This window comes from Kitasatospora sp. NPDC058444, from assembly GCF_042721415.1.
GTDB lineage: Bacteria > Actinomycetota > Actinomycetes > Streptomycetales > Streptomycetaceae > Kitasatospora.
On sequence record NZ_JBHXLL010000020.1, the window covers coordinates 1 to 43058 of the forward strand.

Consider the following 43058-nt stretch of genomic DNA (forward strand, 5'->3'; position numbering starts at 1 on the left):
GGAGCCGGTGTGGCTGGCGACGAATGCCAAGTTGCCAGACCGCGACGGCCGCCGCCAAGGCCCTCCCGCTACGATCCGCGGTCGTAGCCGGGAGGCCGGCTCCGAATCGAAGGACGCACGGCCCGCGGCGCGCCCACCCCTCCCGGCCTGCGCGAACGCCCGCCACCCCCACCGCGACGCGGGGCGGAACGGACACTGCTAGGTGCCGTCGTGCCCCGCATCCGCGTGTGAGCGCACTCACCGCCCCCACCCCGGCGACCTCACCGACCGGCCCGCCGCCACCACACCGAGTCAGCACCGACCAGCCGCCGATGAGACCGCCACCACACCCCCCGGTCGACACGGGACCGATCACCGGGGTCATGTGGTCGGTCCGGGGCTACGTGCCGGGGCGGCCGAGCTGGTGGACGCGCCAGCCCGCCGAGCGCCAGCGGTCGGGGTCGAGGGTGGTGCGGCAGTCGACCAGCAGCGGGTCGGCGGGCAGTTCCACCAGGGCGCCGGGGTCGCCCTGTCGGTACTCGGGCCACTCGGTCGCCAGGACGACCAGCTCTGCGCCGGTGAGCGCCGCGGGCAGGTCCGCGGTGTGGTCGAGTTCGGGGTTGCGGAGCAGCGCGTTGGCCGAGGCCTGCGGGTCGTGCACGGTGACCACGCCGCCGGCCCGGTGCAGCGCCATGGCCAGGGCGAGGGCGGGGGACTCGCGTACGTCGCTGGTGTCGGGCTTGAACGCCGCGCCCAGGACGGTGGCCCGGATGCCCCGGAGCAGCCGGTCACCGAGGGCTTCGGCGACGAGGTCCATGGCGACACGGGTGCGGGATTCGTTGATCTTCTCGGCGGCGAGCAGGAGTCCGGCCGCTTCGGTGGCGCCGAGCTGCCGCGCGCTGGCGGTGAACGCGCGGACGTCCTTGGGCAGGCATCCGCCGCCGTAGCCGAGGCCCGGCCGCATGCCGCCGGCGCCGATCGGGGTGCCGACGCCGATGAAGTGCAGCTCGGCGAAGGCGGCCGCTTCGGCGATGTCGGTGGTGAAGCGCAGGCGGCCGCCGCCGATGTGCTCGGCCAGCAGCTCGGGCAGGCCGGGCTCGAAGATCGGGCAGTCGCCCGCGTTGAGCCGCGCGACCTTCTCCCGGTCGACGTCCACGCCGATGACCTCGTGGCCGAGTTCGGCCATCGCCGCCGCGTGCGGGATGCCGAGGTGGCCGCAGCCGATCACGGAGACACGCATGGAGGGTCCTTGTCTGAGCGAAGGGGTGCGCCGTTACTCGACGTGTCGTGGACGCTACCCGTTGCCGAACATCGCCGGGGCCGGTTGCCCGGATGGGTGATGGCGAGGTGCGGACCCGCCGAGGGGCCGCTCGGGACAGCTCCAGGTGCGGGCCGCGGCGAGCAGGTGCTCGCGGACCAGGGCCACGTGCGGGTTGGGCGAGGCGGCCGGGCGGCGGACGAGGTAGGCGGTGTTGATCGGGGGGTCGGCCGGCTCGTGCAGCAACCGCAGCGAGCCGGAGGCGAGTTCGGCTCGGCACAGGTAGCCGGGGAGCACGCTCCAGCCCGCGCCCGCGGTCACCGCCGAGAGGACGGCCCGCAGGTCCGGCACGGTGATCGCCGCCCGGGCGTGCAGGCGGCGGCCGAAGACGTGCCGCCAGTAGCGGCGGGCGATCGGCAGGTCCTCGGCGTAACTGAGCAGCGGGACCTCGTCCAGTGCGCCGGGCAGCTCCCGGCCGGCCAGCCGTTCGGCCCAGGACGGGGCCGCGACCAGGACGAACTCCTCGTCGGCGAGCGGTTCGGCGAGCAGTGTCCGGCCGGGCGGCCGCCGGGTCGCGACCACCAGGTCGTGCTGTCCGGCCCGCAGTTCCGCGAGCAGGGGGTCTGTGAGCCCGCTGGTCACCCGCAGCTGGACGCCCTGCGCGACGAGCGGGGCGAGCTCTGCCAGCAGGACGGTGCCGAGGAACTCGGCCGGCCCGGCGAGGTGGACCGGCTCCGGTGCGCCGCCTCCGTGCCCGTCGGTGAGGCTCGCGAGCCGGTCCAGCGGCACGGCCAGGCGGGTGGCGAGGTCGTCGGCGTACGGCAGCGGGCTGACCCCGCGGGCCCGGCGTTCGAACAGCTCCCGGTCGAGGCGCAGCTCCAGCGCCCGGATCTGGGCGGTCACCGTGGACTGGGACAGGCCCAGCAGATGCGCGGCCGCGGTGAAGGAGCCCGCCCGGTGCACGGCGAGGAAGGTCCGCAGCTGGTTGAGGTCCAGTGGGCCGGAGCCGGTGGGCGGCCGATCGCTCATGGCGGCGAGCCTACGGGATTCCGATGGCGGGCCGGCGCGCTCGACGATCCGGGTGAGGTATCGGAATCCCGATGCCTCGCATCGCGTGGCCCATTGGTTCCCGCAGGTGGGGCGCGTCTAGCGTGACCGAGGTGAGCGCCGCGGCGGACCGTCGCGGCGAGGACCCGCGGCACCCCTGGAGGCACACCCCATGGCCGACATCCTGTTCGTCGTGACCGGTTCGAAGGTCTGGACGCTGAACGACGGAACCGAGCATCCGACCGGCTTCTGGGCGGAGGAGCTGGTCGTCCCGTACCGCGCCTTCACCGCGGCGGGCCACCGGGTCGCCGTCGCCACCCCGGGCGGTGTCGTCCCGGTCGCGGACCGGGCCAGCTTGACCGACCCCGAGCTGGCTGAGGAGCTGGCGAAGATCGCCGAGCTCCGGCAGCCGCTGGTGCTGGCCGAGGTCGACCTGGCCGACTACGACGTCGTGTTCTACCCCGGCGGCCACGGCCCGATGGAGGATCTGGCGGTCGACGCCGACTCCGGTCGGCTGCTCACCCGGGTGCTCGCCTCCGGGCGCCCGCTCGGCGTGGTCTGCCACGGCCCGGCCGCGCTGCTCGCCGCGCGGGGCGAGGGCGGCGGCTCGCCCTTCGCCGGGTACCGGGTGACCGGATTCACCAACGCGGAGGAGGCCCAGGCCGGACTGGCCGACCGGGCGCCGTGGCTGCTCCAGGATCGGCTGGTCGAGCTCGGCGTGGACTTCGAGGAGGGCGAGCCCTGGGCGCCGCACGCGGTGGTCGACCGCAACCTGGTGACCGGTCAGAATCCGGCCTCCTCGGGCCCGGTGGCCGCCGGGCTGCTGAAGCTGCTGGACGCGTCGGCGGCGTAGCGGCCGGGCGGCGGGGCCGGGCGGAGGGGCTCACGCGGGCGGGCGGGCGACGGTCGTACGGATCGCTCGCCCGCCCGCGTGGATGCCGGCGCGGTGCCCGACGCCCTCGCCGTCGGGCATCCCGTCCGGCCGGCCCGCCGTCAGTGGAGGTCGTAGGCGGTGAGGGGGTGCCCCGCCCAGATCCGGCGGGAGGTCTGCTCCGGGTAGCGGACGGTCTGTGAGCGGGCGTCCAGGACCCGGGTGAGCTGCCCCTCCGGATCGTAGGCGGGCCAGCCCGGGTCGCCGGTGGTGGCGAACCCCACCCAGGCCCGCCGCAGTTCCGCCGAGACCCGGACCGCCTCCGCCGGGGGCGGGTCGCCGAGGAAGTGCCGCGCCGTCGGGCTGTCGAGGCTGCCGAAGGCGAGCGGTACGTCCAGGCCGTGGCAGGCCCCGAAGACGCCGCCGAGGGCGGGGGCGGGCAGGGCGAGTTCGAAGAGGTGCGAGGTGCCGCCGGCGGCCGCGTTGGCCTCGGCCAGCCGGAGCGAGGGCACCCGGAACAGGGCGTCGGAGTCGACGACTTCGAGGAGTTCGGAGGGCGTCGCCCCCGGGAAGGCGGCCCGGTAGGCGTCCGGGCCGCCCGGCGGCGGGGCGAACAGCTCCAGCGCGAGCCGGGCCTCCTCCGCGGTGAAGTCGCCGTGCCGGCCGCTGAGGACGCCGAACAGCCGGAACTCGTCCCGGGTGTGACCGACCAGCAGGTCGACGCCGTCGGTGAGCGCCGACCAGGGCGAGCTCGGCAGCACCGCGCCGTCGACCACCGGGACGGTGGCGATGCCGCACAGCGCCAGCCGGCCCCATCGCGCGAGGTGCTGCGGCAGTGCGGCGCCGAGCTCGGTGACGGCCGAGGCCAGGCGCCAGGGGTGCACCTCGGCCAGCGCCGCGGCGGTGGGAGCCGTGCCGAGCAGCTTCGCGAGCTCGGCGGTGACCTCGGCGGCCAGGGCGGGGGTGCAGTGGGTGCCCGGCACGGAGTGGGCGACGGCCCGCCGGAACAGGCCTCGGGCCCGGTCCATCGTCAGCAGGGCGGCGACCGCTCCGGCGCCGGCGGACTGCCCGGCGACGGTGACCTGGGCCGGGTCGCCGCCGAACCGGGCGATGTTGCGCCGGACCCAGTGCAGGGCGGCGATCTGGTCGAGGAGGGCCCGGTTGGCGGGGGCGCCCTCCAGCAGCGCGAAACCCTCGGCGCCGACGCGGTAGTTGACGCTCACCACGACCAGCCCGGCGGTGGCCAGGGCGGTCGGGTCGTACAGCGGGTCGCCGGAGGTCCCGGACATGAACCCGCCGCCGTGGAGCCAGACCAGGACCGGCAGCCCGGCCGCGCCCGGATCGGGCGTGCAGACGTTGAGCGTCAGCCAGTCGGTGTCCTCGGACGCCGTGGGCGCTTCGGCGGGCATCGGCCCGGACTGCGGGACGACGGGGCCGAAGGCGGTGGCCTCGCGGACGCCGTCCCAGGGCTCGGGCTCGACGGGGGCGGCGAAGCGGAGAGCGCCGACCGGCGGCCGGGCGTAGCGGATGCCGCGGAAGGCCGCGAGTTCCCGGCCGCCTGGCTGCCCCTGCTGCCGTTCCCAGGGCCGTTCCCGCTGCTCTTCCCGCTGCTGTTCCGGCCGCTGTTCCGGCCCGCGCCGCGATTCCCAGCGGCCGCGGACGAGTCCCTCGGTGGTGCGGATGATCGGCTGCTCCGGCATGGGGGCGCTCCTCCCTCGGAAGGCTTCCCACGTTATAGGTCAGCTGTATTATGTCAAGCGTATGGGAAAAGACTCCGCCCAGCGCGGAGCGAGTCCGAGGAGCCGCCGCCGATGCCGAAACAGGTCGACCACCGGGAACGCCGGGAGACGATCGCCCGCGCGCTGTGGCGGGTCGTGGAGCAGCGCGGGGCCACGCACCTGACGATGCGCGAGGTCGCCCAGGAGGCCGGCATCTCGCTCGGACAGCTCCAGCACTACTTCGGCTCCCGGGCGCAGATGCTCGCCTTCGCGATGGACTTCGCCGGCGAGCAGAGCGCGCTGCGGGTCGGCGTGGCGCTGGGAGCGCTCGGGGCGCGGCCGCATCCGCGCGACGTGCTGCGGGTGATGCTGGTCGAGCTGCTGCCCCTGCACGCCGACGCGCGGGCGACCAGCCGGATGAGCGCCGCCTACGTGCTGGAGGCGCTGCACGACGAGGAGGTCCATGCACGGGCGCGCGGCGGCCTGCTCCAGGGACGGGCCATGGTCGAGCGGGTGGTCCGGCAGGCGATCGCCGACGGGCACCTGGCGGCCGAACGCGACCCGGCGGTGGAGACGGACCTGCTGCTCGCGCTCACCGGGTTCACCACCCTGCTGGAACTGGGCGTGGTCGAGCCCGCCGCCGTGCTCACGGCCGTGGACTGGCACCTGGGCCGGCTGTTCGCGGCATCGGGAGACGCGGGCGGGACCGGGGAGGACGGGTGTGCGGGCGGGACCGGGGCCGGGCGTGCGGACGGGGGCGTCGGCGGGTGAGCGGGTGAGCAGGAGGACGGGTGGGAGAGCGGCGGCCCGTCCGGGGCGCGCGCCGAGGCGTGGCAGGCTACCCGGGTAGCACCGCCGCCCGCGACCAGGAGCACCGTCATGGACCGACCCGCCGCCCTCCGACCCGCCGCCCTCCGGCTCGACGCCACCGCCTCCGGGCACCCGGCGGGCATCCTGGACGCCGCCGAGCGGGCCGAACGCCGGGGCATGGACCGGCTGGTGGTCGCCGAGACCGCGTACGACCCGTTCCTCCAGCTCGCCCGCGCGGCCGACCGGACCGAGTCGATCGAGCTGGCCACCGGCATCGCGGTGGCCTTCGCCCGGACCCCGATGACGCTCGCCTACCAGGCCTGGGGGCTGCACGCGGCCTCCGGCGGACGCGCCGTCATCGGGCTGGGCTCGCAGGTCAAGCCGCACATCGAGAAGCGCTTCGGGATGCCCTGGGACCGTCCGGCCGCCCGGATGCGCGAGTACGTGCACGCGGTGCGGGCGATCTGGCACAGCTGGCAGACCGGTGAACGGCTGCGCTTCCGGGGTGAGTTCTACACCCACACGGTGATGACGCCGGTGTTCTCGCCGGACCCGGTCCCGTCCGGGGTGCCGCGCATCCTGCTGGCGGGCGTCGGGCCGCTGATGACCCGGACCGCCGGGGCGGTGGCCGACGGCTTCCTGAGCCACCCGTTCTCCTCCACCGCCTACCTGGCCGAGCAGGTGCTGCCGGGCCTGACCGAGGAGCGGACGCGGGCCGAGGCGGAGCTCGCCGCGTGGACGGAGCGGCCGTTCGAGGTCGTCGGCAGCGTGCTCACCGCCACCGGCCGCACCGAGGAGGAGCTGGCGGCCAACCGGGCCGCCACCCGGGAGCGGCTCGCGTTCTACGCCTCCACGCCGGCCTACCGTCCGGTGCTGGCGCAGCACGGCTGGGAGGGGCTCCAGGAGGAGCTGCACACCCACTCGGTGCGCGGGCGCTGGGCGGAGATGGCCGCGCTGATCGACGACGAGGTCTTCGACACCTTCGCGGTCTGCGGTCCGGTCGAGGAGGTCGCCCGGGAGATCCACCGCCGGTACGCGGGCCTGGTCACCCGGCTGTCCGTCAGCCTGCCCGAGGACGCCGACCCGGAGCTGGGCCTGGACGTCCTGGCGGCCGTGCGGGCGCTGGGCCGACCGGAAGCGGACGCCGGGTGATCATGGCGGGCTACTGACCGGACAAGGTGCGAAGAAGTCCGGGCAGATTCGTGCAACGCGTTTCCGGTGGTGACGACCGGCGGCAGGATCGCGGTGGCAGGCGGGACCGTTCGGCACGGCCGGACGCCCCCGACCTGCCGCGTCACGGGGCCTGTCGCGCCGTACGGTCCGTTGCGCCGTACGGCCTGTCATGCCTCGGCCACCCGTTGCCGATCGTGGGGGTGCCCGCGTGTCCGTGTCCGACGACCGTCCGGCCGACTACGACCTGGCGGAGCGCTGGGACCCCGTCGTGAACGAGTACGTCGACGCCCTCGCCGACCTGGACGAGTTCCTGCGCGTCTGCGCCGAGCTGACCGGCTTCGACGTCCCCGAACTGCGCTCCACCGGCATGGCGGACGAGCACCACCGCACCACGCTGGCCCACCGGGTGCGCGATGAGCACGCCCTGGTCCACCTCTGGTACGTGGGCGCCTGGCCCGGCGAGGCACCCTCGTCCGCCCGGGCCCACGACCGGGGACTGGTCTGGCGGACCTTCCACGCCGTCCCGCCCGGCTCCGCGGCCCCCGGACACGGCAGCTGGGCCGAGGCCCCGCGAGGCGCGGTCGCACCGGACAACGGTGTCGCACCGGACAACGGCGGTGAGGACCGGTGAGCGCCCGCTGGGACGCCGTCGTGGTCGGCGCGGGCTTCGCCGGAACCCTGATCGCCCACCGCCTCGGTGCGCAGGGCTGGCGGGTCCTCGTCCTGGAGGCCGGCCGGGCCGCGCCCACCGGCGCCGAGGTCGCCGCCGCCCACCGCGCGGCCGGCGGCGGGCCGCCCACCTCGCCCTACCCGCACAGCCCCGAGGCCCCGTCACCCGACGTCACCGACCTCGTCGGAAACCCGGACGGCGGCTTCACCGCCACCGGCCACCTCCGCCAGCACGGGCCGCTGCCCTACGCCAGCGGCTACCTGCGCGCCAACGGCGGCACCGGACTGCTCTGGACCGGGCTCACCCCGCGCATGCACCCCGAGGACTTCCGCACCGGCGACCTCGGCCACGGCCGCAACTGGCCGATCGGCTACCACGACCTGGAACCCCACTACCGCGAGGCCGAACGGGAACTCGGTGTCGCCGCCGACGCCGAGGAGCAGCGCAGCGCCGTCGGGCTGCCCATCCCGGACGGCTACGACTTCCCGATGCGGGCCGTACCGGCGAGCCACCTCGACCGGCAGCTGGCCCGCGCCCTCGACGGCCGGACCGTCCGCGACCCCGCCGTGCCGCACCCCGCCCGGCTCGCCGTCACCACCACCCCGCACGCCCGCAACGGAGTGCCGACCAGGCCCGGCTCCGCCGACAGGCCGCTCTGCGCGGGCAGCGCCAGCTGTGTCCCCGCCTGCCCGAGCGGCGCCAAGTACACCCCGCTGCGCACCCAGGCCCGCTGGGCGGCCGGGGTCGAACTGCGCACGGAGGCCGTCGTCAGCCGGGTGCTGGCCGACCCGGAGACCGGGCGGGCCGCGGCAGTCGAGTACCTCGCCGGTGGTACGGCCCACCGGGTGGAGGCGGACCTGGTCGTCCTCGCCGCGCACGCGATCGAGAACGCCCGGCTGCTGCTCCTGTCCGGGCTCGCCAACCGCAGCGACCAGGTCGGCCGGAACCTGATGGACCACCCGGCCCTGCTCACCTGGGGGCTGATGCCCAGCCCGGTCGGCCCCTACCGCGGGCCCGGGTCCACCAGCGGCCTGGAGGCGTTCCGCTTCGGCCCCGGGCGGGAGCGCCGGGCGCCGTTCCGGATCGAGATCGGCAACTGGGGCTGGTCCTGGGCGGGCGGCGCGCCGGAGGCCGAGGCCGCGGCGCTGCTCGCGGCGGGCCTGCGCGGCAAGGAACTCCGCGACCGGCTCGGTGACCGGCTGGGCCGCCAGTTCTCGCTCCAGTTCGAGCTGGAGCAGCCCGCCGACCCGGCCAACCGGGTGACCCTCGACCGGGACCGGCGCGACCCGCTCGGCCTGCCCGGCCCGGCCATCCGCTACGACCTCGCGGAGTACGTCCGTGAGGGGATGGCCTCCGCCCGGGCCGTCTCCGAGCAGCTGTTCGCCCTGCTCGGCGCCGAGGACCACACCGCCTACCCGGCGGCCGGCTGGCCGGGACGGCTCGAACACCGGGGAACCGTCCACGGCTACCGCGGCGCCGGCCATGCCGGCGGCACCCACGTCATGGGCGACTCGCCCGCGAACTCGGTGGTCGACCACTGGCAGCGCTGCTGGGACCACCCCAACCTGTACGCCGTCGGCTGCGGCTCGATGCCCTCCCTCGGCACCTCCAACCCCTCGCTCACCATGGCCGCCCTGGCGCTGCGCAGCGCCGAGCGGATGCACCGCGACCTGTCGGCGCTGCACCGCCCGGCGGCGGTGACGCCCCCCGCGGACTCCCACGCACCCGTACCGCCACCGCCGTCTCCCCCTTCCTCGGAGCCCTCATGACCGGCCTGCCGCTGCCGCCCGTACCCGAGCCCTACCACCTGCCCTTCCACTACGGTGCGCTGCACAACATCGGCGTCGACTACCTCGTCGACCGGGCACGGGCGCGCGAACTGCTCGCCAAGCGCCACCCCGGGCTGAACGTCGCCGCCTTCGACGGCGGGGCCTGCGTCTCGCTCAACTACCAGCTCTACTTCGCCCAGTATCCGAACGGCGGCGGCATCACCCAGGAGCTGGAGATCAACCTGATCGCCCATCCGCTCTTCGCCGAGGAGCGGATCCCGGTGGTCAACTACGGCCAGTACGCCAGGGGGTACGACCAGACCAAGCTGCTCGGCATCGCCCGGCTGCACGTCCTCTGCGACAACCCGCTCGCCATCGACGCCGGGCGCCGGCTGTACGCGGAGCCCAAGCACCCGGGCTGGTTCGAGACCACCCTGCCCTCCCTCAACGCGCCCGACGTGCGCGAACGCTGGTCGGTGTCCTGCCGCCGGGCCACCCTCGGGCAGGACGGACTGAGCCGCCACGACGAGGAACTCCTGGCCCTGGACGTGAACCTGGTCGGCCTCACCCCCGAGTCCGTCAACAACACGCCGATCACCGGCTACGGCACCGACGACGAGGGCAAGCTGCTGGCCGGGCCGCTCAACGTCTACCAGCCCTACCGCTACTACGCCCTGGACGACCGCACCGCCGACCGTGTCCGGCTCGACCTCGGCAACCCCGCCGAGGAGTCCGCCCGCGACCTCGCCCACCTGATCGCCGACGCCCCGGCGGCCGGGGTCTGGACCTACCAGTCCCCGCCGGTCGCCGCCCACAACCGGGCCTACTACATCCGATGACGGCCGCGCCCTTCGCACCGGGCGGCACCGCCGTGCGGCGGGACGTCGCCTACGGCAGGGTCTGGTCGGCGATGCCGTACACCGTGCTCGCGGACGACGGCGCGACCCTGACCCTCACCGCCCGGCCGGGGACGGAGACCCTGGCCCCGGCCGGCTGGACGGCAGCGGCGCGGGCCGGAGGCGACGCCGCGCGCCTGGGCTGCATCGAGGACCTCGCGGCCGGCCGGTGGGAACTCGACCGCTGGACGTGGCGCGACACCGTGGTGCTCAGCCGCTTCACCGCCGGAGCGCCGTTCAGCGTGCACCGCTTCCTGACCCCCGACGGCCGGCCACTGCGCTGGTACGTCAACTTCGAGCGCCCGTACCGCCGGACGGCCATCGGCATCGACACCTTCGACCTCTTCCTGGACCTGGTGATCACCCCCGATCTGTCGGCGTACGAGTGGAAGGACGAGGACGAGTACGCCCATGCCCGGCGCCTCGGCGTCGTCGACGAGGCCACCCACCGGTGGATGGGCCGGGCGCGGGACCTCGCCCTCGCCCAACTCCTGGACTGCACTGGCCCGTTCGCCCCCGACCCGGCGGCCTGGGAGCTGCCGCCCACCGGCCCGCTGCCCGCCCTCCCGGCCACCACCCTCAGCACGCCCGCCGAGGAGGGCTGACACGGGCTGAGGGCGGCGGCCGGTCGGCTGGCGGAGGGCGACCGCCCGTTCGCGGCGGTACTGGAACTGGCCCGTCGGCCGGAGCTGCCGGCCGAGCGGCTGCACCGGCTCGGCCGGCAGCCCGGGGCCTCGGCCAGGCTGCGTCGGGGGATCAACCGGGCGCTGGCGGAGCGCCCGGACCGGTGAGCCCGGCCGGGACCGGGCCGGGTGCGGTGGCGACCGTGGAGGCCCGCGACCAGCGTCCGGCGAGGACCGTGCCGACGATCAGCTGGAGCTGGTGGTAGAGCATCAGCGGCAGCACCAGCAGGCCGGCTTGCGCGCCGAACAGGACGGTGGCCATCGGCAGGCCGTTGGCCAGGCTCTTCTGCGAACCGCAGAGCACCGCCGCGATGGTGGCCGGCCGGTCGAGCCCCAGCAGCCGCGCGCCGAGCCCGGTGACCGCCAGGGCGGCGGCGAGCAGGGCGAGCAGCACCGCGAGCAGCCCCGCCAGGGCGAGGGGGGTGGCCAGGCCCCAGATGCCCTGGGCGACCGCCGCACTGAACGCCGTGTAGACGACCAGCAGGATCGAGCCGCGATCCACCGGGGTGAGCACCCTCTTGTGCCGGGACAGCGGACCGCCGAGCCACGGTCGCAGCAACTGCCCGAGCAGGAACGGTGCGAGCAGTTGCAGCCCGATCCGCAGCAGCCCGTCGGCGGACAGCGCGGTGTGCGATCCCAGCAGCCAGGCCGCCAGCAGCGGCGTGAGCACCAGCCCCGCCAGGCTGGAGTAGGTGCCCGCGCAGATCGCCGCCGGGACGTTGCCCCCGGCGGCGCCCGTGAGCGCCACCGAGGACTGCACCGTGGAGGGCGCCAGGCAGAGGAACAGCACCCCGGTGTGCAGCTGCCCGGTCAGTGGGGCGGGCGTGAGCAGTGCCGTGGCCACGCCGAGCAGCGGGAAGAGGACGAAGGTGGCGGCCAGCACCAGCCCGTGCAGCCGTACGTGGCGCAGCCCGGCCAGCGTCTCGCGGGTGGAGAGCCTGGCGCCGTAGAGGAAGAACAGCAGCGCCACCGCGAGGTCGCAGGCCACTTCGGCGACCCGCGCCGAGGGGCCGGAGGCCGGGAACAGCGCGGCCAGCCCGACCGTCCCGGCCAGCGCCGCCATGTACGGGTCCAGCCAGCGGGGCAGCAGCCTGCGGGAGCGGGGACCGGGAGCGCGTCGAGCCTGCGCCCGGTCCTCTGGCGACTGCACCCCGCGCGTCTCTTCCCCGCCTGCTGGTTTCCCGCCCGCCGGTCCCCCGTCTGCCGGTTCCCCGCGCGCCCGGAGCCCTGGTGGCTGCTCCGGGCGCGCCAGGCGGTCGGTCACGGGCCGCCTTCCGCTTCCGGGTGGACCGAGGGCCTGGACGAGGAACCGGGCCCGAGCAGTCCGCCGACCAGCGAGCCGGCACCGTCGTGGTCACTGCCCGCCGAACCGCTGCCGTTCTGGAGGTTGGCCGTCCGGTCGACCTCCAGCCAGGAGTCTGCGTGCGAGTTGTCCACGACCGTGATCAGCGCGCCGCCGGCCGCCGCGGGCGATGCGGCTCCCGCGAGCAGGGCGCACGCTCCGGCCAGCCCCAGCGCGGTGGCCCGTAGGGCGGTGGCCGGAGCGTGCGGGGCGGCCCTGCGCGGCCCGGTGCTCATGCCGTCACCGCCAGCAGCCCGCCCGACCGCGAGATGTTCCGCTCCAGCAGTTCGGTGGATTCCCGCACCCCGACCTGCTCGCGGCCCCCGGCCGGGGCCGGCAGCCGCCCGTCGGCGTTCTTCAGCCCGGCCAGCGCCTCGTCCATCGCCCGGTGCGCGGCGAACAGGCACGGGGTGCTGTAGATGGCCACGTCCACCCCCAGCTCCGACAGCTCCGAGAGCGACAGCCGGGGCGACTTGCCGCCCGCGATCTGGTTGAACAGCAGGGGCTTGTCGCCGACCTCGCGGCGGATCCGGCGGATCCACTCCTCGCTGCGCACACCGTCCACCAGCACCACGTCGGCGTCGGTGGCGGCGAGCGCCCGGGCCCGGCGCAGGATGTCCTCCTCCTCGGTGGCGTCGGTGCGGGCGACCACCACCAGGTCCGTCCGGTTGGCGAGGACGAGCTCCAGCTTCTCCAGGTACTCCTCCAGCGGCAGCACCAGCTTGCCGTCCGCGTGCCCGCAGCGGCGCGGCCGCTTCTGGTCCTCCAGGATCACGCCCGACGCACCGATCCGTTCGAGCCTGCGCACGACGTGGCAGGCCACCTCCGGGTCGACGTACCCGTCGTCGATGTCGACCAGCAGGTGGTGTCGGGGGAAGGCCCCGCGCAGCCGCTCGACGAAGGCCACCATGTCGGGCCAGGCGATGAAACCGATGTCGGGCAGGCCGTAGTAGGAGGCCGCGAAGCCGAAGCCGGAGACGAACATGCCGTCGTAGTGCTCGGCCGCGATGGAGGCCGAGTACATGTCGAAGACGCCGATCAGCGGCGTCGTCCCCTGGCTCGCGATCTCCGCGCGAAGCCGCTGCCCGGGGGTGTCCGATGCCGTGTTTCCGTAGTACAAGGCCTACTCCTCGCTAGCGATGACTTTGCCTGAACTTGGTGTCCATCAGACCGAACTGAGGTGTCATCACTATGTGCCCTTTAATGTTCCGTGGGCAAATCTTTAAGCGAGATTCCCTCGTTGGAGTGAATGCGCGAGGATGATAGGAATTCTGAAAATATGGTGATCGACTAAATGGGCTGACATCCCGGCACGGGGAAGGGCGGCCGGGGCCGCGACGGCGGTGCGGGGACGGCGTCGGGGCCCGCCCGGTGGGGCGGGCCCCGACGAGGTTTCAGGCGCTCGGGACCGGGGGGACGGCGCGGCGTTCGCGCAGCGTCCGGAGCATCCGGCGGGTGGCCTTGGTCGCGACCGGGGGCAGCAGCTCCAGGGCGAGCCGGCGCGGGGTGGAGCGTTGCACCGGGGCCTTGACCTGGTAGTTGAGGCGCAGCACGTGGTCGCCGGCGATGGTGTCCTCGTCGACGGTGTACCCCTCGGCCCGCCAGTCGCGCTCCTTCAGGACCGCCCGGGCGGCCGCCGCGTCGCCCCAGGTGCCGTAGAACTTCATCGGGGTGAGCAGGACCGGCCGCAGTCCGCCGGTGAAGACCGCCTCCCAGACCGCGGCGGAGACGCCCGGGGTGTGCTCGGAGCGGTAGTCGTCCAGGGCGACCAGGCCGTCCTCGGTGAGCGCGGCGCGGGCCACGGCGATGTCGCCGGCGACGTGCTCGTAGAGGTGGGAGGCGTCGACGTGGACGAAGCGGCAGCTGTCCGCCCGGATGCGGCCGTCGGCCAGCACGGAGGTCGGGGCCTGCACTATCTCGGGCAGCTCGCCGTGGAAGGCGAGGTAGTTGGCCTCGAAGGCGCTGCGGGTGAGGGTCTTGCGGTAGGACATGTTCATCTCGGCGGCGTTCTCGGTGTCGCCCGCCTCGGAGTCGAACAGGTCGCAGACGGTCAGCCGCTCGCCCGGCCGCAGGTGGTCGCCGAGCAGGACGGCGCTGCGGCCGAGGTAGCTGCCGAGCTCCAGGATGTCGCCGGTGACGCCGGCCGCGCTCTGGGAGGACAGCAGGTGGCTGAAGGCGGCCCGGTCGAGGCTGAAGAACCAGCCGGGAATGTCGTCCCGCCTCAGGGGCGCGGAGTGGGCCGCGGCCTCGACCGCGGTCTCGGAACTGGGCACGGCGGCCTCCAGGGGGATGGCGGGGCGCGGTGGCGGATCACGCCGCGGAGGGGGACACCGAGGACGTGAGGCGGATCATCATAGCGACGAGGGGGCCGGGGAGAGCCAGAGGTGGAACGGCCCGAATTCGCTTCTTCGCTCTGCTGTTCGGCGGGGGCGTGCGTCTTCGCATGCGCCCTGAATTCGTCTGATCGGCCTAGCGTTCCGCGGGTCGCGGATCCGTCGCACTGCTGGGGTCATCCGAGGGCTCCGGCGCGGCCGCCCGGTCCAGCTCCGCGATGGTCTCGGACAGCCAGTCCCGCTCGGCCGCCGTGGAGGCCCGGGCGACGAGCAGCATCCCGCGCCGGAAGGGGTTCGGCTCGCGCTCGGCGGTCACCGGCTGGCCGGTTCCGTCGTAGAAGAAGCTGCTCGGCGCGTCCAGGAAACCCAGCCGGCGGCGGAGCACGGCGGCCTGTCGGGTGGGGTCGGCGAGGTGGTGCAGGAAGGCGGTGACGGTGAAGAAGCGGATCTGGTCGGTGATCTCGGCCTGCTCCGGGTCGGCCAGCCGGCGCAGCAGTTCGGCCCGCCCCGGTGCCGTCAGCTCCAGCGTCTGCCGCGGTGCGGCGCCGCTGCCCGGTTCGGTGCGGCGGTGCAGCAGTCCGGCCTTCTCCAGCCGGGCGATGGCGGGGTAGAGCGCGCCGTCGCTCACCGGCCGGACATGACCGGTCAGTCCGGTGATCCGGGACTTGAGCTCGTAGCCGTGCAGCGGCTGGTCGTACAGGAAACCGAGGATCGCGAGCGTCAACACGGCTGGAGCCCTTCGGTCGGAGTGCGCCCTGTGAAGCCGCCATGTTACCTCTTGTCGATGTGCCTCGAAACGATGTATCTCTATTCGAGGCAATCAGGGAACACCGGAGAGGGAGGGGTCATGCGCAGTCAGTCGCGCCGGCTCACGGCATTGGCGGCACCCGTCTACGCGGAGCTGCTGTCCGGGGTGGTCGCCTCGGTGATCGGCGCGCTCTGGGTGGCCGGTCTCGGCGGGTCCGCGGTGGCCGCCGTCACCCTGGCCGGCACCGTCGAGAACCTGCTGCTCGGACTGGTCCTGGTGGTCGCCTCCGGCACCAGCGTCCGGCTCTCCCACGCCTTCGGCGCGGGCGACCACGCCGAGGCCGCCCGCACCACCCGCGCGGCCTGGCGGCTCTGCGCCGCCGTCAGTGCGGCGCTCGCCGTGCCCGGCTTCCTGTTGCGGGACCGGCTGGCAGGCGCCTTCCTGGACGGCGAAGCCGCCGCCCAGGCCGCCGGGTACCTCACCGTCGCGTTCCCGGCCTTCGCACTCTTCGTCGGCCAGCGCGTCGCCGACGAACTGTTCAAGGGCGCCGGCGACACCCGCACCCCGATGCGGATCGCCCTGCTCTCCAACGCGCTGCTGCTCGTCCTCGATCCGCTGCTCATCCTCGGCCCCGGGCCGCTGCCCGCCCTCGGCGTGCCGGGCGCGGCCCTGGCCCTGGCCCTCTCCCGGGCGATCGCCCTCGCGGTCACCCTGCGCCTGCGGCGGCCGCACGCCGCCGGCGGCACCGATGGCACCGGCGGCACCGGCGGAACCGATGGCGTGGGCGCGGCGGCGCTGCGGATCCTGCGCGCGGGCGCACCGTTCGGCCTGGACTTCACCGCCCGGATGGCCGTCGGGACCGCCCAACTCGCCCTGGTCGCGGGCTTCGGCGTCGCGGCGGTGGCCGGCTACGGCCTCGGCTACCGCGTACTGCTCGTCGTCACCATGGCCTTCTACGCGCTGCGCCAGGCCGCCGCGATCGAGGCCGCCCGGCTGACCGGCGCGGGGGAGGGTGCCGCGCTGCGCACCCTCCACCGCGCCACCGGACGCCTCGCCGCACTGCTCGGTGCGGTGGCGGCGGTGCTGTCCGCCACGCTCGCGGTACCGCTGGCCGCGCTCTTCACCGAGGACCGGGCGGTGGCCGCGCAGTCCGTCGGCTTCCTGCGCTCGGCGGCGCTCTACCTGCTGCCGTACGCGCTGGTGGTGGCACTCGGCGGAGTGCACCAGGCGGCGGGCGCCGGTCGTCCGCTGGTGGTCTCCGTCCTGCTCGGTCTCGGGGCCCAACTCGCGGCCTCGGCGGCCCTGTCCGGGCCGCTGGGGGTGTCGGGGGTGTGGCTCGGACCGGCGGTGGGCGCGGGGGTGCAGCTCGCGCTGCTCGCCGCACTGACCCGGTCGCGTCGGTCGCGCGGCGCCGTCGGTGGCGTGTGCCAGAGTGGGGGCCATGGCACTCACCCCGGACGGGCGGCCGATCCCGCCCCCGCACGCCGCTGAACGCGCCATGCTGGAGACCTGGTTGGACTTCCAGCGGGCCACGCTCGCCCGGAAGGTCGACGGGCTCGACGACCGGCAGGTGCGGCTGGCGTCCGTTCCGCCGTCCTCGATGACCCTGCTGGGCCTGGTGCAGCACCTCGCCGAGGTCGAACGCAACTGGCACCAGCGGGTGTTCGCCGGTCGGGACGTCCCGCCGGTGTACGGTGCGGACAACGCCGGCGGCTACGGGCTGGACCCGGCGCACGGGATGCCCGAGGCGCTGGCGACGTGGCAGACGGAGATCGACCGGGGCCGGGACCTGACGGCGGACAAGTCGCTGGACGCGGCCGGCCCGCTCTCCCCGCAGGACGCCGCGGCGCTCGGGTCGGACAGCGTCTCGCTGCGCTGGATCCTGGTGCACCTGATCGAGGAGTACGCCCGCCACAACGGCCATGCCGACCTGCTCCGGGAGCGCATCGACGGCGTCACCGGGGTGTGAACCGGGGGCGCACCGGGGCATGACTGCGAGGGGCGTCGCTCGCGGCCGCCCGGTGGGCTCCGGCCGTGCGGCCGGTGATCGGACCGGTGATCGGACCGGCGATCGGCCCGGTGATCGGACCGGTGATCAGACCGGTGATCGGACCGGCGACCGGCCTCCGGGCAGCCGCGCGGCGATCAGCGAACCCGCACCGGCCACCGCCGCCATGGTCAGCGCGGACGGCGCGAGCGCCGCGCCGGGGTCCGCACGGCCGGCGGTGGTGGCGGCCAGGGCGATGCCCAGCGCCGGGCCGATGTTCAGGACGGTCTGCTGAAGGCCGCCCGCGACCCCGGCCCGGGTGGCGGCCGCACCCCGGACGACCATCGCGGTGGCGGTGGCCATCACCCCGCCGAAGCCGGCGCCGAGCAGCGCGAAACTGCCGCCGATCGCGACCGTTCCGGAGCCGCTTCCGAGCCCGGCGGTGAGCAGCGCCCCCGCGCTGATCAGCACCATCCCCGACAGCACCACCACCCGCTCGCCGTGACGCCTCGCCAGCCGGGCGGACCCGGGCGCCGCGAGGATCATCGTCACCGCGAGCGGCACCGCCCGCAGGGCGCTCCGCCAGGGGTCGAGCCCGAGCACGTCCTGGAGGTAGTAGGTGGCCGGGAAGAGCGTGCCCTGGAGCGCGGCGGAGGCGGCGAGCAGCACGACGAGCGGCGGCGTGACGGCCGTCGAGCGCAGCAGCGCGGGCGGCAGCAGCGGGTCGGCGGTCCGGCGTTCGTGTCGCACCAGCAGCAAGGCGAGGACCGCGGTCGTGGCGAGGCCGAGCGAGGGACCGGTCGACCAGCCGGTGTCCGGCAGCGTGACCAGGCTCTGCACCAGGCAGGCCAGCGCGAGCGCGAGCAGGGCCGCGCCGGGCAGGTCGAGCCCGCCTGCGCGCCCGGTAGTCGCGGAGCGGGCGTCGGGCGATCTCGTCCCGGCCGGCACCGCGAGGGCTGCCAGGAGGGCGGCCGCGGCGGGCAGCAGGCCCAGCAGGAAGACCGACCGCCAGCCGAACCGGGCGGTCAGCGCCCCGCCGATCAGCGGCCCCGCCGCGGCCGCGAGCCCGATGGCGGCGGTGCGGATCGCGATCGGCCCGGCCAGGCGGTCGGCGGGCCAGGCGGCGCGCAGCATGCCCAGGGTGGCGGGTTGCAGCAGTGCCCCCGCCGCGCCCTGGAGGACGCGCAGTGCGACGAGCCAGCCGATGCCGGGCGCGAGGGCGATCCCGACCGAGCAGGTGGCGAAGCCGGTCACGCCGAGCGCGAAGACCCGCCGGTGCCCGTACCGGTCTCCCAGGCGGCCGGCGAAGACCAGCAGGGCGGCGACGGTGACCAGGTAGCCGGTACTGGCCCACTGGACGGCGGCGACGGAGGCGTGCAGGTCGTGCCGGAGGGCCGGCTGGGCGACGGTCAGCGCGGTGCCGTCGACGGCGACGAGGACGGCGCCGGTGATGCTCGCGGTGAGGACCAGCCCCCGGTGGCGGCGCGGGCTCACCGCGGGGCCGGGCCGAGGTGGGCGTCCAGCACGGCGCGCAGCAGCGGCTCGACGGACTCGTCGCCGGTGATGAGCCGCAGGCTGCCCCAGGTGCGCAGCTGGGCGAGGCCGTGCAGGTTGGACCAGAGGGCGGCGGTGGCGGCGGCCGGATCGTCGCTCTGCGGGTGCACCTCGGAGACCAGCCCGACGAAGGTCAGGAAGAGCGGCAGGGTGATGCGGCGCAGTTCGACGCCGCTGCCCTCCAGCAGGTCGTGACGGAACATCAGCTCGAACATGCCGGGGTTGGCGGCCGCGAAGCCGAGGTAGGCGCGGGCGAGTGCGTCGAGGCGGGTGCGGGCGTCGGCGCCGGTGGTGGCGGCGAGGGCGTCGGCGCCCGCGAGGGTGTCGGTGAGCCTGCCGAAGCCCTGGCCGGCGATGGCGGCGAGCAGTTCGCGGTGGGTGGGGAAGTGGCGACGGGGCGCGCCGTGCGAGACTCCGGCGCGGCGGGCGATCTCGCGCAGGCCGAGCGCCTGGACGCCGCCCTCGGCCACCAGCTCGACGCCGGCCGCGACCAGTCGGGTGCGCAGGTCCTGTTCCTGTTCGGTCATGAAGACACTGTCTACCAGGCTGCGTAGACAGTGTCTACTCGCGGTCATGGGAGTGCGGTCGCGAGAGCGCTCCGGGCAGAATCGACCGCATGGACGGAGGCGGAGAGTCGGCCTGCTGGCTGGACCGGGTGTGCCCGGAGTGCGGACGGCTGCGCGAGCGGTCCGGACCGGGGCCCTGCGAGAACTGCGGCGCCGACGCCGAGGACGGGGGCGGCGGCCCGCCGGAGACGGAACCCGGGCGCCGAACCGGCTGAACCCGGCATCCAGCAGACGCCGAACCCGGCGCGCCACCGACGCCGAACCCCGGTCCGGCCGGTCGGCCGGACCGGGGCGGTGAGCCGGTCGGACCGTGCCGCGTGCGGCGCCGCCGAGAGCGACGCGTACGGCGCCCCGCTGAGCCGTTACGACTGCGGAGCCGCTAATGCTGGGGCGGCTGGTCGCGGAACTGGCTCTTGAGCTGCTCCTGGGCGGCGTCCACCTGACCGCTGTACTTGCCCTCGGTGCGCTGGTCGACGGCGTCGCCCGCCTTGTCGACGGCCTTGTCGGCCTGCTCCTCGTGGCCCTTCAGCAGGTTCTTGAGCTTATCCATCATGGACATCTGGTCACACTCCTGGATGAGACGCCCCCACCCCTCCAATATCACCGCGCGCGTCGCGACCCGCATCTCGCAAGGTCTGTGTAAAGGCTTGGCAACGGGATTCCGGTCATGTCCAATCATGACCCTCACGGCCCGTCGGAAGGAGTCTCCTTGATGCTGCGCACCCGTCGCTCCACCTCCTCGCTCGACCACCGTTCCGTCCCGGACGGCCCCGCCACCTCCCCAGGACGCCCGCGAACCGCCGTCACCCGGCGTGGTGCGGGCGCCGCCCTGACCGTCGCCGCCCTGGTCGCCCCGCTGCTGCTGGCCGGTGCCGGCAGCGCCTCGGCCGACCCGGACCCGGCGCGCAAGGGCGCCAAGCTGGCCTCCCGGCTGGTCGAGGCGAGCACCGCCCGGGACGCCCGGGCCACGCTGGCCGCGCTCCAGCTGATCGCGGACCGCAACGGCGGCACCCGGGCGGCCGGTTCGAAGGGGCACGACCAGTCCGCGCAGTACGTCTACGAGCAGGCACGGCGAGCCGGGCTCAAGGTGTCCAAGCAGGAGTTCGTCTACACCTTCTTCGAGGCCCGGTCCGAGCGCCTCGACGTGGTCTCGCCGAAGGCCGAGTCGGTGCCGGTGATCGCCATGACGTACTCGGTGAGCGGCCCGGACGGGGGCCTGACCGCGGACCTGGCGGTCGCTCCGGTCGGTGCCACCACCGGTTGCACGGCCGCCGACTACCCGTCGGGCGCCTTCACCGGCAAGATCGCCCTGATCCGGCGAGGCGGATGCCCCTTCGCCCAGAAGCAGGCCGCCGCGGCCTCGGTGGGCGCGACCGGGGCGATCATCTACAACAACACCGAGGGCACCCTCAACGGGACGCTCACCGATCCGACGGCGGGCAGGATCCCGACCGGCGGGATCACCCAGGCCGCGGGCGAGGCCCTGGCCGCCCAGGCCGCCGCCGGGCCCGTCCGGGTGACGCTGGACATCCGTACCTTCATGGAGCAGCGCAAGACCTGGAACGTCCTCGCCGAGACCCGCGGCGGCGACCCGGACAACACCGTGATGGTCGGCGCCCACCTCGACTCCGTCCCCGAGGGGCCGGGCATCAACGACAACGGCTCCGGCAGTGCCGGCATCCTGGAGGTCGCCAGGAACCTCAGTGTCCACCCGGTGAAGAACAAGGTCAGGTTCGCCTGGTGGTCGGCCGAGGAGTTCGGGCTCAAGGGTGCCGAGGAGTACGTGAACTCCCTCTCCGAGGCGGAGCGGAAGAAGATCAGCCTCTACCTCAACTTCGACATGATCGCGTCCCCCAACTACGCGCAGTTCGTCTACAACGGCTCGGGCAGCGCCGGCGGCGAATCCGGCCCCGAGGGCTCGGCCCAGCTGGAGCGGGACATCAACGGCTACCTGGACGGCCGGGGCCTGCCGCACGACCCGACCGCCTTCAACGGCCGTTCCGACTACGGTCCGTTCATCGACGCGGGCATCCCGGCCGGCGGCACCGACACCGGCGCCGAGAAGGTCAAGTCCCCCGAGCAGGCGGCCCGTTACGGCGGCACGGCCGGCGCCCCGTACGACGCCTGCTACCACAAGGCCTGCGACAACCTGGGCAACATCGACATGGGCGTGCTCGACGTCAACATCGACGTGATCGCGAACGCCGTCGGCACCTACGCCTGGGACCTCTCCTCGCTCCACCGGCCCGTCCCGGCCCAGCGGCCGGCCGCGAAGGCGGCGCCCGGCGCCGGCGCGACGGGTATCAGCGGCACCAGCGGCGACCGCTCCCGCGGGGTGACGGCCTGACGCCCGGGTGGGCCCGCCGCCGCTCCCGGCCGACGGGCCCACCCGACCGCCGTACCCGACCGCTCCGTCCTGGACCGCTCCATCCGGGACCTCCCTCCGTCATCGCCCCTGGTGGCCGTGGGTGCGATCACCGTAACGGAGGACACTGACAATCCGGCCCCGGGCCGGTACGGTGCCGCGCGGAGCGCATCCGCCGAGACCCGGTGGGTGCGCCGGGCCCGGTCCTGACACCATGGGACCGAGATCACGACACGGTGACATCCTCGGAGGAGTCAGCAACATGAGCACGCACTACGACGTCGTCGTCCTCGGCGCGGGCCCCGGCGGCTACACCGCCGCCGTCCGCTCGGCCCAGCTGGGCCTGAAGGTCGCGGTCATCGAGGCCAAGTACTGGGGCGGCGTCTGCCTCAACGTCGGCTGCATCCCCTCCAAGGCCCTGCTGCGCAACGCCGAGCTCGCCCACATCTTCACCAAGGAGGCCAAGACCTTCGGCATCAAGGTCGAGGGCCAGGTGACCTTCGACTTCGGCGAGGCGTTCCGGCGCAGCCGCTCGGTGGCCGACGGCCGGGTCAAGGGCGTCCACTACCTGATGAAGAAGAACGGCATCACCGAGTACGACGGCTGGGGCACCTTCGTCGACGACCACACCCTCCAGGTCGCGCTGAGCGGCGGCGGCTTCGACGTCGTCACCTTCGACCACTGCATCATCGCCGCCGGTGCCACCACCCGCCTGCTTCCCGGCACCAGCCTGAGCGACCGCGTGGTCACCTACGAGGAGCAGATCCTCACCGAGCAGCTGCCAGAGAGCATCATCATCGCCGGCGCCGGCGCGATCGGCGTCGAGTTCGCCTACGTGCTGCACAACTACGGCGTCAAGGTCACCATCGTCGAGTTCCTGGACCGCGTGGTGCCGCTGGAGGACGTCGAGGTCTCCACCGAACTGGCCAAGCAGTACCGCAAGCTGGGCATCGAGGTGCTGACCTCCACCCGGGTCGAGTCGATCGACGACAGCGACCCGAACGCCAAGGTCCGGGTCACCGTGACCAAGGACGGGCAGCAGCAGGTGCTGGAGGCCGACAAGGTGCTCCAGGCGATCGGCTTCGCGCCGCGGGTCAACGGCTACGGCCTGGAGAACACCGGGGTCAAGCTCACCGACCGCAACGCCATCGCCGTGGACGGCCGCGGCCGCACCAGCGTCGAGCACATCTTCGCGATCGGCGACGTGACCGCCAAGCTGATGCTCGCGCACGCCGCCGAGACGATGGCCGTGATCGCCGCCGAGACCATCGGCGGGGCGGAGACCATGGAGGTCGACTTCGTCATGATCCCGCGCGCCACCTACTGCCAGCCGCAGATCGCCTCCTTCGGGTACACCGAGGCCCAGGCGCGCGAGCTGGGCTACGACGTGAAGGTCGCCAAGTTCCCGTTCACCGCCAACGGCAAGGCGCACGGCCTCGGCCACCCGATCGGCTTCGTCAAGGTCATCAGCGACAACACCCACGGCGAGCTGCTCGGCGCCCACCTGATCGGCCCCGAGGTCACCGAGCTGCTGCCGGAGCTGACGCTGGCCCAGCAGTGGGACCTGACCGTCCACGAGGTCGCCCGCAACGTGCACGCCCACCCGACCCTGGGCGAGGCCGTCAAGGAGGCCATCCACGGCCTCGCCGGCCACATGATCAACATGTGACGACCGCCCCCGGGCACACGCCGCGCCCCCGACGAGCAGCCGTTCGGCGGGGGCGCGGTCCGGCTTCCGGGCCGATCGGCGGAGTGCGCCCAGGGCCCCGTGCCCGGCCGTGCCCGGCCGGGTCCGTCAGGCGTGTCCGGCGACCAGCCCGAGCCGGCCGTCGAAGCGGCGGTAGAGCACCCGGCCCCGGCCGGTGACCGGGTCCGCGAAGAACAGGAACGGCAGCTCCGCGCCCGCCAGCCGGTCGACGGCCTGCGCCCGCGTCAGCCGGGGCGCGCCGTACGGGCTGAGGGTGATCGGCGAGGTCCGGCGGCCCGCCGGCCCGGCGGGGACGGTACGGGCGAGGCGGTAGCCGGTCGGCCCGACCCGGTAGACCACGGCGTCGGTCTCCGTCGCCGGATCGGTGAACAGGTGGATGTCGTAGTCCATCGCGTCCATCGTCCGGGCGGCGGCCTCCGGCGAGCACCAGACCAGCGAGGGCTCCTTGTGCCGGACCACCCGGGGCTCGCACAGGGCGCCGCCGCCCGGCCCGGTGGGGGCCGCCGCCCGGTGGCCCGGCCACGGGCGCGGCGCCCAGGCCCCGGTGACGGCCCTGATCCGGCCGCGCAGCGCGTCGCTCACCCGGTCGAGCGCGTCGCCGAGCCCGACCGCGGCCTCCTGGACACGGATCCGCCGGCCGTCCACCTCGGCGTTCACCTGCGCCAGCACACCCCCGGCCGCGGTCGCGAGCCGGACCCGCAGGGCCTCCACCAGCGTCCCCACCCCGGGAGCCGCCGCCGCGGCGGCCACCCGGGCCCGTGCCTCGGCCAGGACCTCGCAGGTCAGTCCCTCGAACGCCCTCACCGTGACCAACTCGCCCATCCCCAGGCCCTTCCACTCCCAGCCGGCGCAGTACCGGCGACCAGGATCCCGGCCCCCCGGCCGCGCGGCCAGGGCCCAACGGCCCCCAACGGTGGGGCCGGGCGGACCAGCCGCGGCCCCGACCGGGGGAAGGGGCCGCCGCGGGCCCGGTCAGTGCAGCCGGGTGCGCAGCCAGCCCTTGACCTCCGCGGTGACGGGGTCGGTGATGTCGGCGAACTCCTCGTGCTTCAGCAGGAACTTGGCGACGTACGGGCAGATCGGCACGATCCGCCTGCCGGCCGCGCGCACGTCCGTCAGCGCCTCCTGCACCAGCCGCGAGGCGAGGCCCTGGCCGGCGAAGGCGTCGTCGATCTCGGTGTGGTAGAAGACGCGCTGCTGCTCGTGGTCCCGGTACTCGGTGAAGCCGGCGAGCTCGCCGTCGACGGAGATCTCGTACCGGTTCCGGTCGTCCGCCCGCTCGACGGCGACGGTGCTGGGAGTGGTCACGGGGGCCTTTCGGTCGCGGGGTGCCGCAGGAGCCGTGAGGGCCGCCTGTCGCACGGGTCTGCGGGAATCCTGCCAGGTCACCGCGGTCCGGGCCAGCCGCGGCCGGGTCGTCCGGCGGGTGTTACGGAACGCCCGGGACGGGCAGCCGCCTCCCTGTCGGGGGGCCGGAGGTGACGGCCATGGACGGGCCCGGGCTCTCCCGCCGGGAGCTGCGGATCCTGGTGGAGATCGAGGACGAACTGCGCGCGGACGGCCGGCTCGACCGCGCGATGCGCACCATGCGACGCGGGCCGGGCTGCCTGCTGGACCGCGCCCTGGGCCTCGCCGTGCGGGTGCCGGCCGCCGTGCTGGCGGTGCTGCTGGCACTGTCGGCCGGACTGCTGCTGGTCGCCGCCGACGCGCACTCACCCGCCGTGCCGGCCGCCTTCGCCCTGGTCTGGGCGCCCACCTTCGCCCTGTCGGCGACGAGACCGATCGCCCGCCGCAGGGGGCTGCGCCCCTGAGCGGCCGGGCGAGCCACGGGAGCGCAGCTCGCCGAGCACCGCCCAGCCGACCGACACCACCGGCACCGCCACCACCGCGCCCAGGACCCCCGCCAGCACGGCGCCGCCGGCCACCGACACGGCGATGGCCACCGGGTGGATGCGGACGGACCAGCCGAGCACCAGCGGATGCAGCAGATGGCCCTCGATCTGGCCGATGACCACGATCAGCGCGAGCACCAGCAGCGCGATCACCGGGCCGCGGGCGGCGAGCGCGACCACGGAGGCGATCGCCAGGGCGATCGGGGAGCCGATCAGCGGGACGAGCGTCGCCACGAACTCCAGCAGCATCAGCGGCATGACCAGCGGCACCCCCAGGATCGCCAGCGCGATGCCCACCAGCACGGCGTTGGAGGCCGCCACGATCAGCACGCCCCGGGTGTAGCCCGCGAAGGTGCGCCAGGCGGCGCGACCGGCACCGTCCCAGGCCGACCGGCTCCGCGCCGGCAGCTGCCGCTGCGCCCAGGACCACATCCGGTCGCCGGAGTGCAGGAAGAACACCGAGCAGAACACCGCGAGCGCCAGCCCGGTGACCAGCTCGACGATCCGGCCGGCGCCGCTGAGCGCGGTGCTGACCAGGGTGGAGCGGTGGGCCGAGATGAAGTCGCCGATCTTGGCGCGCAGGTCGGTGACGGTGCCGGGCCGCAGGTGGAAGGGGGCGCCGGTGAGCCAGCGGTCGATCCGGGAGAGCCCGCCGCGCAGTTCGTTGCCCAGCCTGGTCCACTCGTCGGCGACGGTCGTGCCGACCAGGGTCAGCACCCCGCCGATGAGCGCGATGGTGCAGAGGAAGGCGATCAGGACGGCCACCGAGCGCGGGGTGGCCCGGGCCAGCAGGTCGACCGGCGGGCGCAGCACGGAGGTGATGACCAGGGCCACGAAGAGTGCGACGACCACCAGCTGGAGCCGGGCGAGGACGTCGACGACCAGATAGGCGAAGAGCCCGAGCAGCGCCAGCCGCCAGGTGTACCCGGCGGCGGTCCGCAGTCCGGCGGGGACGCGCTCCCCGGACGGAAACGGGCCCCGGGCCCGCGACCCCGTTCGGGACCGGCGGGCCGACACCCGGGGACGGCGGCTGCCCAGCGGCACGGGCCGCCGGTCCGGTTCGTCGCCGTTGGCTCCCACGGGCGGTCTCCTCGGGCTCGGCCGGGTGTCCTCTCACGTCACGATGACCCATGCCGCGGCGGTTCGCTCTGTGGCGTCGGCGGATCCGGTCGCCCCGGCAGCGGGATTTCCGGCCCTTGCGGGTGTGGGCGCGCGGCGCCTGGGCAGGCGCTGGAGGACAGCGGTCCTCCGTGTACAAGCGGTCGGATGTGGGGAGAATCGATGACGCAGGCGGGGAGAGAAGGAGGCAGACATGAGAAGCCTCACGCGCCGTTACGCGGTGACGCTCCCCGGCCCGATCGGCGGGCATGCTCCACTGAGCGTGGTCGTCGTGCACGAGACGCAGAGCGTGGGGCCCGACGGGGGCCTGGTCTGGGAGAGTGCGGACGGCGGCCTGCGGGTGGAGATCACCGGTGAGGTGGCCACCGTCCTGGAGGCCCGCGGGACCGACAGCCGGCACCCGTGCCTGATGGCGGTGCCACTGCCCTGAGCACCCGGCCTGGCCGCGCTCCGGGCCGCGCGCCGGAAGGAAGCCGCGCGCCGGAAGAAAACCGTGTGCCGGAAGAAAACCGTGTGCCGGAACGAAGCCGCGTGCCGGAGCGACGGCGATGCAGCCGATACGGGAGCGAAGGCGACGAGGGCGGAAGTCGTGGCGGACGGTCACCGCGCGCTGGCGGCCAAGGCCTCGCGCACGGTGACCAGGCAGGGGTCGCAGTACCGGTCCGGCCCGGTCGCACCGTTACCGTCCGCTGCCGGGACGACGCGCTGGGAGGGTTCCAGGAACCGCCCGCAGAGCGAGGACGTCGCGTCGTCCTTCGCCACCACGTGCCACACCACGGCGGGTGGGGACACCGCCGGGTCGTGCTCGGCCCACATCTCGTACACGGCGCTACCTCCGGATCGCAGGGGGCTCGGTGACTCCATGCAAACCCGGGGTCTGCCGAACGGCCACCGGGCCAGACCCGGTGGGATGGTTGTGGCCCGGTGACGGTTGGGCCCGTCTGACGGTTGGGTCCGTCGCCGAACTCCTTCCGCTCCCGGCCGGCCTCGCCCGGCGGCGCGGGTACCCGCTCAGGCCCGGCGGTCGGCGCCCGGGCTCCCCGGAGCGCTGGTCTCCGCGTCGGCCCTGGTCCCCGAGCCGGAGGCGCCCCGGACGCCGCTGCGGCCGCGGCCCTGGCCGGCGGCCAGGCGGCGCCGGATCACCAGCAGGTCGAGTCCGGTGATGCCGGCGAACCCGGCGCACAGGGCGGCGAAGAAGGCGTACGTCCCCCGGTTGGGCGCGGGGCCCGGGCCGGCCAGCGCGGACAGCACGGCGAAGGCCGCCGTCCCGGCGACGAACAGGACCAGGAAGACCCGGGACAGCAGCCGCCGCAGCTCCAGGTCCGAGCGGGCGGTCACCGGCTCGGTGCCCCGGCGCACCGCCCGCTGGGGCCGCAGCTGAGGCGTCGTTCGCCCGGGGCCCTGCGAGGTGTGCGGGAAGTCGTGGCGCTCGCCGCCGCGGCGGCGCGCCCTGCCGCCGTGCTGCATGCCTGGTCTGCGTTGTACGGCCATGACGGCCCCCGAACGGAGTCGGCCGGTGGTGTTCCGTGACCGCGCCTACCCGGGTCCGGCATCGGCACACACGCGCCGCAAGCACATGCTCACCCGGACGCGCCCGAGGATGCTCACCCGTGCTGTTCGAGCCGCAGCCGGACCGCCAGCTGGGGCCCCTGCTCCGCGCGGCCCTCCTCGTGCGTCCGACAGAGTCCGGCGAGGGCGCGCAGCACCCGCTCGACGTCCTCGGGGCCGCCGAGCAGGTCCGCGGCGAGTCCGTCGGGCAGCGCGGGCGGCGGCCCCGGCGTGCCGGACCGGTGGGCGTCGAAGGACTGGGAGAAGCGCACCGACGGGCTCGGCGCGGGGCCGGCGGGGGTGCGGTGGATCCGGGGTTCGGCCACCACCCGGACGCCCTCCGAGGTCACGGTGGCGGGGTCCTCCCAGGCGTTGCCGATCCGGGTCCGGCCGCGCCCGGTGTGGGTCGGGAAGGCGGCCTCCAGCGCGTCGAGCACCGCCTCCGCCGACTCCCGGGGGCCCTCGCCGAGCCGTACCAGCACGTGTCCGGCCGCCAGGGGCAGTCCCATCGCAGCCACCTCCTCCGCCCCGGCGGCACGCGCCGGCCGGTGTTACCCCTTCCTTTCTACGGCCGCCGCGCGCGGGCGCGCACCCGGGCAGGTACCCCCGGGCGGCCCGGCGGGCGGTCCGTCGCCGCCCGGGTGCCGACGACCGCCGGTTCGGCCGCTGTTCAGCGGGGCGTGGTCCGGCCGATGATCCACGACCAATCCCGGTACCTACCGTCAGGGCCCACACCACTTCCGGGAGCGAACATGCACGACATCCAGGCGACCGAGCACGAGTGCGGCTGCCCGCGGACCGCCGACCTCGACGGGGAGGGGCCGGCCGCGGCCAGTCGGCGCCGATTCCTGCGCGGGGCCGGTCTGGTGGGCGCCGGGGTCGGCACCGCCGGTCTCGGTCTGCTCGGTGCGGCGCCCGCGCGGGCCGTCGGGGCCGAACAGGCCGCCGGGGCCGAACAGGCCGGCGGGGCCGGGGGGAAGCCGAAGCAGGGCAAGGGCAAGGGGCGTTGGCAGCCCGACCCGGACGCCCGGCAGTTCACCGTCGTCGTCATGCCGGACACCCAGTACCTGTTCGACCAGGACCGGATCCACCCGGCGCCGCTGGAGGCCTCGGTCCGCTACGTGCTGGACGGCGGGGTCAACCGGGAGGACGGGACGGACGACAACATCGTCTTCCTGTCCCACCTCGGGGACGTCACCGAGAACGGGCTGGCCGTCGAATTCGCCGCCGTCACCAAGGTGTTCGGCCTGCTGGACGACGCGGGCGCGGCTTACGGGGTGCTTGCCGGCAACCACGACGTCCGCTCCTCGACCGACGACCAGCGCGGCAGCACCCCGTACCTGGAGACCTTCAGCAAGGCCAGGGCCGCCCGCACCGCCGGGTACCGAGGTTCCAGCCCGGACGGCTACAACACCTGCCACGTGTTCCGGGCGGCCGGCCGCGACTGGATGGTGCTCTCCCTGGACTGGCGGCTCTCCGACGCGGGCTTCGCCTGGGCGAACGGGGTGATCGCGGCCCATCCGAAGGTCCCGGTGATCCTGACCACCCACGACCTGGCGTACGCCGACGACAGCGGCCGCGCCGAGCTGTCCGACAACGGGAAGCGGCTCTGGGAGCGGCTGATCGACGGCAACGACCAGGTCTTCCTGACCGTCAACGGGCACTACTGGCCGCCCGGGCGCACCGTGCTGAAGAACAGGGCCGGCCACGACGTGCACGTCCACATCACCAACTACCAGGACCGCTACTACGGTGGCGCGGCGATGATCCGGGCGTACCGCTTCGACCTCGACCGGGGCACCGTCGACGTGTCGACCTTCTCGCCGTGGATCCAGCAGATCGCGGCCGAGGAGCGCAACGCGCTGGCGGCCGAGCAGGTCGAACTGACCTCGGACGTGGACCGCTTCTCGCTCGCGATCGACTTCGACCGCCGGTTCGCCGGCTTCGCGCCCGTCCCGCGGCGCCCGGCGCGCCGGGCGAGCGAGCTGCTGGTGCGCGACACGCTGGCCTACTGGCGGTTCGACGGCGGTGGCGGGGACGGTGCGGCCGTCTCCCCGCAACAGGTCGTCAAGGACCTGAGCGGGCAGGGCAACGACCTGCTCTGGCAGGGCGCCCCGGGCACGCCCGAGGGTTCGCTCAGCTGGTCCGCCGAGCACCACCCGGACCAGCCGGGCCACGGCAGCCTGCTGTTCAAGGGCACCCGCTCGCCGGTGCGCGGCGGCTACCTCCAGACCGTGCCCACCGCGCCGCTGAACCGGGAGACCTTCGAGCGCGGGTTCACCGTCGAGGCCTTCTTCAAGCTGCCCGCCGACTGGGACTCCGCGCAGAGCCGCTGGTCCGCCCTGCTCAGCCGGTGGGGGACGAGCGGCGAGGCGGGCAGGAGCGGGCCCGGGACGGACGCCGACGAGCCGGTCGTCACGCTCAGCGTCTCCGAGGCGCCGGCCCTCCAGTGGTGCGTCTACCCGCTCAACCAGACCGGGGCGTCGACCAGTTGGGGCCACCAGCTGCCGCTGGACCGGTGGTGGCACGTCGCGGTGGTCAACGACGGGAAGCTCAGCCGGATGTACGTCGAGGGCTGCGAGGTGGCTCGCAATCCGGCGACGCCCGCGGTCGGGCTGGCCACCCTGGGGCGGCCGTGGATGCTGGGCGGCTACGCGTACGCGGGGGTGCTGGACAAGGTCTTCCACGGGTACGTCGGGGACGTCCGGATCGTGCGGCGGGCGCTGCGGGCGGGGGAGTTCATGACCGCCTGACCGCACTTCCCGACTGCCGGAGCAACGGACACCGCCGGGCCCTGACGCGGGCCCGGCGGTGCCGTTTCCGGAACGGCGAGTGGCGGGCGGCGTGACGGCGAGCGGGGCCGTCAGCCGAGCAGGGTGGCCTCGACCCCGGCGAGCACCGCCGCCAGGCCCTGTTCGAAGCCCTCGTCGAAGTCCTGGAACATCACCCGGCCCGACTCGGCGGCCAGCGGGTGGGCGGCCAGGCGCTCGGCGCGGGCGTCCACGTCGTAGCCCTCGCCGCCGTCGAAGGGGTTGGGGCCCATCGCCTGCTCCTCGACGACGTAGCCGATGGTGTAGCTGTAGGCGGTGTGCCAGGCCCGGGTGGCGGCCGTCGGGGTGAAGCCGGCCTCGACCAGCAGGCGCAGCGAGGCGTCCAGGCCGGCCGCGTAGCTGGTGTCGGTGAACCTGGCCCCGCTGTAGACCTTGGCGCCGTCGCGGTAGCGCAGCAGCTCGGCGCGCAGGGTGCGCATCGTCCTCAGGTAGCCCTCCCGCCAGTCGCCCGGGGCCGGGTCGCCGTCGGCCCGGGCGGCCGCGTCCGCCGCCGCGCCCGCCGCGGACCGGGCCGTCATGCGGCGCATCATCTCGGTCGCCATCTCGTCGAGCAGCGCCTGCTTGTCCTTGAAGTGCCAGTACAGCGCGGGTGCCTTGACGTCCAGCCGGGCGGCGATGGCGCGCAGCGTCAGGCCGTCGAGTCCGGCCTCGTTCAGCAGGTTCAGCGCGGTGTCGACGACCTGGGCGCGGTCGAGCTTGGGGGTTCTCTGCGGGGTCACGGTTGACAGTTTAACGCCGTTAAGTGCAGGCTGTGGGCAACGGCTACTTAACAACGTTAAGGAGGTTGCCGTGGCTTCTCGCGGCATGCACACGGACGTCCTGGTCGTCGGTGCCGGGCCCACCGGACTCGCCCTGGCGCTGGACCTCGCCCGGCACGGCGTCACCGCGCTCGTGGTCGAGCGCGGCGCGGAACTCTTCCCCGGCTCGCGCGGCAAGGGCCTCCAGCCGCGCACGCTGGAGGTGCTCGATGACTTCGGCGTGCTCGACCGGTTCCGCGCCGTCGCGGGGCACTACCCGCCCGCCCTGGCCTGGCAGGACGGCGAACTCCAGGGCGAGGAGCGGATGTACGACCCGACCGAGCCCTCCGAGGCCGAGCCGTACACCGAGACGCTGATGCTGCCCCAGTGGCGCACCCAGCAGGTGCTGTACGGGCGGCTGCGCGAGCTGGGCGGCGAGGTCGCGTTCGGGCGGGAGCTGGTCGGCCTGGCCCAGGACGAGGAGGGCGTGACCGCCGAGTTCGCGGCCGGCGGCCCGGTCCGGGCGCGCTACGTCGTCGCGGCGGACGGCGGGCGCTCGACGGTGCGGCGGCTGCTCGGCATCGGGATGACCGGCGAGACCGTCGACCCGGACCCGATGCTGGTCGCGGACGTCCGGATCGACGGCCTCGGGCGCGAGCACTGGCACGTGTTCCGCTCCGACGCGGGACTGCTGGCGATCTGCCCGCTCGGCGGCACCGAGGACTTCCAGCTGGTCGCCCAGTTCCCGGAGGGCACGGCCGTCGACCTCAGCCTCGACGGACTGCGCAAGGTGGTCGCGGCCCGCTCCCACCTGACCGCCGAGCAGGTCACCGAACTGCGCTGGATCTCCGAGTTCCGCCCGCGCGCGGCCCTCGCGGACCGCTTCCGGGCCGGCCGGGTGTTCCTCGCGGGCGACGCCGCGCACGTCCACTCGCCGGCCGGCGGCCAGGGCCTGAACACCAGCGTCCAGGACGCCTACAACCTGGGCTGGAAGCTGGCCGCGGTGCTGACCGGACGGGCGGGACGGGACCTGCTCGACAGCTACGAGGAGGAGCGCCGCGCCAACGCGGCGGCGATGCTGGAGCTGTCCACCCGGGTCCACCGCGGCGAGCAGCGCCGCGGCCGGGCGACCCAGCAACTCGGCCTCGGCTACCGGGAGTCCGCACTCTCGGCGGAGACCCGCCCGGACCTCCCGGCGGACGCCCTGCGGGCCGGCGACCGCGCTCCGGACGGCCGCCGGGGCGGGATCCGGCTGTTCGACGCCTTCCGCGGACCGCACTGGACGCTGCTCACCGTCGGCACGGACACGCCGCTGCCCGCCGTCACCGCCCCCGTGGTCCGCATCCCGGCCTACGGGGCCTACGGCACCGGCGTCTTCCTGGTCCGGCCGGACGGCTACGTCGGCTGGGCCGGTGCGACGGCCGACGGCCTCGCGGAGTACGCGGGCCGACAGGGGCTGCTCGCCCGCTGAGCGGCGGAGGCCGGTGGCGACGGGGACGTCCGCGTCGACCTGCGGGCCGGTGTGGGTCTCCTCGGCACCAGCAGATCTCCAGGACGGGGTCGGTCGACGCCTGTGCGGCGCTCGCCCCGGCCGCGCCGCAGGCCCCGGAGGCGCCGTTCGCCACCCATCTGCTGGGCCACCGGGACTGGGCGGGCGAGCAGCCGGCCCCGCCCGAGGTGCTCCACCGCTTCCGAGCTGGAGAGTCTGCTGGCACCACGTTTCTGACCGGGCGCTCCTCCTGACGTGCGCCGGGGCCGGCGCGCCCCGACGTCAGGCCTGCCCGGGGTGCGGTTGCGGAAGCGGCGGCGGATCGGGGTCGGGGAGCGGCTCCGGCGGCGGGAACGGGGGGATCGGGGGCGGCGCGGGGTCGGGCTCGCCGGGTCGTGGCGCGGGGTCGGGGCGCGGAATCGGCCGGGTGTCCGGATCCGGGGGCATCGGGACGGTCATCGGGGCACCTCCTCGGGTGGCGAACTCCGCTCGGCGGCCGAGCGTGCGGACGGGCCGGCCCCTGGTCCTCGCCTGGTCCTCGTGGAGCGGCCTTCGGCGCCGCGCCGCGCCGCCCGACCTCGTCGTCCGGCCTCGTCGTCCGGCCGGTCGTGGGGCGGACCCCAGAGCCCCGTCGGGCGCGCCGTCGGAGTCCTCGCACCGCCGCGTGTACCCGCGGACGCCGCCGCGAATCCGCCGGTCGGGGCCCTCGCGCGGCCCGCCCCGCAGCCCGGCGGCCGGCCGGCTCCCGCCCCCGAGGTCGGCACGCGCGGGGCGGTGGGGCGTGTACGGCGGGTCGTGCTCCGGTTCGGACGGGTGTGCCGGGTGTGGCGCGTTCGCCGCAGCATCACTCCGGGTAGTTGAACGGCTGCACGTTGTTGACGGAGGGGGTGGGGTCAGGGAGTCGCGATGACGGAACACGAGCAGCTCGGCGCGCCCGCCGGCCCGGAAGGGCGGCCCACCCGGCCCGAACGGGTGCCGCCCCAGGCCCCAGCGCCCGCCCGGCCCGAGACGAGCGCCCGGCCCGAGACGAGCGCCCGGCCCGAGACGCCCGCCCGGCCCGGACCGGACGGCGACGGCACCGCGGCCCCCTGGCCCGACATGATGCTGCCGCTGCTGCGCACCCCGACGGCCGACCGGCAGCCCGCGCCGGAGGTGGCCGGCGCGGACCCTCCGGCGGGCGTCGAACCGGCGCAGGTGCTGGACCTCGCGCTGCTGGTCGGCGAGCTGCTGCTGGCCAGCGGTGAGGCCGCGGAGGACGTCGAGGCCGCCATGCTCGCGGTCGCGCACGCCTACCGGCTCCACCCGTGCGACCCGCAGGTCACCTTCACCCGGGTGGCGATCTCGTACCAGCCCGGCCCGTCGGAGACCTCGCTGACGGCCGAGTGCTCGGTCCGCCGCCCGGCCGTCGACTACGCGCGGCTGGCCGCCGTGTTCAGGCTGGTCATCGAGATCTCCGCGGGCGGGATGGCCGTCCCCGAGGCGCACGACCGGCTGGTGGCGGCCCGCCGGCACAGCCACCGCTACTCAGGCCGGCTGTTCGTGCTCTGCTGCGGGGGGATGGCCGGGGCCGCCACGCTGCTGATCGGCGGCCGGGCCGACGCGAGGGCCTGGCTGGTGTTCGCGAGCGCCGTCGTCGCCGCGCTGACGGGCGAGCGGCTCTCGGCGCTGGTGGCGCGCCACGACCTCCCGGCCTTCTACCAGTTCGTGGTGGCGGCGGTGCCGGCCGCCGTGATCGGCATCCTGCTGTCGTTCAACGGGCTGCACCTGCGCGGATCGGTGGTGATCACCGGAGGGCTGTACGCGGTGCTGCCGGGATGGCCCATGGTGGCGGCGGCCCAGGACGGCCTGGCGGGCTTCTACCTCACCGCGGCCGCCCGGTTGCTCGAGGCGCTGTACCTGATGGCCGGCGTGGTGATCGGGGTGATGACGGTGCTCTACGTCGGCGTCAACAACGGCGCCGACCTCGCCGCCCAGGACGTCCCGCCCGGGGCGGTGAACCCGCCGCTGCAGCTCGCCGCCGCGGTGCTGCTGACCCTGGCGTTCGCGGTGCTGCTGAACACCGAACCGGGCACGCTGCCGGCGGTCCTGCTGAACAGCGCGGCCGGCTGGACCACGTACGGGGTGCTGGTGAACGCCGGCGGCGAGCCGATCCTGGCCACCGGCCTGGCGGCGGGGCTGGTGGGACTGTCCGGCCAGCTCATGGCGCGGTGCCGGGGCAGCTCGGCACTGCCGCACATCACCGCCGCGCTGGGGCCGCTACTGCCCGGCTCGGTGCTGTACTTCGGGATGCTCGCCTTCGTGCGGGGTGAACCCGAGGTCGGGCTGAGCGGCATCGGGCGGGCCGGCGCGATGGCCATGGCCCTCGCCATCGGCGTCAACCTGGGCCGCGAGCTGGCCCGGCTCTTCCTGCCAGCGCCCCGGGTGGTCGCACCGCGCCGCCGCCGGCGCGGCCGCCACCGGCGTTGACGGGGAACGGCGGACCGGGTTTGCCCCGGCGGCAGCGCGGTACACGCGTGGGGTGTGGAGAACGGGCCGGACAAGGCCGGTCCCGCTTCCCGGGGACGGTCCCGGCGGGTACGAGCCGACGAGGCCGCCCCGTCGAACAGCCGCCCGTCAACCCTGGAGACCCTCGTGATAGTCCTCGGCGTCATCCTGCTCATCATCGGCTTCGTCGCCGGCATCTCGTTCCTGTGGACCATCGGCATGGTGCTGGTCGTCATCGGTCTGGTCCTGTGGGTCGCCGGAGCTCTCGGGCACGCCGTCGGCGGCCGCCGCCATTACTACTGACCGCGCCTGACCGCGGTTCAGTGCCGCGCGCCGACCGTTCGACACACCGGGGCCGCCCCGCTCAGGGGCGGTCCTCGTGCAGCCCGCAGAGCCAGGCCAGTGCCAGATGGACGCCGAGCACGTAGCTGTGGTCCGACCCCTGGGCGCGGGCCCGGTGGAGGTGGACGGCGGCGGCCTGGCACTCGGCCAGCAGCTGGGCGTGGCACGGCCCGGTGGCGCCGGCCGTGGCGGCGGCGGTGACCGGGGCCGCGACCTGGGCGCCGGCGGCCCACCGGTAGGCGCCGAGCACGCCGTGCTCGAAGCCGCTCCAGGGCCGCGGGCGCCGGTTGACCTTGTCGATCGCGGCGAACACCTCGTCCACCGGGCGCACTCCCACGGCCGGGACGGTCTCGTCACTGGTCATGTCCGCAACCTACGTCCGCCCGCGACCGCCCGCCCCCGGGGACGGCGGCCCGGTACGGCGCCGCCGCCCCGCGCCACCCGAGCGGCCGAGACCGCCGAGGCCGCCGAGGTTGCCAAGGCCGCCGAGCTCGCCGATCCGGCCGGGGGCCCACCCGGCCCGGGCCCGCCCCGGCCGCGGGACCGGGACGGGTAGGCTGACCAGGACGTGTCCGGTCGGAGAGGTGGCCGGGCCGGAGGAACGGTGCGGGCCGGCGGCCCGCCGGTGGAGACCCCTGATGACTCGTCGTTTTGACTGCTCGAACCCGTCCGAGCGCGCAGCCGGGCTGCGCGAGGCCGTGGCCGCGGTGCGCCGCGGTGAGCTGGTCGTGCTGCCCACGGACACCGTGTACGGCGTGGGCGCCGACGCCTTCGCGCCGGAGGCGGTGGACCGCCTGCTGCGGGCCAAGGGCCGGGGGCGGAACATGCCCTCGCCGGTGCTGGTCGGCTCCCCGGAGGCGCTGGACGCCCTGGTCGAGGTGACGGAGCGCGCGCGGCAGCTGGTCAAGGAGTTCTGGCCGGGCGGGCTGACGGTGGTCGCCCGTCACCTGGACTCGGTCGAGCTGGACCTCGGCGAGACCGGCGGGACGGTCGCGGTGCGGATGCCCGCGCACCCGGTCGCCATCGAACTGCTCAACGCCACCGGGCCGTTGGCCGTCTCCAGCGCGAACCTGACCGGGCACGAGTCGCCGCAGGACTGCGACGCCGCCCAGGGCATGCTCGGCGACTCGGTGGCCGTCTACCTCGACGGGGGCCCGACCGCGGCCGCCGTGCCCTCCTCGATCGTGGACGTCACCGGCGAGGTGCCGGTCCTGCTGCGGGCGGGCGCGATCGGCGCCGAGCGCCTGCGCGAGGTGGTCCCCGACCTGCGGGAGCGCTGAGCCGACGGCTCGTGGACGGCGGCGCCACCCGGTCGAAGGGCCGTACCGCGTGGCGCCCCGGCGGCCGGGGCCGCCGCCGCTAGGGTCGGCGATGGCGTGCGAGGGCGGGCCCTCCGCCGGGCCGGGGAGGGGGACGGCGCCGCGACCGGGGGCGTCACCGGCTCCGCTGCGGAGGTTCCATGAGCGCTTCGTCCACCGCGCCGCCCCGTGAACGGGATCGCACCCGGGCGCGGGTCCGGCAGGGCAGCACGCTGCTGCGCTGGCTGTTCACCACGGACCACAAGGTCATCGGGAACCTCTACCTGGCGACGGCCTTCGGCTTCTTCCTGGTCGGGGGCCTGCTCGCGCTGCTGATGCGGGCCCAGCTGATGGGGCCGGACACCGGGCTGCTGTCGAACGAGCGGTACAATCAGCTGTTCACCATGCACGGCACGATCATGCTGCTGCTGTTCGCCACCCCGACCTTCGCCGGGTTCGCCAACGCGATCATGCCCCTGCAGATCGGCTCGCCGGACGTCGCCTTCCCCCGGCTGAACGCCTTCACCTACTGGGCCTTCCTGCTGGGCGGCCTGATGGTGCTGAGCGGCTTCCTCACCACCCAGGGCGCGCCCTCGTTCGGCTGGTTCGCCTACGCGCCGCTGAACGGGCCGGTGTTCTCGCCCGGCGCGGGCGGGGACCTGTGGGCGCTCGGCCTGGTGGTGGCCGGCCTCGGCACCATCCTGGGCGCGGTCAACTTCATCACCACCATCACCTGCCTGCGGGCGCCGGGCATGACGCTGTTCCGGATGCCGGTCTTCACCTGGAACGTGCTGTTCACCTCCGTCATGGTGCTGCTGGCCTTCCCGGTGCTGACCGCCGCGCTGCTCTGCCTGGAGGCGGACCGCAAGTTCGGCGCGCACGCCTTCGACGCGGCCAACGGCGGGGCGCTGCTGTGGCAGCACCTGTTCTGGTTCTTCGGCCACCCGGAGGTGTACATCGTCGCGGTGCCGTTCTTCGGCATCATCAGCGAGATCATCCCGGTGTTCAGCCGCAAGCCGCTGTTCGGCTACTACGGCATGATCGGCGCGACCATCGCCATCACCGCGCTGTCCATGTCGGTGTGGGCGCACCACATGTTCGCCACCGGTCAGGTGCTGCTGCCGTTCTTCTCGATGATGTCCTTCCTGATCGCGGTGCCCACCGGGGTGAAGTTCTTCAACTGGATCGGGACGATGTGGAACGGCTCGCTGTCCTTCGAGACCCCGATGCTCTGGTCGATCGGCTTCCTGGTGACCTTTCTGTTCGGCGGGCTGAGCGGGGTGCTGCTGGCCGCGCCGCCGATCGACTTCCACGTCACCGACAGCTACTTCGTGGTGGCCCACCTGCACTACGTGCTGTTCGGCACGGTCGTCTTCGCCACCTTCGGGGGCTTCTACTTCTGGTGGCCGAAGATCACCGGGAAGATGCTCGACGAGAGGCTGGGCAAGGTCCACTTCTGGATCCTTTTCGTGGGGTTCCAGACCACCTTCCTGGTGATGCACTGGCTGGGCGCCCAGGGGATGCCGCGCCGCTACGCGACCTACCTCGCGGTGGACGACTTCACCGCCCTGAACGTGTGCGCCTCGATCGGTTCGTTCCTGCTCGGGATCTCCCACCTGCCGTTCTTCTACAACGTCTGGACGACCACCAGGTACGGCGAGAAGGTCGCCGAGGACGACCCGTGGGGCTGGGGCCGGTCGCTGGAGTGGGCGACGTCCTGCCCGCCGCCGTCGCACAACTTCCACGCGCTGCCCCGGATCCGCTCCGAGTCCCCGGCCTTCGACCTGCACCATCCGGAGGTGCCGCCGGAGGAGACGTCGGGCGGGGCCTCCGGCGTGCCGCACGGCCGCACCGGCGGGCGGGGGAGCGGGCGGTGAAGGCGGAGGGGTGGCTGTTCGCCGTCATGACGGTGTTCTTCGCGGTGACCGGGCTGGTCTACGGCTTCTGGGCGCAGGAGCCGGCCGGCAAGGCGATCCTGACGGTGGCGTTCCTGATGTCCGGCCTGGTCGCGCTGTTCTGGTTCGTCCAGCACCAGCGGCTGGGCGGCGGCCGGGCACAGGACCGCAAGGAGGCCGAGATCGCGGAGGCCGCCGGGCCGGTCGGATTCTTCCCGGCCCGCAGCGGCTACCCCGTCCTCGCGGCGGTCGGCGTGACGGTCTTCGCCCTGGGGCTGGTCTTCGCCCGGTGGCTGATCGTGGTCGGCGCCCTGGTGCTCGCGCTCGCCGTCGCCGGCTTCATCTTCCAGTACCGCGACCACGGCGCGGGCTGAGCCGGCGCAGCAGCCGCCGGAGTGGGCCGCCCGGGGCCGGTTCGGGCACCCGGACGGCGGGGGGAGCGGGGTGGGCCGGGGCGGTGAGGACGGCCACCATCTGCTCCGACTCCCGCTCGGTGGAAGGGAGTTCGACCCGGTCGCGGTGGAACCAGGAGCTCGCGGCGGCCCGTACCCGTTCGTGCCGCGGCGCCCCCTCGGGGGCCGCGACCGGCTCCGCCGCGGAGCGCGCCAGCAGCACGTAGCGCTCGGCCTGCGGCATCGGGCGGTGGTGGCCGGAGAAGCCGCCCTCGTGCGACTGGTCGATCCGGCCGGTCTCGTCGCCGTCCAGCAGCCGGTCGCGGTCCCGGGCCTGCAGGGCCAGGCACAGGCGCCGGGTGAGCACGAAGACCACCGGCGGCAGCACGATCAGCGCCGTGCGCAGCACCACGGTCAGCGCGTTGACGGAGAGCCCGAAGGCGTACGCGATCACGTCGTTGCCGCCGGCGATCAGCAGCACCGCGTAGACGGTGATCCCGGCGGTGCCCAGCGCGGTGCGGGTGGGCCGGTTGCGCGGGCGGTCGCACAGGTGGTGCTCGCCGGTGTCGGGGTCGAGCCACCGCTCGACGAAGGGGTAGGCGTACAGCGCCGCGAACAGCAGGCCGGGCACCACCAGGGCGGGCAGCAGCACGTTCCACGACACGGTGTGCCCGAGCACCCTGGTCTCCGCGGCCGGCATCAGCCGCAGCGCCCCCTCGATGAAGCCGATGTACCAGTCCGGCTGCGCGCCCGTCGCGACCACGTCGGGGCGGTAGGAGCCGTACCGCCAGACCGGGTTGACCTCGGCGAGGAAGGCCGACAGCGCCATCACGCCGCCCACCGCGAACATCAGGCCCACCGTGCGGGTGAGGAACTGGGGGAAGAACGGCATCCCCACCACGTTGCGGTTGGTGCGGCCGGGGGCGGCCCAGTGGGTGTGCTTCAGCACCACCACCAGGGTCAGGTGCGCCCCGACCAGGGCCAGCAGCAGGCCGGGGACCAGCAGGACGTGCAGGGTGAACAGCCGGGGGATGATCTCGTGGCCGGGGAACTCGCCGCCGAAGGCGAACAGGGTGAGGTAGCTGCCGACCAGCGGCACCGAGAGCAGGACGCCCTCGGCGATCCGCAGTCCGGTGCCGGAGAGGGTGTCGTCCGGCAGCGAGTAGCCGGAGAACCCCTCCAGCAGCGCGAGGTTGAACAGCGTCACCCCGATCACCCAGTTGAGCTCGCGCGGGCGGCGGAACGCCCCGGTGAAGAACACCCGCAGCAGGTGCACGCCGATCGAGGAGACGAACAACAGCGCCGACCAGTGGTGAATCTGACGGATCATCAGTCCGCCCCGCACCTCGAAGCTGATGTCCAGGGTGGACGCGTACGCCTCGGACACCCGTACGCCGCCGAGCGGCAGGTAGGCGCCCTGGTAGACGACCTCGTTCATGCTCGGCCGGAAGAAGAGCGTCAGGTAGACGCCGGTCAGCAGCAGCACCACGAAGCTGTACAGCGCGAGTTCGCCGAGCAGGAAGGACCAGTGGTCGGGGAAGACCTTGCGCAGCAGCTCCCGACCCCCCTCCATGACCGGCAGCCGTGCGTCCAGGCGGGTCGCGACGCGCTCGCCGGCGGACGGCTCGCGCCCGCTCGAAGCCCTGGTTTCGTCCACGGCAGGAACCTAGTGGGCCTCGCGGCGCGCGGAGCGGCCGAGCGCCGCGCTTGCCGTGGCGGGCCCCGGCAGAGCACTCCAACGGCGGAACGGGCGCGGGGCGGTGGTACGGCCGGGCGTCGCGGGGCGGTTCGCGAGCGGCCGTTGCGGGGCGGTTCGCCGGCGGCCGTTGCGGCGGAGCCGCGCGGGGAAGGAGCATGGTCGGCATGGTGCGACCGAGGAACGTCATCGACTGCGGGGCCTTCGCGCTGCGGCGCTGGCGGGGGCAGAGCGACTTCGCGGCGGCCTTCACCCTGATCGAGGAGTCCCTGACGCACCTACGCCCCTGGGAGCCCTGGGTGGCCTCGCACGACGAGGAGCACACCCGCGCCCTCCTCGCCCGCTGCGACACCTGGTGGGCGAGCGGCGAGGTGTACACCTACGCGATCGCCGAGGACGGCGTTCCGGTCGGCATGTGCCAGGCCGTCCGCGCGGACGAGCCCGGCGGCCGGCGCGTCGGGTACTGGCTGCACCCGGCCGCCACCGGCCGGGGCCTCGCCACCCGGGCGGTGGCGGCACTGGCCGAGGAGATGTTCACGCTGCCGGACATGGTATACCTGGAGATCGTGCACGACCCGGCCAACACCGCCAGCGCCGCCGTCGCGCGCCGCCTGGGCTTCACCGAACTCCGGCGGGAGCCCGCCGCGTTGCCGCTCGCCCCGGCCGGCAGCGGGACCGCCGTGGTCCGGCGGCTGGACCGGCCGCGATACCCCGTGGCCCTCCCGCCCGCCGACGGGGACAATGATCAGGTGAAGGACGCTCCCACCGCGCCGACGCCCGTCGTCCTCGGCATCGACGACCTCCGACCGCTCCCCAGGGCCACGCGGATCGCCCGCACCAGCCGCGAAGGCGTCCGGCTCCTGGAGGAGCACCGTGACGGCTACATCGACGAGCTGTGGCTCGACCACGATCTCGGGGGCGACGACACCATCATGCCGGTGGTGACCCTCCTGGAGGAGGCCGCCTTCCACGGACGGCCCTTCCGGATCGGAGTGGTCTTCGTGCACAGCTCCAATCCCATCGGCGCCGAAACCGTCGTCCGGTCACTCGTGCACTGGAACTACCGCGTCCAGCGGGCCACGGCCTAGCTCCGGCCGCGCTTCTCCCCGGCCGGTGCCCGGTTGGGCCGACCGGCGGGGGAGAAGCGCGGCCGGAGCGCGGTGCGTCCATCGCGCCGTCCCACTCGCCTCGCGCTGCCGAGCACGACGGAAACGGCTCTTCGCCACTTCTCCAGCGGCAGTGCTCTGTGCGCACACTTGATGTGCCGCGGCAACTCCGAAGGCCCGATGGATCATCAGGTCGATTCGGGAATTCGCACGGTGAACTGCACGCGTTTCGGCCTCCGCCACCCGACGGTCCGGCCGTTCCCCCGACCCGGAGGTAGGCAGATGTCCTTTCCCACCCTCGTGCGCGGCCGCGTGGCGGCCTTCGTGTGCGTGCCCCTTCTCGCCCTCGGTGCCCTGGCGGCGGCGGGGGTCCCGGCATGGGCGGACACCGGGCGGGCGGCGTCCGTGCGGCCGGTGGAGGCCCGCCGGGCCCTGATCAACTTCGGAACCGTGAAGTGGTTCAACGCCGAGAAGGGATACGGGTTCATCACGCCGGACATCCCCGGTCCGGATGTCTTCGTCCACTACTCGAACATCGTCGGGGGCGGGTTCCGGACCCTGACGGAGGGCGAACGGGTCGAGTACCAGCTCGAGGACGGTCCCAAGGGTCCGCAGGCCGTCAACGTCATCCCCCTATAGCCGGCTCCGCCGGGGGCGCCTCGGTGCCGGGGGGGGGGGGCCGCCCCGCGCGGCCCCCCGCCCCCCCCCGCACGCGTCGCTCAGCCCCCCCCCCACCGCGCCCTCAGCTGTCT

At 74.5% G+C, this 43058-nt stretch carries 43 protein-coding genes; 23 read left to right on the top strand and 20 right to left on the bottom strand.

The features are described 5' to 3' along the window. Nucleotides 1-379 precede the first annotated feature (379 nt). Together ACFWP2_RS21350 and ACFWP2_RS21355 are read right to left on the bottom strand one after the other, a co-directional pair. Nucleotides 380-1219, bottom strand: coding sequence for a UDP binding domain-containing protein (locus ACFWP2_RS21350; protein WP_380453636.1), 840 nt, complete (start codon nucleotides 1217-1219; stop codon nucleotides 380-382). A 54-nt stretch (nucleotides 1220-1273) separates the two neighbouring features. After that, nucleotides 1274-2266, bottom strand: a complete 993-nt coding sequence (locus tag ACFWP2_RS21355; protein WP_380453637.1) for a LysR family transcriptional regulator — start codon at nucleotides 2264-2266, stop codon at nucleotides 1274-1276. 190 nt (nucleotides 2267-2456) lie between these two features. On the opposite strand from ACFWP2_RS21355, the gene ACFWP2_RS21360 reads away from it, so the two are divergent. Then, the gene (locus ACFWP2_RS21360) at nucleotides 2457-3137 is read left to right on the top strand and encodes a type 1 glutamine amidotransferase domain-containing protein (RefSeq protein WP_380453639.1); all 681 of its coding nucleotides are present in this window, start codon (nucleotides 2457-2459) and stop codon (nucleotides 3135-3137) included. 140 nt (nucleotides 3138-3277) lie between these two features. On the opposite strand, the gene ACFWP2_RS21365 is transcribed toward ACFWP2_RS21360, so the two are convergent. Further along, a complete protein-coding gene (locus ACFWP2_RS21365) occupies nucleotides 3278-4855 on the bottom strand; it encodes a carboxylesterase/lipase family protein (protein WP_380453641.1) in 1578 nt (525 codons plus the stop codon). A 111-nt stretch (nucleotides 4856-4966) separates the two neighbouring features. Here ACFWP2_RS21365 and ACFWP2_RS21370 point away from each other — a divergent pair, with 111 nt between their 5' ends. The 6 genes from ACFWP2_RS21370 to ACFWP2_RS21395 all read left to right on the top strand — a co-directional run bounded on the left by ACFWP2_RS21370 (nucleotide 4967) and on the right by ACFWP2_RS21395 (nucleotide 10796). After that, complete coding sequence (locus tag ACFWP2_RS21370; RefSeq protein ID WP_380453643.1) at nucleotides 4967-5644, top strand: TetR/AcrR family transcriptional regulator; 678 nt, start codon at nucleotides 4967-4969, stop codon at nucleotides 5642-5644. A gap of 108 nt (nucleotides 5645-5752) precedes the next feature. Continuing rightward, nucleotides 5753-6835, top strand: a complete 1083-nt coding sequence (locus ACFWP2_RS21375) for a TIGR03617 family F420-dependent LLM class oxidoreductase (RefSeq protein WP_380453645.1) — start codon at nucleotides 5753-5755, stop codon at nucleotides 6833-6835. Nucleotides 6836-7064: 229 nt separating this feature from the next. Beyond that, a complete protein-coding gene (locus tag ACFWP2_RS21380) occupies nucleotides 7065-7487 on the top strand; it encodes a hypothetical protein (protein ID WP_380453647.1) in 423 nt (140 codons plus the stop codon). Then, a complete protein-coding gene (locus ACFWP2_RS21385; RefSeq protein WP_380453649.1) occupies nucleotides 7484-9295 on the top strand; it encodes a GMC family oxidoreductase in 1812 nt (603 codons plus the stop codon). The genes ACFWP2_RS21380 and ACFWP2_RS21385 overlap by 4 nt, the downstream gene beginning before the upstream one ends. Beyond that, entirely contained in the window at nucleotides 9292-10134 is an 843-nt protein-coding gene (locus ACFWP2_RS21390) for a hypothetical protein (RefSeq protein WP_380453651.1), read from the top strand. Before ACFWP2_RS21385 ends, ACFWP2_RS21390 begins: the two co-directional genes overlap by 4 nt. After that, complete coding sequence (locus tag ACFWP2_RS21395; RefSeq protein ID WP_380453653.1) at nucleotides 10131-10796, top strand: DUF402 domain-containing protein; 666 nt, start codon at nucleotides 10131-10133, stop codon at nucleotides 10794-10796. Before ACFWP2_RS21390 ends, ACFWP2_RS21395 begins: the two co-directional genes overlap by 4 nt. Before the next feature lie 151 nt (nucleotides 10797-10947). Here ACFWP2_RS21395 and ACFWP2_RS21400 read toward each other — a convergent pair whose 3' ends face one another. The 5 genes from ACFWP2_RS21400 to ACFWP2_RS21420 all read right to left on the bottom strand — a co-directional run bounded on the left by ACFWP2_RS21400 (nucleotide 10948) and on the right by ACFWP2_RS21420 (nucleotide 15276). Continuing rightward, on the bottom strand, nucleotides 10948-11937 hold the full coding sequence (locus ACFWP2_RS21400; RefSeq protein ID WP_380453902.1) for a bile acid:sodium symporter family protein: 990 nt from the start codon (nucleotides 11935-11937) through the stop codon (nucleotides 10948-10950). Between the two features lie 197 nt (nucleotides 11938-12134). Next, nucleotides 12135-12452, bottom strand: coding sequence for a hypothetical protein (locus ACFWP2_RS21405; protein ID WP_380453655.1), 318 nt, complete (start codon nucleotides 12450-12452; stop codon nucleotides 12135-12137). Continuing rightward, nucleotides 12449-13336, bottom strand: a complete 888-nt coding sequence (locus ACFWP2_RS21410) for an oxaloacetate decarboxylase (RefSeq protein ID WP_380453658.1) — start codon at nucleotides 13334-13336, stop codon at nucleotides 12449-12451. Before ACFWP2_RS21410 ends, ACFWP2_RS21405 begins: the two co-directional genes overlap by 4 nt. A gap of 274 nt (nucleotides 13337-13610) precedes the next feature. Continuing rightward, nucleotides 13611-14489 (bottom strand): class I SAM-dependent methyltransferase, encoded by an 879-nt coding sequence (locus ACFWP2_RS21415; protein ID WP_380453660.1) that lies wholly within the window; start codon nucleotides 14487-14489, stop codon nucleotides 13611-13613. A gap of 196 nt (nucleotides 14490-14685) precedes the next feature. Beyond that, complete coding sequence (locus tag ACFWP2_RS21420) at nucleotides 14686-15276, bottom strand: PadR family transcriptional regulator (RefSeq protein WP_380453662.1); 591 nt, start codon at nucleotides 15274-15276, stop codon at nucleotides 14686-14688. Between the two features lie 120 nt (nucleotides 15277-15396). Between ACFWP2_RS21420 and ACFWP2_RS21425 the strand changes: the two genes are divergently transcribed. Together ACFWP2_RS21425 and ACFWP2_RS21430 are read left to right on the top strand one after the other, a co-directional pair. After that, nucleotides 15397-16788: an MATE family efflux transporter gene (locus tag ACFWP2_RS21425; RefSeq protein ID WP_380453664.1), complete on the top strand. Its 1392-nt coding sequence runs from the start codon at nucleotides 15397-15399 to the stop codon at nucleotides 16786-16788. Further along, complete coding sequence (locus ACFWP2_RS21430; protein ID WP_380453666.1) at nucleotides 16739-17266, top strand: DinB family protein; 528 nt, start codon at nucleotides 16739-16741, stop codon at nucleotides 17264-17266. Before ACFWP2_RS21425 ends, ACFWP2_RS21430 begins: the two co-directional genes overlap by 50 nt. A gap of 126 nt (nucleotides 17267-17392) precedes the next feature. Here ACFWP2_RS21430 and ACFWP2_RS21435 read toward each other — a convergent pair whose 3' ends face one another. Both ACFWP2_RS21435 and ACFWP2_RS21440 read right to left on the bottom strand, forming a co-directional pair. Beyond that, nucleotides 17393-18778, bottom strand: a complete 1386-nt coding sequence (locus tag ACFWP2_RS21435) for an MFS transporter (protein ID WP_380453668.1) — start codon at nucleotides 18776-18778, stop codon at nucleotides 17393-17395. Continuing rightward, entirely contained in the window at nucleotides 18775-19365 is a 591-nt protein-coding gene (locus ACFWP2_RS21440) for a TetR/AcrR family transcriptional regulator (RefSeq protein ID WP_380453670.1), read from the bottom strand. The genes ACFWP2_RS21435 and ACFWP2_RS21440 overlap by 4 nt, the downstream gene beginning before the upstream one ends. 89 nt (nucleotides 19366-19454) lie before the next feature. On the opposite strand from ACFWP2_RS21440, the gene ACFWP2_RS21445 reads away from it, so the two are divergent. Next, nucleotides 19455-19619, top strand: a complete 165-nt coding sequence (locus ACFWP2_RS21445; protein WP_380453672.1) for a hypothetical protein — start codon at nucleotides 19455-19457, stop codon at nucleotides 19617-19619. A gap of 164 nt (nucleotides 19620-19783) precedes the next feature. Here the strand turns inward: ACFWP2_RS21445 and ACFWP2_RS21450 are convergent, their stop codons facing one another. Continuing rightward, entirely contained in the window at nucleotides 19784-19963 is a 180-nt protein-coding gene (locus ACFWP2_RS21450) for an antitoxin (RefSeq protein ID WP_380453674.1), read from the bottom strand. Between the two features lie 153 nt (nucleotides 19964-20116). Between ACFWP2_RS21450 and ACFWP2_RS21455 the strand changes: the two genes are divergently transcribed. Beyond that, nucleotides 20117-21751: a M28 family metallopeptidase gene (locus ACFWP2_RS21455; RefSeq protein ID WP_380453676.1), complete on the top strand. Its 1635-nt coding sequence runs from the start codon at nucleotides 20117-20119 to the stop codon at nucleotides 21749-21751. 280 nt (nucleotides 21752-22031) lie between these two features. Further along, nucleotides 22032-23438 carry a dihydrolipoyl dehydrogenase gene (gene lpdA, locus ACFWP2_RS21460; protein WP_380453678.1) on the top strand — a complete coding sequence of 469 codons (1407 nt, stop codon included), beginning with the start codon at nucleotides 22032-22034 and terminating at the stop codon, nucleotides 23436-23438. Between the two features lie 126 nt (nucleotides 23439-23564). On the opposite strand, the gene ACFWP2_RS21465 is transcribed toward lpdA, so the two are convergent. Together ACFWP2_RS21465 and ACFWP2_RS21470 are read right to left on the bottom strand one after the other, a co-directional pair. Continuing rightward, nucleotides 23565-24299, bottom strand: coding sequence for a sigma 54 modulation/S30EA ribosomal C-terminal domain-containing protein (locus ACFWP2_RS21465; protein WP_380453680.1), 735 nt, complete (start codon nucleotides 24297-24299; stop codon nucleotides 23565-23567). Nucleotides 24300-24449: 150 nt separating this feature from the next. Then, the gene (locus tag ACFWP2_RS21470; RefSeq protein ID WP_380453682.1) at nucleotides 24450-24785 is read right to left on the bottom strand and encodes a GNAT family N-acetyltransferase; all 336 of its coding nucleotides are present in this window, start codon (nucleotides 24783-24785) and stop codon (nucleotides 24450-24452) included. Between the two features lie 179 nt (nucleotides 24786-24964). Between ACFWP2_RS21470 and ACFWP2_RS21475 the strand changes: the two genes are divergently transcribed. Next, the gene (locus ACFWP2_RS21475) at nucleotides 24965-25288 is read left to right on the top strand and encodes a hypothetical protein (RefSeq protein WP_380453684.1); all 324 of its coding nucleotides are present in this window, start codon (nucleotides 24965-24967) and stop codon (nucleotides 25286-25288) included. Here the strand turns inward: ACFWP2_RS21475 and ACFWP2_RS21480 are convergent. After that, nucleotides 25190-26449 carry an AI-2E family transporter gene (locus tag ACFWP2_RS21480; protein WP_380453686.1) on the bottom strand — a complete coding sequence of 420 codons (1260 nt, stop codon included), beginning with the start codon at nucleotides 26447-26449 and terminating at the stop codon, nucleotides 25190-25192. The two genes, ACFWP2_RS21475 and ACFWP2_RS21480, sit on opposite strands and share 99 nt — an antisense overlap. Before the next feature lie 232 nt (nucleotides 26450-26681). Here ACFWP2_RS21480 and ACFWP2_RS21485 point away from each other — a divergent pair, with 232 nt between their 5' ends. Then, entirely contained in the window at nucleotides 26682-26918 is a 237-nt protein-coding gene (locus ACFWP2_RS21485; RefSeq protein WP_380453688.1) for a DUF6296 family protein, read from the top strand. Nucleotides 26919-27088: 170 nt separating this feature from the next. Here the strand turns inward: ACFWP2_RS21485 and ACFWP2_RS21490 are convergent, their stop codons facing one another. From ACFWP2_RS21490 to ACFWP2_RS21500, 3 genes are all read right to left on the bottom strand, one after another. Then, the gene (locus ACFWP2_RS21490) at nucleotides 27089-27313 is read right to left on the bottom strand and encodes a hypothetical protein (protein ID WP_380453690.1); all 225 of its coding nucleotides are present in this window, start codon (nucleotides 27311-27313) and stop codon (nucleotides 27089-27091) included. A gap of 186 nt (nucleotides 27314-27499) precedes the next feature. Then, nucleotides 27500-27955: a DUF6343 family protein gene (locus ACFWP2_RS21495; RefSeq protein WP_380453692.1), complete on the bottom strand. Its 456-nt coding sequence runs from the start codon at nucleotides 27953-27955 to the stop codon at nucleotides 27500-27502. A 137-nt stretch (nucleotides 27956-28092) separates the two neighbouring features. After that, nucleotides 28093-28545, bottom strand: coding sequence for a hypothetical protein (locus tag ACFWP2_RS21500; RefSeq protein WP_380453694.1), 453 nt, complete (start codon nucleotides 28543-28545; stop codon nucleotides 28093-28095). Nucleotides 28546-28788: 243 nt separating this feature from the next. Between ACFWP2_RS21500 and ACFWP2_RS21505 the strand changes: the two genes are divergently transcribed. Further along, nucleotides 28789-30789, top strand: a complete 2001-nt coding sequence (locus ACFWP2_RS21505) for a LamG-like jellyroll fold domain-containing protein (RefSeq protein ID WP_380453696.1) — start codon at nucleotides 28789-28791, stop codon at nucleotides 30787-30789. Between the two features lie 110 nt (nucleotides 30790-30899). Here the strand turns inward: ACFWP2_RS21505 and ACFWP2_RS21510 are convergent, their stop codons facing one another. Continuing rightward, a complete protein-coding gene (locus tag ACFWP2_RS21510) occupies nucleotides 30900-31586 on the bottom strand; it encodes a TetR/AcrR family transcriptional regulator C-terminal domain-containing protein (protein ID WP_380453698.1) in 687 nt (228 codons plus the stop codon). An 85-nt stretch (nucleotides 31587-31671) separates the two neighbouring features. Here ACFWP2_RS21510 and ACFWP2_RS21515 point away from each other — a divergent pair, with 85 nt between their 5' ends. The 3 genes from ACFWP2_RS21515 (at nucleotide 31672) to ACFWP2_RS21525 (ending at nucleotide 35880) form a co-directional block, all read left to right on the top strand. Continuing rightward, the gene (locus ACFWP2_RS21515) at nucleotides 31672-33075 is read left to right on the top strand and encodes an FAD-dependent monooxygenase (RefSeq protein ID WP_380453904.1); all 1404 of its coding nucleotides are present in this window, start codon (nucleotides 31672-31674) and stop codon (nucleotides 33073-33075) included. Nucleotides 33076-33999: 924 nt separating this feature from the next. After that, nucleotides 34000-35559: a threonine/serine exporter ThrE family protein gene (locus ACFWP2_RS21520; protein ID WP_380453700.1), complete on the top strand. Its 1560-nt coding sequence runs from the start codon at nucleotides 34000-34002 to the stop codon at nucleotides 35557-35559. 165 nt (nucleotides 35560-35724) lie between these two features. Continuing rightward, the gene (locus ACFWP2_RS21525; RefSeq protein WP_380453702.1) at nucleotides 35725-35880 is read left to right on the top strand and encodes a DUF6131 family protein; all 156 of its coding nucleotides are present in this window, start codon (nucleotides 35725-35727) and stop codon (nucleotides 35878-35880) included. Between the two features lie 61 nt (nucleotides 35881-35941). On the opposite strand, the gene ACFWP2_RS21530 is transcribed toward ACFWP2_RS21525, so the two are convergent. Continuing rightward, entirely contained in the window at nucleotides 35942-36283 is a 342-nt protein-coding gene (locus ACFWP2_RS21530) for a hypothetical protein (RefSeq protein ID WP_380453704.1), read from the bottom strand. A gap of 274 nt (nucleotides 36284-36557) precedes the next feature. Here ACFWP2_RS21530 and ACFWP2_RS21535 point away from each other — a divergent pair, with 274 nt between their 5' ends. From ACFWP2_RS21535 to ACFWP2_RS21545, 3 genes are all read left to right on the top strand, one after another. Next, on the top strand, nucleotides 36558-37199 hold the full coding sequence (locus ACFWP2_RS21535; protein WP_380453706.1) for an L-threonylcarbamoyladenylate synthase: 642 nt from the start codon (nucleotides 36558-36560) through the stop codon (nucleotides 37197-37199). Between the two features lie 179 nt (nucleotides 37200-37378). Continuing rightward, entirely contained in the window at nucleotides 37379-39094 is a 1716-nt protein-coding gene (gene ctaD / locus ACFWP2_RS21540; protein WP_380453708.1) for a cytochrome c oxidase subunit I, read from the top strand. Next, on the top strand, nucleotides 39091-39486 hold the full coding sequence (locus ACFWP2_RS21545) for a cytochrome c oxidase subunit 4 (protein WP_360341745.1): 396 nt from the start codon (nucleotides 39091-39093) through the stop codon (nucleotides 39484-39486). The genes ctaD and ACFWP2_RS21545 overlap by 4 nt, the downstream gene beginning before the upstream one ends. Here ACFWP2_RS21545 and ACFWP2_RS21550 read toward each other — a convergent pair. Continuing rightward, nucleotides 39452-41077, bottom strand: a complete 1626-nt coding sequence (locus tag ACFWP2_RS21550; RefSeq protein ID WP_380453907.1) for a cytochrome bc complex cytochrome b subunit — start codon at nucleotides 41075-41077, stop codon at nucleotides 39452-39454. The two genes, ACFWP2_RS21545 and ACFWP2_RS21550, sit on opposite strands and share 35 nt — an antisense overlap. Nucleotides 41078-41367: 290 nt before the next feature. Here ACFWP2_RS21550 and ACFWP2_RS21555 point away from each other — a divergent pair, with 290 nt between their 5' ends. Both ACFWP2_RS21555 and ACFWP2_RS21560 read left to right on the top strand, forming a co-directional pair. Then, complete coding sequence (locus tag ACFWP2_RS21555; RefSeq protein WP_380453711.1) at nucleotides 41368-42288, top strand: GNAT family N-acetyltransferase; 921 nt, start codon at nucleotides 41368-41370, stop codon at nucleotides 42286-42288. Nucleotides 42289-42741: 453 nt separating this feature from the next. After that, on the top strand, nucleotides 42742-42945 hold the full coding sequence (locus ACFWP2_RS21560; RefSeq protein ID WP_380453909.1) for a cold-shock protein: 204 nt from the start codon (nucleotides 42742-42744) through the stop codon (nucleotides 42943-42945). Nucleotides 42946-43058 lie beyond the last annotated feature (113 nt).

What these genes read in the sequence shown, in the direction of transcription:
- ACFWP2_RS21350 (WP_380453636.1), bottom strand. Translation starts at nt 1,219, where the DNA reads ATGCGTGTCTCCGTGATCGGCTGCGGCCACCTCGGCATCCCGCACGCG.
- ACFWP2_RS21355 (WP_380453637.1), bottom strand. Translation starts at nt 2,266, where the DNA reads ATGAGCGATCGGCCGCCCACCGGCTCCGGCCCACTGGACCTCAACCAG.
- ACFWP2_RS21360 (WP_380453639.1), top strand. Translation starts at nt 2,457, where the DNA reads ATGGCCGACATCCTGTTCGTCGTGACCGGTTCGAAGGTCTGGACGCTG.
- ACFWP2_RS21365 (WP_380453641.1), bottom strand. Translation starts at nt 4,855, where the DNA reads ATGCCGGAGCAGCCGATCATCCGCACCACCGAGGGACTCGTCCGCGGC.
- ACFWP2_RS21370 (WP_380453643.1), top strand. Translation starts at nt 4,967, where the DNA reads ATGCCGAAACAGGTCGACCACCGGGAACGCCGGGAGACGATCGCCCGC.
- ACFWP2_RS21375 (WP_380453645.1), top strand. Translation starts at nt 5,753, where the DNA reads ATGGACCGACCCGCCGCCCTCCGACCCGCCGCCCTCCGGCTCGACGCC.
- ACFWP2_RS21390 (WP_380453651.1), top strand. Translation starts at nt 9,292, where the DNA reads ATGACCGGCCTGCCGCTGCCGCCCGTACCCGAGCCCTACCACCTGCCC.
- ACFWP2_RS21395 (WP_380453653.1), top strand. Translation starts at nt 10,131, where the DNA reads ATGACGGCCGCGCCCTTCGCACCGGGCGGCACCGCCGTGCGGCGGGAC.
- ACFWP2_RS21400 (WP_380453902.1), bottom strand. Translation starts at nt 11,937, where the DNA reads ATGGCGGCGCTGGCCGGGACGGTCGGGCTGGCCGCGCTGTTCCCGGCC.
- ACFWP2_RS21405 (WP_380453655.1), bottom strand. Translation starts at nt 12,452, where the DNA reads ATGAGCACCGGGCCGCGCAGGGCCGCCCCGCACGCTCCGGCCACCGCC.
- ACFWP2_RS21425 (WP_380453664.1), top strand. Translation starts at nt 15,397, where the DNA reads ATGCGCAGTCAGTCGCGCCGGCTCACGGCATTGGCGGCACCCGTCTAC.
- ACFWP2_RS21430 (WP_380453666.1), top strand. Translation starts at nt 16,739, where the DNA reads ATGGCACTCACCCCGGACGGGCGGCCGATCCCGCCCCCGCACGCCGCT.
- ACFWP2_RS21440 (WP_380453670.1), bottom strand. Translation starts at nt 19,365, where the DNA reads ATGACCGAACAGGAACAGGACCTGCGCACCCGACTGGTCGCGGCCGGC.
- ACFWP2_RS21445 (WP_380453672.1), top strand. Translation starts at nt 19,455, where the DNA reads ATGGACGGAGGCGGAGAGTCGGCCTGCTGGCTGGACCGGGTGTGCCCG.
- ACFWP2_RS21450 (WP_380453674.1), bottom strand. Translation starts at nt 19,963, where the DNA reads ATGTCCATGATGGATAAGCTCAAGAACCTGCTGAAGGGCCACGAGGAG.
- ACFWP2_RS21455 (WP_380453676.1), top strand. Translation starts at nt 20,117, where the DNA reads ATGCTGCGCACCCGTCGCTCCACCTCCTCGCTCGACCACCGTTCCGTC.
- lpdA (WP_380453678.1), top strand. Translation starts at nt 22,032, where the DNA reads ATGAGCACGCACTACGACGTCGTCGTCCTCGGCGCGGGCCCCGGCGGC.
- ACFWP2_RS21465 (WP_380453680.1), bottom strand. Translation starts at nt 24,299, where the DNA reads ATGGGCGAGTTGGTCACGGTGAGGGCGTTCGAGGGACTGACCTGCGAG.
- ACFWP2_RS21475 (WP_380453684.1), top strand. Translation starts at nt 24,965, where the DNA reads ATGGACGGGCCCGGGCTCTCCCGCCGGGAGCTGCGGATCCTGGTGGAG.
- ACFWP2_RS21485 (WP_380453688.1), top strand. Translation starts at nt 26,682, where the DNA reads ATGAGAAGCCTCACGCGCCGTTACGCGGTGACGCTCCCCGGCCCGATC.
- ACFWP2_RS21495 (WP_380453692.1), bottom strand. Translation starts at nt 27,955, where the DNA reads ATGCAGCACGGCGGCAGGGCGCGCCGCCGCGGCGGCGAGCGCCACGAC.
- ACFWP2_RS21500 (WP_380453694.1), bottom strand. Translation starts at nt 28,545, where the DNA reads ATGGGACTGCCCCTGGCGGCCGGACACGTGCTGGTACGGCTCGGCGAG.
- ACFWP2_RS21505 (WP_380453696.1), top strand. Translation starts at nt 28,789, where the DNA reads ATGCACGACATCCAGGCGACCGAGCACGAGTGCGGCTGCCCGCGGACC.
- ACFWP2_RS21515 (WP_380453904.1), top strand. Translation starts at nt 31,672, where the DNA reads ATGCACACGGACGTCCTGGTCGTCGGTGCCGGGCCCACCGGACTCGCC.
- ACFWP2_RS21520 (WP_380453700.1), top strand. Translation starts at nt 34,000, where the DNA reads ATGACGGAACACGAGCAGCTCGGCGCGCCCGCCGGCCCGGAAGGGCGG.
- ACFWP2_RS21530 (WP_380453704.1), bottom strand. Translation starts at nt 36,283, where the DNA reads ATGACCAGTGACGAGACCGTCCCGGCCGTGGGAGTGCGCCCGGTGGAC.
- ACFWP2_RS21535 (WP_380453706.1), top strand. Translation starts at nt 36,558, where the DNA reads ATGACTCGTCGTTTTGACTGCTCGAACCCGTCCGAGCGCGCAGCCGGG.
- ctaD (WP_380453708.1), top strand. Translation starts at nt 37,379, where the DNA reads ATGAGCGCTTCGTCCACCGCGCCGCCCCGTGAACGGGATCGCACCCGG.
- ACFWP2_RS21550 (WP_380453907.1), bottom strand. Translation starts at nt 41,077, where the DNA reads ATGGAGGGGGGTCGGGAGCTGCTGCGCAAGGTCTTCCCCGACCACTGG.
- ACFWP2_RS21555 (WP_380453711.1), top strand. Translation starts at nt 41,368, where the DNA reads ATGGTGCGACCGAGGAACGTCATCGACTGCGGGGCCTTCGCGCTGCGG.